This window comes from Streptomyces dioscori (assembly GCF_003024195.1).
GTDB lineage: Bacteria > Actinomycetota > Actinomycetes > Streptomycetales > Streptomycetaceae > Streptomyces > Streptomyces dioscori.
In genome coordinates this window covers 1-57,671 of record NZ_KZ679056.1, presented here as the reverse complement: position 1 = coordinate 57,671, position 57,671 = coordinate 1, and the positions used below count along the sequence as shown (strand labels likewise).

The window sequence follows — 57,671 nt, the reverse complement described above, 5'->3', positions numbered from 1 at the left end:
TTCCGCGTCGCCCGTCGCGTCCGAGATCAGCTTCTCGGCCTTCGCCACGGACTCGGCGCGGACCCGTTCCGCCTCCTGGTTGGTCTCCGCCGTGAGCCGCTCGACCTCGGCGGTCGTCTCGGTGATGAGGGTGTCCGCCTGCGTCGCCGCGTCCGACCGGATGCGGTTGGCGTCGTCCCGTGCCTCGGCCCGGGACCGCGAGGCGTCCTGCTCGGCCGACGCGACGGCGTCCGAGGCCTCCGTACGCGCCCGCTGCAGATGCTCGGCGGCGTCCGAACGCAGCCGCTCGGACTCCGCGATCGCCTCCGAGACCGTGCGCTCCGCCAGCGACTTGGCGGCCTCCGCCTCGTCCCGCGCCTCGCGCCGGACGCGGTTGCCGTCCTCGGTCGCCCGCTCCCGCTCCGCGTACGCGTCGGCGCGGACCCTGTCGGACTCCTCCTGCGCCTCCGTGCGCGTGCGCTCCGCCACGTGCTCGGCGGCGCTGCGCAGGCCCGAGATCTCCTCCTGGGCCTGCTCGTGCAGCCCGGCCACGGCGTCGCGCACCTGCTGCGCGGTCTGCTCGGCGGCCGACACCATCTCGGTCGCCCGGCGGTCCGCCTCCTCGACCAGCCGGACGGCCTCGGTCTGGGCCTCCTCCACGCGGTTGCGCGCCGAGGCCAGCAGTTCCTCGCTCTGCTCGCGGGCCCGCTCGCGCTCCTGGTCGGCCTCCTGGCGCGCGGCGCCCAGCAGCTCCTCGGCCTCGCGGCGGCGCCTGGCCGCCTCCTCCTGGGCCGCGGACAGCGCCTCGGCGGCCTCGGTGGCCAGCCGCTCGGCGGCGGCCTGCGCCTCGGCCCGTACGCGGTCGGCGGTGTCCTGTGCCTCCGTCTTGAGCCGCTCGGCCTCCACCGCGGCGTCCGAACGCAGCCGGACGGCGATGGCCTCGCCCTCGGCACGGGACGCGGACGCGTCCGAGGCGGCCTCCGTGCGCAGCCGCTCGGCCTCCGTCTCGGCCTGCGCCTGGAGCGTACGGATCCGCTCGGCGGCCTCGGCGCGCAGCCGGTCGATCTCCTCGGAGGCCTCGCGGCGGATCCGCTCGGACTCGGCGCGCGCGTCGGTCAGCGCCTGCTCGGCGGAGGCGAGGCGCTCCTCGGCCTCCGTGTGCAGCCGGGTCAGCCCCTCGGCCGCCTCGGCCTGCCGGGCCGCTATGGCCCGCTCGGTGTCCTCGTGCAGTTCGGCGGCGGCCCGCTCGGCCTCGGCCTTGATCTCCTCGGACTGCTCGACGGCCTCCGTGCGGTGCCGCTCGGCCTCCGTACGGGTGCGCTCCAGGGTCTCCTCGGCCTGCCGGCGCAGCGTCGTCGCGCGCTCGATGGCCTCGGTGCGGACCCGCTGGCTCTCCGTCGTGGCGTTCGACCGCAGCTCGTCGGCGTCGGCCTTCGCCTTGGACAGCAGTTCCTCGGCGGTCCTGGCCGCCTCCTCGATCTGCTGGACGGCCTCGCGCCGGGCCTCGGAGCGGATCCGCTCGCCCTCTTCGTTGGCGTCCGCGCGCAGCTGCTCGGCGTCGCCGCGCAGCCGGCGCGCCTCCTCCTGCAGCTCGACCGTCTTGGCGCGGTACTCCTTGGTGTCGTCCTTCGCCGTGCCCTTGAGCTGCTCGGCGATGTCGTGCGCCTCGGCGCGCAGCCGGTCCGCCTCGGCCTCGGCCTCGGCGCGGATCCGCTCGGCCTCCTCGGAGGCGGCCTTGGTGGTCGTCTTGGCGTCCTCGGACGCCTTGTTCAGTACTTCCTCGGCCGTCCGGGCCGCCTTGGCGAGCTGGGACGCGGTCTCCTCGGCGGTGAGACTGCGGGCGTTCTCCTCGGCCTCCGCGGTGATCTTCTCGGCCTTGGTGCGGGCGTCCGCGACGACCTGCTCGGCCTCCGCCTTGGTGGCCTCGGCCTCCTTGATCGCCTCGCCGACCAGCCGGGCGACCTGCTCCTTGGCCGTCCGCGTGCGCTGTTCGTTCGCCGACTCCGCGCCGGAGAGCGTCTTGGCCGCGGCCTCCTTGGCCTCGGTGAGGACCTTCTCCGCCTCGGCCCGCGCCTCGCGCAGGGCCGCCTCGGCCTCGTTGATGCGCTGCTCGGCGGCGCGGCTCAGCTCGCCGGCCTGGCGGCGGGCGTTGTCCGAGTCGGACGCGGTCGAAGAGCGCAGCTGCTCGGCGTGCTCGGTGGCTTCCTGGGCCTGCGTCGAGGCCGCGTTCAGCAGCCGTTCGGCGTCGGTGCGGGCCCGGCGCAGCAGCGCCTCGGCCTCCGCGCGCGCCCGCTCGGCGTCGCTCTGCAGCCGCTGGCGGGCCTCTCCCGCGACCCGCTCGGCCTCCGCGCGGGCGGCGGCCAGGGCCTGCTCGGCCTCGCTGCGCGACTCGTCGGCCAGCCGGCGGGCCTGCTGCTCGCTGCGGGCCCGCAGCTGCTCGGCCCACGCCACGTTCTCGTTGACGTGCGACTCGACGCTCTGCCGGCGTTCGGCCAGCTCCTGGTCGAGCTGCTGGCGGCGGGTGACCGCCTCCTGGTGCAGCTCCGCCTGGAGACGGGCGGCCTGCTCCGCGTGCTCCTGCAGGATCCGCTGCGTCTGCGCGCGGGCCTGGCTCAGCTCCCGCTCGGCGTCCTGGCGCAACTGATCGGCCTGAACCTGGGCATTACGGAGCATCTGCTCGGCCTGATAGCCGATGTCGGCGCTGTCGTAGGCAGGCCGGGTCGCCAGACTGCGGCGCGCCTCGTGCAGCTTGGCGCGCAGCACCTCGACCTGATAGCCGAGGTCCTCGGCGTGCTGGACGGCCTTCTCCCGCTCGGTCTTCAGCCGTTCCATCTCGGCCTCGAACCGAGAGAGGTGGTCGACGTCAGCCGCCGGCTCTCGCTCCTGGCGTTCGTAGCCCCGCACTGCGCGGTCCCATCCGTCCCCTGGTCGCAAGTCTCTCCAAACGAGCACCGTCCATCCGCCGGACAGGGCCCCCGGGGAATGGTGTCAGATCAACGGCGGAGCAAGGGCTGCTCCCCCGACGCTCGTCCCCCGAAACCTGGACCCCGGCCCTCGGATCCTGACGATGAGGACCCGGACCGCCCCGAAGAGGCGACGGCCGTGCCCAACCCTACCGGCCCAGATATACGGAGGTCAGTGCTCAGGTGACTCAACTGGCGCCGAAGTGACCAGTTCTGTCAGGACGCCATGGCAATCCTTCGGGTGCAGAAAGGTGATCCTGGAGCCCATCGAACCCCTGCGCGGCTCGTCGTACAGCACGCGTACGCCCTTGTCCCGGATGCCGGCCGCGTCGGCGTCCACGTCCGCCGTGCCGAAGGCGATGTGATGTACGCCCTCACCGTTCTTGGCCAGCCACTTTCCCACCGCGGAGTCCTCGCGGGTGGGTTCCAGGAGCTGCAGGTAGGAGGCGCCGCCGTCGGACGTCTCATTGATCTTGAGCATGGCCTCGCGCACGCCCTGCTCCTCGTTGACCTCGGAGTGGTACACCTCGAAGCCGTACGTGGCCCGGTAGAACTCGACGGTCGCGTCGAGGTCGAAACAGGCGATCCCGATGTGGTCGATTCGCGTCAGCATGCTGTCAGTGCAGCGCTCCGAGGGCGGTTACGCAACGTGCGCGCGATCACACGACGGGCCGGATGACGGCTGGCCTACCGCTCAGTACCTTCTTTAGTAAACCCTCGTTCACTCCTCGGCTGTGCAAGCTGGAAGGGGATCGCTCCTCATGTCTGGAACGAACAACACCACCTCCGTCATCGTTGCGGGTGCACGCACCCCGATGGGACGGCTCCTCGGCTCCCTGAAGTCCTTCTCGGGAGCCGACCTCGGTGGATTCGCGATCAAGGCCGCCCTCGACCGTGCGGGCATCGGCGGCGACCAGGTGCAGCACGTGATCATGGGCCAGGTGCTCCAGGCCGGGGCAGGGCAGATCCCGGCACGCCAGGCCGCCGTCAAGGCGGGCATCCCGATGAGCGTCCCGGCGCTCACGATCAACAAGGTGTGCCTGTCCGGCCTCGACGCCATCGCGCTCGCCGACCAGCTCATCCGCGCCGGTGAGTTCGACATCGTGGTCGCCGGCGGCCAGGAGTCGATGACCAACGCCCCCCACCTGCTGCCCAAGTCCCGTGAGGGCTACAAGTACGGCGCGATCGAGATGCTCGACGCCATGGCGCACGACGGGCTCACCGACGCCTTCGAGAACATCGCCATGGGCGAGTCGACGGAGAAGCACAACACGCGGCTGAACATCCTGCGGCCCGAGCAGGACGAGATCGCCGCCCTCTCCCACCAGCGGGCCGCCGCCGCACAGAAGAACGGCACCTTCGAGGCGGAGATCACCCCCGTCGAGATCCCGCAGCGCAAGGGCGAGCCCGTCGTCTTCAGCCAGGACGAGGGCATCCGCGGCGAGACGACCGCCGAGTCGCTCGGCAGGCTGCGCCCCGCCTTCGCCAAGGACGGCACGATCACGGCCGGCTCGGCCTCGCAGATCTCCGACGGCGCCGCCGCCGTCGTCGTCATGAGCAAGGCGCGCGCCGAGGCCCTCGGCCTCGACTGGATCGCCGAGATCGGCGCCCACGGAAACGTCGCCGGACCCGACAACTCTTTGCAGTCGCAGCCGTCGAACGCCATCCAGCACGCCCTCAAGAAGGAGGGCATCGGCGTCGAGGATCTTGACCTGATCGAGATCAACGAGGCCTTCGCCGCCGTCGCGGTCCAGTCAATGAAGGATCTCGGCGTGTCCACGGAAAAGGTGAACGTCAACGGCGGCGCCATCGCGCTCGGCCACCCGATCGGCATGTCCGGCGCCCGGCTCGTCCTCCACCTCGCCCTCGAACTGCAGCGGCGCGGCGGCGGCGTGGGCGCGGCGGCGCTGTGCGGAGGCGGCGGCCAGGGTGACGCGCTGATCGTCCGGGTACCGAAGGCCTGACGCACACGCAATCGGGAGCCGGCCTGCGTATCCGCCGGCTGATCTAGTGAACGGAGCTGTGATGCAGGACGTCCCCTCGCTGGTGGCCGCGGCCAGGGAAGGCCGGCCCCGGGCCGTGGCCCGGCTGATCTCCCTGGTGGAGGGGGCGTCCCCGCAACTGCGCGAGGTCATGGCCGCGCTGGCCCCGCTGGCGGGCAACGCGTACGTGGTCGGCCTCACCGGATCGCCGGGGGTCGGCAAGTCGACCTCCACGTCCGCGCTGGTCTCCGCCTACCGGCGGCAGGGCAAGCGGGTCGGCGTCCTCGCCGTCGACCCCTCGTCGCCGTTCTCCGGCGGGGCGCTGCTCGGCGACCGCGTCCGGATGTCGGACCACGCCTCCGACCCCGGCGTCTACATCCGCTCCATGGCCACCCGCGGGCACCTCGGCGGGCTCGCGTGGGCCGCGCCCCAGGCCGTCCGGGTGCTCGACGCGGCCGGCTGCGACGTGATCCTCGTCGAGACCGTCGGCGTCGGCCAGTCCGAGGTGGAGATCGCCTCCCAGGCGGACACGTCCGTGGTGCTCCTCGCCCCCGGCATGGGCGACGGCATCCAGGCGGCCAAGGCCGGAATCCTGGAGATCGGCGACGTGTACGTGGTCAACAAGGCCGACCGGGACGGGGCCGACGCGACGGCCCGTGAGCTGAACCACATGCTCGGCCTCGGCGAGTCCCGAGGCCCGGGGGACTGGCGGCCGCCCATCGTCAAGACGGTGGCCGCGCGCGGGGAGGGCATCGACGAGGTCGTCGAGGCGCTGGAGAAGCACCGGGCGTGGATGGAGGAGCGGGGGGAGCTTGCCGCTCGGCGGCTCGCGCGCGCGTCCCGCGAGGTCGAGACCATCGCGGTCACCGCGTTGCGGGAGCGGATCGGTTCGCTCCACGGAGACCGGCGCCTGAGCGCGCTCGCGGACCGGATCGTGTCGGGCGACCTGGACCCGTACGGCGCGGCGGACTCACTGATCCACGACCTGACGGGGTCCTGACCGGACTTCTCTCGCCCCCGCCGCCCCTACCCTTCCCGTCAACGACTCGGGGGCGCTGCCCCCGAACCCCCGGTCCTCAAACGCCGGACGGGCTGAAAGGCACCTTTCAGCCCGTCCGGCGTTTGAGGACAAAGGGGGGCGAGGGGGCGCAGCCCCCATGCGTGGACGGGAACGGGAAGGGGCGGCGGGGGCGAGGAAACACCTGTCGGCACACCCGGCGCCCTGCTAGCTTGACCCCCGTGTTCCTCCTCATGGCATAGGGCCCGCCCATGACCCGCGCCTGGCAGCGCCACTCGCGCAGCCCCCGCGGCTCCTAGGCGACCCCGAAGCCAGGGCACCCCACAGGCGCCCCCTCCCCGAGGAACACCCCCATGACTGCGCCCACGACGCGGCCCACCTACGCCGCGGTACTCCGCACGCCCCACACCCCCCGCACCTTCACCGCCGCCCTCGTGGCCCGGCTCTCCTACGGCATGGTCGCCCTCGCCGTGATGCTGGCGGTGAGCGACGCCACCGGCTCGTACGCCGCCGCCGGCATCGTCGTGGCGCTCTTCGGCGCCGCGAGCGTGTTCCTGTCGCCCGCGCGGGCGTCCCTCGTCGACCGGTACGGCCCGCGCCGCGCCCTGGTCCCGATGGCCTCGCTGTACGCCGCCCTGCTGGGCACCCTGGCGGCGGTGAGCTGGCGCCCGGGAGCCCCGGTCCCGCTCCTGGCCGCGGTGGCCGTCGCCGCGGGCGCGTGCACCCCGCCGCTCGGTCCCACCATGCGTGCCGTGTGGGGCGAACTCGTCACGGACCGGCGGCTGTTGCAGCGCGCCTACAGCCTGGACGGGGTCGCCGAGGAACTGCTGTTCGTCTCGGGCCCCCTGCTCGTGGGACTGGTGGTGGGCTTCGCGCCCCCGGCCGCCGCGGTCGCCCTGAGCGCGCTGCTGGTCGGGCTGGGCACAGCGGCCTTCGTCACGTCCCCCGTGGTCAAGGGCGTCACCGTGCACGCTGCCCCCGCCGGGAAGCGGACCCGCCTCGGGCGCGGGCTCGTACAGCCGGTTCTCGCGGCCGCGGGGGTGGGGCTCGCGCTCGGCGCCGTCGATCTGCTGGTGCTGGCCTTCGCCGAGCAGGGGCACCACGGCGAGCACACCGTCGCCTGGGTGCTGGCCGCGCTGTCCGCGGGCAGCGCGGTGGGCGGGCTCCTGAACGGTGCCGTCGACTGGCGTGTGCCGGCCCGGCTGCGGCTCCCGCTGCTGGCGGTCGGGCTCGCCCTCGCGCTGGGCGCGGCGGGTCTCGCCCCGGGGCTCGTGACGCTCTCCGCCGCTGTGGCGGTGGCGGGCCTGTTCGTCGCTCCGGCCCTCACCACGGCGTACCTCCTCGCCGACGAGAGCGCCCCGCCCGGCGCCCGGGTCCGGGCCGGGACCTGGGTGAACACCGCCGTGAACGCGGGTTCCTCGGCCGGGGCCGCGACCGTCGGCCTGCTGGTCGGCCGGCTGCCCCTGGCGGCGTGCTTCGCGGTCTCGGGCGCGATGGCCCTGGTCACAGTGCTCGCCCCGTGGCACGGCGGGCACGGCGGGCACGACAAGGCGGCCTCCCCGGACACACAGGCCGGGGAGGCCGCCGAACTCGTCAAGTGATGTCAGTCGTCGGAGCCGTCGTCGTCCGAGTCGTTGTCGTCGTTGTCGTCGTGGTCGGAGGAGTTGTCGTCGGACGAGGTGTCCGCGGTGACCGCTGCGGACTTCAGGTCGACCTTCCACTCCTTCTCGGCGCCGTTCGCGGCGGTCGTGTCGACGTCCCAGGCGTTGGTACGGCCGTCGTCGTCGAGCTCGACGGAGGTGACCGTGCCCTTCGCGGCGGCGGCCTTCGCGGCCTCCTCGGCGGTGACGGACGACCCCTTCAGCGCGGCCCGGGCCTCCGCCGTGTCGTCGGCGTCCTCCTGCTCGGTGTGCGAGCCGAGGACCTTGCCGGTGCCCGGGTCGATCCGGACGCTGTGCCAGGCGCCGCCCGAGGACAGCACGTCCACGTCCCACACCAGGCTGCTGCCCTCGTCGTCCAGGTCGGCCGAGACGGCCGTACCCTGCACGCTCTTCAGCGCCGTCGCGATCGCGTCGGCCGCGGTGACCTTCGCCGCCTTCGCGTCGGCCGCGTCCTCGGCCCGGTCGGCCTTGTCGTCGGCGCGGTCGTCACGGTCGTCGTCGGCGGAGTCGTCGCGGTCGTCGCGGTCGTTGCGGTCGTCGTCCGCGGCCCGCACGCTGGACTGCTTGGTCGGCGCGTCCCCGTCACCCGTGACGGCGAGGGCCGTCGCCGTGCCGCCTCCGACCAGAGCGGCGGCGGCGACGGTGGCGATGACGATGTTGCGCTTCATGGGGATTCCTCCGAGATCATCGGCTTCGACCGGGGTCGAGCGTCTTCGGTGCGTTTCGACGTGTCCCAATCTGGACGACCGACGCTGAAGCGGAGCTGAAGCACCCTGAAGGCTTCTTCAGGTTCGGTTTGCGACTCTTTACGCATGCGCCTGTTGATCGTGGAGGATGAGAAGCGGCTCGCCCTGTCGCTCGCCAAGGGACTGACGGCCGAGGGGTACGCCGTCGACGTGGTCCACGACGGCCTGGAAGGACTGCACATGGCCGGCGAGGGCTCGTACGACCTCGTCATCCTCGACATCATGCTGCCCGGGATGAACGGCTACCGGGTGTGCGGCGCCCTGCGCTCCGCCGGGCACGACGTGCCGATCCTGATGCTCACCGCCAAGGACGGCGAGTACGACGAGGCGGAGGGCCTGGACACCGGCGCCGACGACTACCTCACCAAGCCGTTCTCGTACGTCGTCCTGGTGGCCCGGGTGAAGGCGCTGCTGCGCCGGCGCGGGCCCTCGGGCGGCGCGTCGCCCGTGCATGTGCTCGGCGACCTCAAGGTCGACACCGCCGCCCGGCGCGTCCACCTCGGCGAGGACGAGATCACCCTCACCACCAAGGAGTTCTCGGTCCTCGAACAACTCGTCGTGCGGGCGGGCGAGGTGGTGTCCAAGGCGGAGATCCTCGAACACGTCTGGGACTTCGCGTACGACGGGGACCCCAACATCGTCGAGGTCTACATCAGCACACTGCGCCGCAAGCTGGGGGCCACGCTGATCCGGACCGTACGCGGCGCCGGTTACCGCCTGGAGTCGCGATGAAACGCGTCCTCGGATCCGTACGGGCCAGGGCCACCCTCGCCGCGAGCGTCGTGGTGGCCGTCGCGCTCGCCGCGGCCGGTGCCGCCGTCCTGCTGTCGCTGTGGACCAACCTGAGCGAACAGGCCGGTACGGAGGCGGAACGGGCCGCCCAGAAGGTCGCCACCGACATCGCGGCCGGGCAGCCCTACGGCAACCTCTCGCTGGACAACGACGACCAGCCGGTCCAGGTCGTGGACGAGGCGGGGAAGCTCGTCGCCGTCACCGAGGACCTGGAGCGGATCAGCGGCACGGGCGTCGACCGGGTCAAGCCGCAGGCCCCCGGGGCCGTGAACGCCGATGGCGACGACGACGATGACGACGGCGGGAGCAGCGACAGCGACAGCGGCAGTGACGACGATCCGCACGAGGCCGGTGAACTCGGCGAGGCCTCCTTCAGCGACGGCTCCGCGACCATCGACGGCGACACCGCGGACTACCGGTTCGCCGCCGTGCCGGTGGAAGTGGACGGCAAGGGCACGCTCACCGTCCACGCCGGTGCGCCGCTGACCGCCGAACAGGAGGCCGTCAGCACGGCGCTGACCGTCATGCTCATCGGCTTCCCGCTGCTGCTGGCCGTGGTGGCCCTGGTGACCTGGCTCGTCACCCGGCGGGCGCTGCGCCCCGTCGAGGACATCCGCGGCGAGATGGCCGCGATCACCGCCTCCGAGGACCTCACCCGGCGGGTTCCGGTGCCGGACACCCACGACGAGGTCGCACGGCTCGCCCGGACGACCAACGAGACGCTCGCCGCCCTGGAACAGTCCGTGGAACGGCAGCGCCGGTTCGTCGCCGACGCCTCCCACGAGCTGCGCAGCCCCATCGCCTCACTGCGCACCCAGCTGGAAGTGGGCGCCGCGCATCCGGAACTGCTCGACGTCGACGGGGCCGTCGAGGACACCGTACGGCTGCAGCGGCTCGCCGCCGATCTGCTGCTGCTCGCCCGTCTCGACGCGGGGGAGCGGCCGGCGGACGCGCGGTTCGATCTGGTGGCACTCGTCCGTGCGGAGGCGGGGCAGCGGGTCGGGGACCGGGTCGCCGTGACCGTGACCGCGGACACCGTGGACTCCCTGCACGTGAGCGGGTCCCGCGGGCAGCTGGCGCGGGTGCTCGGCAATCTGCTCGACAACGCGCAGCGGCACACCCGGACGTCGGTCTCGGTGGGCGTGCGGCGGGTGGGGGAGTGGGTGCTTCTTGAGGTCGCCGACGACGGGGCGGGGGTGCCTGTCGCCGAGCGCGAGCGGGTTTTCGAGCGGTTCGTGCGGCTCGATGAGGCCCGGGCCCGGGATGACGGCGGGGCCGGGTTGGGGCTTGCCATCGCTCGGGACGTGGCTGTGCGGCATGGGGGTGCGCTCACCGTGCGGGGGGCTTCGGCAGGCGGAGCTCTGTTCGAGCTCCGCCTGCCTGTGGCCTAGCGGCCTGCTGAAGCACGGTGGGTGGGGAACCTGCGGCCCGGTGGGGGCTGGTCGCGCAGTTCCCCGCGCCCCTAAAAGCAAAAGACTGCGCCGTTCCCCGCGCCCCTAAAAGATTGCGCCGTTCCCCGCGCCCCCCGAGGGAGGGCCGGGTGTCAGGGGCGGCCTCGTTGGGTGCGGAGGTGTTCTGCGATGGGGGTCAGGGATTTGTGGAGTTCTTCCAGGGCCTCCGGGGAGAGGAGGTCGATGAAGTGGCGGCGCACGGAACCCACGTGATGGGGCGCGACCTTCTGCATCGTCTCCATGCCGTGGTCCGTGAGCACCGCGAACAGCCCGCGGCGGTCGGACTCGCAGTTCTCGCGCCGGACCAGGTCCGCGTTCTCCATGCGGGTGATCTGGTGCGAGAGGCGGCTCTTGGACTGGAGGGTGGCGGACGCGAGGTCACTCATCCGCATCCGTACGCCCTCGGACTCCGAGAGGTTCACCAGGATCTCGTAGTCGTTCATCGTCAGGCCGAACGGCTGGAGGTCCCTTTCGAGCTGATACGTCAACAGCCTGTTGACCTCCAGGTGGGTGCGCCATGCGCACTGCTCCGCATCGGTCAGCCAGCGGGTGGCCGTCTCGGTCTCCATGAATCAAGTCTACCTAAAAGGTTGAAAGGCGAACTAGTGAGGGTGGTGTGACGACGTGCACACGTTCGACGTCACACTCTGCAGACTACCGCTCACAGCCCGAAGCGACGCTGGAGGTCCCCCAGCTGTCCGGGAAGACGCGGTGCGCCGCCTTGCTGTCCCTGGTGACCTGGCACCCCGCCGCCGCCGGGTACTCCCGGCTCGTTCGGCACCGCCCCCGCCGCCTGCTCCGCCATCAGTGCCTCGCTGGACTGCAGCAGCACCGTGCCGGCCCCCACGAACTCGAACTGGTGCTCCTCGCCGGAGGCCCCGCCGATGCCCGTCATCGCACGTAGACCGCCCATCAGGCCCGTCATGTAGCCGTGGTCGTAGTGATGGCAGGGCGAGGGGCAGTCGGCCCAGCCGACGAGGGCCTGCGGGTCGACCCGGATGGGGGGTTCCATGAACACCACGGGGCCGTTCGAAGCGGCGACGAACTTGCCCGTTCCGATGAGTGTCAGGAAGCCCGGCACGATCGACTGCTTGAGCGCGAGACTTGGCTGAAAAGCGAGGAGGTTGCCCGAGCGAATGGTCAGGTTGCCCTCCTCCAGGTCGAAGGAATTCACGTCGAAGGCCCGGTCGGCGAGCAGCATCTTGCCCGAGCCGGACGCCACCACCCAGTCGCTCGCGTGCAACGGCGAATGAAAAGACGTTCGCACGAGGCGGTCGAGGCGGCCGTGCCCGATGCCGTTGAACTCCATCGAGCCGTAGTAGGCGATCATCTTGCCCTTCTGCAGGAACCACTCACTCCCCTTGAGCTCCACGCAGAAGGTGTACGCGTTCACGTTGTCGTCGACCGGCAGCGTCGCCGGGTCGTGGATCACGGGGCCCGTGCCCGGGTAGGTGGTCACAGCTTCTCCTCCGACGCCTGCACGTACACCGCGCCACTGCCGCTCAGCTCCAGCTGGAAGGCCTCGCCCGAACCGCGGCCGACCAGATCGCGCAGACCGAGCGCGCTGGACAGTTTGTTGCGGACGTCCCCGTGATGGGCGACGTACGCCTGCGGGTCGACGTGCACCGGGCGCTGCGGGCTGATGGGGACCTCGATGACCCCGCCGTGCGCCATGACGGCGACCGAACCGTGGCCCTTGAGGGTCGTGGTGAACAGGCCCTGGCCCGTCACCTGGCCGCGCACCATGCCCATGACGCCGCCCTGCGAGCCCATGAACATCGTGCCCTGCGTCAGGGTGCCGTCGAAGGCCAGGAGCCGGTCCGCCTCCACGTACAGGGTGTCGCCGGTGAGGCCGATCACCTGGATGTGGTGGCCGCCGTGCCCGAACAGGACCGTGCCGGAGCCCTCCACGGTCATCAGGGGCGCCGCTTCGCCGGCGGCCCGGCGGCCGATCATCGACATGACCCCGCCCTGGCCGCTCTGCAGGTTCGGGGTGAAGGAGACCTCGCCCTTGTAGGCGAGCATCGCGCCGCGCTGGCTGAACAGCTTCTGGCCCGGTGCGACGGTGGCCTCGATCATCTTCGAGTTGATCTCACGGAAGGGCATGTCACACGTCTCCCGCGATCGAGTTGCGCTCACTGGGCTGCACGTAGACGACTCCGTCGCCCTCGAAGCGGATCTGGAAGGCCTCGCCGCCGCCCTCGCCCATGAACGTGCGGAACGTCACGCCGGACTGAAAGGTCTGCCGCAGATCGCCCTGGTGGGCGATGTACGCGCCCGGGTCGACGGTCAGTGGGTACTGCGAGCTGACCCGCAGCACCACCGCCGGGCCGTCGGACATGATCGCCGCCTGGCCGTGGCCCTCGATCGTCGTCGTGAACAGCCCGTTGCCCTGCGAGGCGCCCCGCAGCCCCGTGAAGGACGTGCCCGTACGCAGGCCCGAGTCCGTCGCCAGGAGATTGCTCGACTCCACGAAGAGTTTGTCGCCCTGGAGGCTCACGAGGTTGATCTCACTGGCCCGGTCGGCGAACCAGCACGTGCCCTGGCCCTTCACCTCCATGAGGGTCATCTGCTCGCCGGTGATCCGGCGCGTCACCATGCCACGGATGCCTTCGCCGCCGCCGCTGAGTTTCTTGAAGGCCATCTGACCGTCGTACGCGACCATGGAGCCGTTCTTCGCCTTCACGGCGTCGCCGGTCATGTCGACGGCCAGCACCTTGCTGCCTTGTAGTCGGAACATCGCCACGAGGTGAAGGTATCGGGCGGGCCGTCTCCGCCGACAGGTCCCACGGGTGGAGAACGACCCGGAGTGTCCCCCTAGGGGCTTCGTCCCGGGACCGCCCTCGTACCCCTGAGGCGGTCCGCCGGCGCTCCAATGCCACAATGGGCCAACGCTTGTGCTCTCATTCACAAACACCGAAGGTGACCCGTGGACATCAAGACCGCCTCCGCCCTCCGCCGCCTCCGTCTGGTCTCCGGCCCGGAAGCCGTCTCGTTCCTGCTGCTGCTCGTCTGCTCCGTGCTGAAGCGGACCACGGACTTCAATGCGGTGCCGGTGATGGGCATGATCCACGGCGTCCTCTTCGTGCTGTACGTGATCTTCTGGGCAGATGCGTGGAACCGGGCCAAGTGGGGGCTGAAGACCGCGGCGCTGTACTTCGTCCTGTCCGTGCTGCCGACCGGCGGGTTCTTCGCCGAGCGCAAGCTCAAGGGTGAGGCCGAGGCCGCGGTCATCAAGTCCCGTGCGCGCAACGAGGGGATCGTGGGCGCATGATCGTCGCCTTTTCCGTGACGCCGCTGGGTGTCGGGGAGGACGTGGGGGAGTACGTCGCCGACGCCGTGCGGGTCGTTCGCGAGTCGGGGCTGCCGAACCGGACGGACGCGATGTTCACGTCGCTGGAAGGTGACTGGGACGAGGTCATGGACGTCGTGCGGCGGGCCGTGGCCGCGGTTGAGGCGCGGGCGCCCCGGGTCTCCCTCGTCCTGAAGGCGGACATCCGGCCGGGGGTGACGGACGGGCTCACGTCCAAGGTGTCCACGGTTGAGCGCCACTTGTCGGAGTGACGCCGCTACTTTTTCCCGGCCGCGGCCCGGCGGGGCTGAGTCGCGCGCCGTCCCCCGCGCCCCTGAAAGGTGCGTGACGCTGCGGGTTTCGGTCCCGGCCGCGGCCCGGCGGGGGTTGCCCGCGCAGTTCCCCGCGCCCCTGAGGAGCGCGTGGCGCTGCGGGCGCATTTTCGGCTGCGGCCCGGTGGGGGCCGATCGCGCAGTTCCCCGCGCCCCCAAAAAGCAGGCGGCCTACAGCACCCCATCTTCCAGGGACGCGGGGAACGGCGCGCCCAGCCACGTACGACCGGCACCGGACCGCCGCTTTCAGGGGCGCGGGGAACGGCGCGGCCAGCCACATACGGCCCGCACCGGACCGCCGCTTTTAGGGGCGCGGGGAACTGCGCGGCCAGCCCCCGCCGGGCCGCACCCGGTAGTGCACCCCCCGGCCCCCCGCCCAACCGTCGGAGACAACCCGTCGGAGACAGCCCGTCGGAGACAACACCCACCTGGACCCCCTCCGTTCGACACGCCGACGTAATGCCACTTTTGTGTGGGTATCGGCTTGTTCGATCAATGGGCACTGGAGGGCGCTGTGCGGCCGGAGGGCTACGACTACGACACCCACAGCAGGTTGGCCGGACCGCTCACGGAGCCGTCCGGCTCGGCCTACCGGGTGCAGTACACCAAGCTCCTGTCGAGCGAGCCGCACCGAATACGAGCCGTCCTGCTCATGACGCTCGCCCCGGTGCTCACAGGACTCCTGCTGGTCTATCTCGTGTGGCCCACCCACTGGGTGGAGCGTGAGGGCGGCGCCCGCTGGCTGGTCGGCCTCGACATCACGATGCTCGTGGCGATCGGCCTGATCGAGCTCTTCATGGTCGTCAACGTCGTGTCGATCGCGCACGCGACGATGGTGGCCAGGGATCCCGTCCCCGTCACCCCCGCGGAGGGAACCCGGGTCGCCTTCCTGACCACTTTCGTCCCCGGCAAGGAACCGCTCTCGATGGTCCGCGCCACCCTCGAAGGGGCCGTCAGGGTCACCCACACAGGACCGGTGGACGTCTGGCTCCTGGATGAGGGGGACGACGAGCAGGCCAAGGCGCTCTGCGAGGAGCTCGGCGTCCGCCACTTCACCCGGCACGGTGTGCCCGAGTGGAACAGGGCCAAGGGCGTCCACAAGGCCCGTACCAAGCACGGCAACTACAACGCGTGGATCGCGATGCACGGCGGCAGTTACGACTTCTTCGCCTCCGTGGACACGGACCACGTCCCGCTCCCGGAGTTCCTGGAACGGATGATGGGCTACTTCCGTGACCCGGACGTCGCCTTCGTCGTCGGCCCGCAGGTGTACGGCAACTACACCACTCCCGTCACCAAGGCGGCCGAGTCCCAGCAGTTCCTCTTCCACGCGCTGATCCAGCGTGCCGGAAACCGCTACCGCGCACCCATGTTCGTCGGTACCAACAACGTCGTACGGATCGCGGCCGTGAAGCAGGTCGGCGGCCTGTACGACTCGATCACGGAGGACATGGCCACCGGCTTCGAGATGCACCGGCACAAGAACCCGAGGACCGGTCACCACTGGGAGTCCGTCTACACCCCTGACGTGCTCGCCGTCGGCGAGGGCCCCGCCTCCTGGACCGACTTCTTCACCCAGCAGATGCGCTGGTCGCGCGGCACCTACGAGACGTTGTTCAAGCAGTACTGGAAGGCACCCTTCACGATGCCGCCGGGACGGCTGTTCTCGTACACGCTGATGCTCGTCTACTACCCGATGACGGCCGTCAACTGGTTGCTGGGCATCCTGAGCTGCGTCCTGTTCCTGTGCTTCGGGGCGTCCGGCACCCAGGTCTCCGCCTCCATGTGGCTGATGCTCTACAGCGACGCGGCCGCACTCCAGGTCGGGCTGTATCTGTGGAACCGGCGGCACAACGTCTCCCCGCACGAACCGGAGGGCTCGGGCGGTCTGGCGGGCATGGCGATGTCGGCTCTTTCCGCGCCCATCTACCTGAAGTCCCTGGGTGCGGCCCTGATCCGCCGTCCCAGCCGGTTCGTCATCACCCCCAAGGGCGGCGACACCAGCGCGGACCGTGTCGCGACCTTCCGTATCCATCTCTTCTGGGCGGCGGTCCTGACGTCGTCCCTGGTCGCGTCGTTCGTGCTCGACCACACCCACGCGGCCATGCGCACCTGGGCGGTCCTCGCGCTGGCCATCTCCCTCTCCCCGGTTGCGGTGTGGACCGCGACCCGCGCCAGGGCCCGCAGGGCACAGCGGCACCTCGTGCCCGCCGTCCGGATCGGCGAGGCGGCCGAACCCGCCCCGGCCCTCGCGGGCAGCGCCGCCGGAACGGTCTCCAGCAGTACGACAGGAGGTAGCTAGGCCATGGCCCACCGGCCCTTGCAGAAGGCGTCAGTGAAGAACGCGTCACTGAAGATGACGCTCTCGAAGAAGACCCAGAAGCGGCTGCTCGGCGTCGGCGGCGTCGCGCTGCTCGCCGGACTCAACGCGCCGGCCGCCATCGGCTTCGCCTCGGAGCAGTACTACGAGTACAAGATCGCCCAGCCCGGCTACCAGGCGAAGTACGGCTCGTGGAAGCAGCTCGACATCCCGAAGGAGTTCCGCACCAACGCCATCCACGCGGCGCTCCTGCACACCGGCAAGGTGCTGATCGTCGCGGGCTCCGGCAACGAGCAGAAGAAGTTCGACAAGGGGTCCTTCGACACGGTCCTGTGGGACCCGAAGGCCGACACCTTCAAGAAGATCGCCACTCCGGCCGACTTCTTCTGCGCCGGACATGCCCAACTGCCCAGCGGCCGCATGCTCGTGGCCGGCGGCACGGCCCGCTACGAGCTGCTGGACGGCGAGGTCGAGCGGGCCGGCGGCGGTATGCGGGTGAAGAACGAGAACCCGGACAAGGCCATCGCACTGAAGAAGGGCACCCGGTTCCGCTCGCCCTCCGGCGTCGAGTACGTCAGCCGTGTCGACGTCACCGTCCCCAAGGCCAAGCGCACCCAGGAGATCACCTACAACAAGGCCGGCGTCATGCAGCCCTGGAAGACGAAGGTCAAGGCGAGCGAGGCCCGGGTCTTCGTCGAGGCCACCGAGGACGGCCCGGCGCCGGTCACGGACAAGCGCGCCCAGTACGAGATCCTCGGCCTCAAGGGCAAGGACGCCGACAACACGTACGGCCTCTCCGAGAAGATCACCATGGAGAAGCAGGACTTCCAGGGCATCAGGGCCGCCTACGAGTTCGACCCGACGGCGGAGAAGTACGTGCCCGTCGAGCCGATGGACAAGGCCCGCTGGTACCCGACGCTCGTCGGACTCCAGGACGGGAAGGTGCTCGCGGTCTCCGGGCTCGACGACGTCGGCGTGATCGACCCCGGTGACAACGAGATCTACGACCCGGGGACGAAGAAGTGGACACCCGGTCCCAAGCGGTACTTCCCCACCTATCCGGCCCTCTTCCTCACCAAGGGCGGCAAGCTCTTCTACCCGGCCTCGAACGCCGGTTACGGGCCCGCCGAACTCGGCCGCGACGCGGGCCTGTGGGACCTGAAGACCAACAAGTTCCAGAAGGTGCCAGGACTGAGCGACCCGGACGAGACGGAGACCTCGACCTCGCTCCTGCTGCCGCCCGCCCAGGACCAGAAGGTGATGATCCTCGGCGGCGGAGGGGTCGGCGAGTCCAAGGAGTCGACCTCGCGCACGGCCGTCGTCGACCTCAAGAAGGCGAACCCCGCCTTCGAGGACGGCCCCGACCTGCCGCAGGGCACCCGCTATCTGAACAGCGTGATCATGCCGGACGACTCGGTGTTCACGTCCAACGGAGCCAAGGACTACCGCGGGCGCGGCGCCAGCAACATCCACAAGGCGCAGTTCTACGACCCGAAGTCCAACTCGTTCCGTACGGCCGCCTCGCCGAAGGTCGGCCGCAACTACCACTCCGAGGCGCTGCTGCTGCCCGACGGCCGGATCGCCACCTTCGGCTCCGACCCGCTCTTCGACGATCAGCAGAACACCAAGCTCGGCCACTTCGAGCAGCGCATGGAGATCTTCACCCCGCCCGCCCTGCACAAGAACGGCAAGGCCCGCCCCGTCCTCGGCGACGGACCGCAGGAGGTGGACGGCGAGGGCCGCGCCACCTTCGCGACCCGGCACCCGGAGAAGGTCGTGAACGCCCGGCTGATGCGGCCCAGCGCGGTCACGCACACCACGGACGTCGAGCAGCGGTCCATCGCGCTGGAGATCACGAAGAGCAAGGACTCGGTGACCGTGGCCGTGCCGAAGGACCGGACGCTGGTGCCGCCCGGCTGGTACATGCTGTTCGTGTCGGACGCGGACGGGACACCGTCCGAGGCGAAGTGGGTGCAGGTGAAGTGACACCCCGACGGGCGGCCCGCTGCCTTCGAGCGACCTGAGCGACCTACTGGGGCTTGGAGTTGCGGGCCAGGCCCAGCGCGTAGTCCGCCCACCACTGGCCCGCCGCGGGGCCGCCCCGGCACTGTCCGTCGGACTCCCCGGGCCGTTTGATCCACAGATAGGCGTCCACGACGGGGTCGCCGGTGTCGGTGGTGGGCGGGGTGCCGAGCGCCCGGCCCGGCGGGTTGCACCAGGCCTGCGCACGGTCTCCCCGCAGCGGGCCGTTGCCGTTGCGGCTGGTGTCCACCACGAAGTGCTTGCCGCCGAGCGACTCCGAGAGACGGCGGCCGTACTCCTTGGTGATCCCGTCCGTCTGGAAGTTGGAGACGTTCAGGGCGAAACCGTCGGCGTTCGCGACACCGGCCCGCCGGAGGGGTTCGACGAGCTTCCGCGGCTCATCGATCCAGTCGGGGTTGCCCGCGTCCAGGTACACCTTCGTGTTCGGCTGCTGCTTCAGCCGCACGATCGCCTCGGAGAGCAACTGCTCGCGCTGCGCGTGGTACTCGCCCGGTGTGCAGCCGTCCACGATGTGGGCGACCGCGTCGGGCTCCAGGACGACCAGCGCGGGGCTGTCGCCCAGGGCCCCCGCGAACCGGTCGATCCAGTCCCGGTAGGCCGCCGCGTCGGTCGCCCCGCCCGCCGAGTGCTGACCGCAGTCGCGGTGCGGGATGTCGTACGCGACGAACACGGGCGTCCGCCCGTCCCCGGCCGCCGCCCGTGTCGCCTCCCTGATCCTCGGCTCGGGGTGGTCACCGGCCGGCCACAGTGCCGCGGGCCGGTCCGCGATGCGCTTGAGCAGCCGGGCGTCGTTCTCCCTGCCCTGCCGCTCCCAGGCTCGGGCCTGCCGGGCTGCGGGGCTCTGCGGGTCGATCCAGAACGGGGAGCCGGCGGCGGGGCTGGCGGCGCCGGTCTCCTGGGCCGGGGCGGCCGGATCGCCCTCGGGCGCGGACGAACAGCCCGTCACGAGCCCCAGCGCGACGGACGCGACGGACGCGGCGAGCGTCGCGCGGGTACGGACACGGGTACGGGTCGGCCGGAACATCCTGCCCCCTTGGGCGAAGGTGACCGTCAGTGACGGTTTTCCGGCCATCGTGACATAAGGGATCTATCGGTCAGGGGTGCGACACCGCGACCCGCCCGCCTCCTTCGCGTTCCCGTTCGTCGCCGAAACGTCAGGCCCCGCCCGAGGCCAGCGCGCTGCCGAGCGGTGTCCTCTCGTACAGCACCTGGTGTCCGTACCGGTGTGCGACGAGCAGGCCCGCGTCACGCAGCGTCGACAGATGCGCGGAGACGGACGAGGGGGCGAGGCCGAGGCGGTGGGCGAGGGCCGTGGTGGCGGCGGGTTCCGCGAGCGCGGCCAGCACGGCGGCCCGGCCCCGGCCCAGCAGCCGTACGAGGGCCTCGGGCGTGCGGTCGGACGACTCGGCCCACAGGCCCCCGATGCCCCGGGCCGGGTAGACCAGTGCCGGCTGCCAGGGCGGCTCGAAGCCGCTCACCACGTCCGGCCAGGTGAAGACGCTGGGCATCAGCACCAGCCCCTGGCCGCCCAGTTCGCGTACGTGCTCGCCCCGCGAGTCGACCGTCAGCCTGCCCGCGTCCCAGGCGACCCGCCGGTCCAGTTCGGGCAGCAGCCCGGCGAGGCCCACCTCGGCGAGTCGGCGGGAGTGGAAGGCGATGTCGGCCTCCAGGAGGGCCCTCAGCCTCGGCCAGGCGGGTTCCACGAGGGTGTGCCAGGCCGCCTCCATCGTGTCCGCCAGCTCCCGTACCGCACGGGCGGGGTCGGCGAGCATCGCCCGGCCCGCCGGGGACCCGGCGGCGCCCGGGGTGTCCGCGAGCGAGATCGCGAGTTCGGTCCGCGCGAGCCCGGGGTCCGTGGCGCGCACGGCGGCGATCTCCTCCTCGAAGGTGGCCGCCGGCCCGATCGGAGGCGGCATCAGACAGTCCGGGCTGTTCCCGCGCTCCGGCATCAGCAGCCACAGCGGCTCCAGGTCAAGCCCGGCCGCCGCCGAACGGATGCGGCGCAGCCAGGCGGGGTGGTAGCCCTGCCGCTCCGGGCGCCGCAGGGTGCGTACCGCCTCGTGCGTCTCCCACAGCGGCGACAGCGCGAAACGGCAGTTGAGGAAGTCGTCCTCCCCGAAGTGGAGGTGGTACGGCATCACGCCTCCCGGGAGGTGGCTCGGGCCCGAAGATTCGGCCTGGGCCGAAACTCTAGGCCGTCCGGTCCGGTCACGCGACGCTGCTCCCCATGCCAGAAGAAACACAGACCGCGACGACGGCACCCGAGCCGCCCTCCGTCGACACCCCCACGGTCGACGCGCGGGGGAGCGGGTACGGCCGGGTCTTCGCCGTCCGGGAATTCCGGGCCGTCTTCGCCGCGCACGCCCTGTCCCTGCTGGGCGTCGTCGTCAGCGAGATCGCCCTGACCGTCCTCGTGTACGAGCTGACGGGATCGCCGCTGCTCAGCGCACTCGCCTTCGCGCTGGGCTTCCTGCCCTACCTCGTGGGCGGGACGCTGCTGTCCGGCGTGGCCGACCGGTTCCCGGCCCGGCGGGTGCTCGTCGTGTGCGACCTCGTGTGCGCCGGATGCGCGGCGCTGATGGCCCTGCCCGCCACCCCCGTCGCCGCCCTGCTCGCCCTGCGGTGCGCCATCGCCGCCGTCTCGCCGGTGTTCAGCGGCACCCGGATGGCCACGCTGGCCGAGATCCTCGGGGACGGCGACCTGTTCGTGCTGGGCCGCTCCCTGCTGCGGATCGTGTCGCAGAGCGCCGTGCTCGTGGGCTTCGGCCTGGGCGGCATCCTGCTGACGTTCGTGTCCCCGCGCGGGGCGCTGGTCATCACGTTCGGCACCTTCCTCGCCTCCGCGCTGCTGCTGCGCGTCGGCACCCGGCGCAGGCCCGCGCGGACCGGCGCCGGACCGCTCATGCGGTACTCGCTCGCGGGCACCCGGCAGGTCCTGGCGGACCGCCGGATACGGGCGCTGCTCCTGCTGCTCTGGGTGCCGCCGATGTTCGTCGTCGCACCGGAGGCACTGGCCGCCGCGTACGCCGACGAGATCGGGGTCGGCACGGCCTGGATCGGGCTGCTGATGTGCGCGATGCCCATCGGCACGATCGCGGGGGAGCTGTACGCGGGCTCCGCCCTCTCCCCGGCGGCCCGCTCCCGGATCGTGCTGCCCCTCGCGGGCTGCGGCCTGCTGCCACTCCTCGCCTACCCCTTCCATCCGGACCTCGGCTGGATCCTGCTCGCGCTGCTGGTCGCCGGGTCGACGGGCGCGTACACGCTGGGGCTCGACCGCTGGTTCGTGGACGCCGTGCCGGAGGAACTGCGCGGGCGGGCGATGACCGTGCACACGGCCGGGCTGATGACCATCCAGGGCGTGGGCATGGCGCTGGCCGGGGCGGCGGCCGAGTTCTGGCCGGTCAGCACGGTGGTGGGCGGGGTCGGCGTGCTCGGCACGGTGTGCTGTCTGCTCCTGGCCGCGGAGGTGCGGCGCACGGGAAGAACAGGGGGCGAGGCCGCCCGGAAGGGGTGAAGGCGAAGCACGGGTGAGAAGGGTGCGGAAGCGGGCGAATACCGAAAGGCGAGACGGGGCTGACCGCGATATGACCGGCCGGTAGGGTTTTGCCGTGCCGAAGCCGCTCAGCCTTGCCTTCGATCCCATCGCCCGAGCCGACGAACTCTGGAAACAGCGCTGGGGGTCCGTCCCGTCCATGGGCGCGATCACCTCGATCATGCGCGCGCACCAGATTCTCCTCGCCGAGGTCGACGCGGTCGTCAAGCCGTACGGGCTGACGTTCGCCCGCTACGAGGCGCTGGTGCTGCTCACCTTCTCCAAGGCCGGCGAGCTGCCGATGTCCAAGATCGGCGAGCGGCTGATGGTGCACCCGACGTCCGTGACGAACACGGTGGACCGGCTCGTACGGTCCGGGCTCGTCGACAAGCGGCCCAACCCCAACGACGGACGCGGCACCCTCGCCTCCATCACCGACAAGGGGCGCGAGGTGTGCGACGCGGCCACCCGCGACCTGATGGCGATGGAGTTCGGGCTCGGCGCGTACGACGCCGAGGAGTGCCGGGAGATCTTCGCGATGCTGCGGCCGCTCAGGGTGGCGGCACACGACTTCGACGAGGAGTAGCGCCCGTGCGGTGCGGCGGGACGTGGGGGCGCGCGAAGATCGTGCCAAACCGGTGGTTACGCTCGTAGCCATGAAAAAGAGCGTGCTGACCCGCTACCGCGTCATGGCCTACGTCACCGGTGTCCTGCTGGTCCTGCTGGTCCTCGGGATGATCGGCAAGTACGTGCTCGACCTGGACGGCGCCGCGGACTTCACGCGTGTCGTCAGCGTCGCGCACGGCTGGCTGTACGTCGTCTACCTGGTCTTCGCCTTCGACCTGGGCTCCAAGGCGAAGTGGCCGGTGCCCAAGCTGCTGTGGGTGCTGCTCGCGGGTACGGTCCCGACCGCCGCGTTCTTCGTGGAGCGCAAGGTCAGCCGTGAGCTGGAGTCCAAGGTCATCGAGGACCCGGGCGCGGTCGCGAAGGCCTAGAGCCGCCGCGCGCCTCACCGATTTCCGCGCCTCACCACCGCCATGGACGTATCCGTGGCGGTGTCCCATCGACATTTACTAGGACGTCCTAGTAAATTCAAGGGTATGGACGCTGACGCCATCGAGGAGGGCCGCCGACGCTGGCAGGCCCGTTACGACGCTGCACGCAAGCGTGACGCCGACTTCACCACGCTCTCCGGGGACTCCGTGGAACCGGTCTACGGGCCGCGGCCCGGGGACGCCTACGACGGGTTCGAGCGGATCGGCTGGCCCGGGGAGTACCCGTACACGCGCGGTCTGCACGCGACCGGCTACCGGGGGCGGACGTGGACCATCCGGCAGTTCGCCGGTTTCGGGAACGCCGAACAGACCAACGAGCGCTACAAGATGATCCTCGCCAACGGCGGGGGCGGGCTCTCTGTGGCCTTCGACATGCCCACGCTCATGGGGCGCGACTCCGACGACCCGCGCTCGCTCGGCGAGGTCGGCCACTGCGGGGTCGCGATCGACTCCGCCGCCGACATGGAGGTCCTGTTCAAGGACATCCCGCTCGGTGACGTGACGACGTCGATGACGATCAGCGGGCCGGCCGTGCCGGTCTTCTGCATGTACCTGGTGGCCGCCGAACGGCAGGGCGTGGACCCCGCGCTGCTCAACGGCACGCTCCAGACCGACATCTTCAAGGAGTACATCGCGCAGAAGGAATGGCTCTTCGAGCCCGAGCCCCATCTGCGGCTCATCGGCGACCTGATGGAGCACTGCGCGCAGAAGATCCCCGCGTACAAGCCGCTGTCGGTCTCCGGCTACCACATCCGCGAGGCCGGTTCGACGGCCGCGCAGGAGCTGGCGTACACCCTCGCCGACGGTTTCGGGTACGTGGAGCTGGGGCTCAGCCGCGGCATGGACGTCGACGTGTTCGCACCCGGCCTCTCCTTCTTCTTCGACGCGCACCTGGACTTCTTCGAGGAGATCGCCAAGTTCCGGGCGGCGCGGCGGATCTGGGCGCGGTGGATGCGGGACGTGTACGGGGCGCGGTCGGACAAGGCGCAGTGGCTGCGGTTCCACACGCAGACCGCCGGAGTCTCACTGACGGCCCAGCAGCCGTACAACAACGTCGTCCGTACGGCGGTCGAGGCGCTCGCCGCGGTGCTGGGCGGCACCAACTCGCTGCACACGAACGCGCTGGACGAGACGCTCGCGCTGCCGTCCGAACAGGCCGCTGAGATCGCCCTGCGGACGCAGCAGGTCCTCATGGAGGAGACCGGCGTCGCCAACGTCGCGGATCCGCTGGGCGGTTCCTGGTACGTCGAGCAGCTGACCGACCGCATCGAGGCGGACGCGGAGAAGATCTTCGAGCAGATCCGCGAACGGGGCCTGCGGGCCCACCCCGACGGGCGGCACCCCATCGGGCCGATCACCTCCGGGATCCTGCGCGGGATCGAGGACGGATGGTTCACCGGGGAGATCGCGGAGTCGGCCTTCCAGTACCAGCGGGCGCTGGAGAAGGGCGACAAGCGGGTCGTCGGCGTGAACGTCCACCACGGCTCGGTGACCGGGGATCTGGAGATCCTGCGGGTCAGCCACGAGGTGGAGCGCGACCAGGTCCGTGAGCTGGGCGGACGCCGGGCCGCACGGGACGAGACGGCCGTACGGTCGTCCCTGGACGCGATGCTCGCCGCCGCGCGGGACGGGTCGAACATGATCGGCCCGATGCTGGCCGCGGTGCGGGTGGAGGCGACGCTGGGGGAGATCTGCGACGTGCTGCGGGAGGAGTGGGGGGTGTACACGGAGCCGCCGGGGTTCTGACCCGAGTCGCCCCCTCGACCGCCCGCACGGCTGTCAGAACGCCGCCCCGCTGTCCGAGCGCCCTGCTTTGAGCGCCCGTATGAGGTGGTCCAGGCGGGCGGGTGTGGTGGCGATGATGTCGTCGGGGGTGTCGCTCTCGCGGAGGTGGAGGATTCCGTCGGGGGTGGTGGCGATGTGGAGGCAGTCGTTCGACTCGTCGCTGCTGAACGAGGACTTCTGCCAGGTGAGTCGGGGCACGGGAGCCTCCCTGGAGGTCATGCAGGAGGTGCTGGATCTTTGAGCGCCCGTATGAGGTGGTTCAGGCGGGCGGGTGTGGTGGCGATGATGTCGTCGGGGGTGTCGCTCTCGCGGAGGTGGAGGATTCCGTCGGGGGTGGCGGCGAGGTAGAGGCAGTTGCCGGACTCGTCGCCGCTGAACGACGATTTCTGCCAGGTGAGTTGGGGCACTGAGGGCCTCTCTAGAAGTCGTACAGGAGATGCTGGATCAGCAGAAGGGAACCTGGTGCCGCCTGCGCTTCGGCCTTGTGGGAGAGGCTGATCGGAGGGAGTGCGGACTTCGTCAACCGGTCGAAGAGCGTGCGGTATTGGGACAGGTGCTCCTGAGTGTCACGGTAGATCGGCTCGCTCGGATGTTCCAGTACGACCGTGGCCAGTTCCTCGACGACAGGGGGCCGCGCGTACAGGAACGGGGTGCTGATGCCCAGGAAGGTCTGTGCGCGGAACGGGAAGACCTGGATCGTCACGTTCGGCAGTCTCGACAGTTCGACGAGATGCAGCAACTGCCCGCGCATGACGCTGGGGCCGCCGTAGTGCATGCGCAGGGCGGCCTCGTGGATCACGGCGTGTACGGCGGGCGCGTCATCGCTCACGAGGATGCGCTGGCGCTCCAGCCTGAAGGCGATGGCGTCCTCGGTCGTGGCGTGCTTGGGCTTCACATCCCCGAACAGGGCCCGGATGTACTCCTCGGTCTGGAACAGGCCCGGAATGACCAAGGGCTCGTACGACCGCAGAGCCGCCGCGCTGGTTTCCAGTTCCGCGAGGTTGAGTGCGTGCTGGGTGATACGTCCCTGGAAGGCGGTCCACCAACCCTTGCCGCTGGACTCCGACATGGCCACCAGAGCCTCAATGCCGGGCTTAGAAATACCCCCGTAGTGCTCACAAAGTGTGCGGAGGCGCTCGGTGGCGATAGCGGTGCGGCCGGCTTCGACGTTGCTCAGGAACGGAGGCCGGACCCCTGCCACCGCCGCTGCCTCATTGGTGGTCTTTCCGCTGTTCTCACGAGCTCGTCGCAGCTCGGTGCCCAGACGTCGCTGCCGGTCGCTGATCCGCGTCCGTAGTGCCAAGGTGCGTCCCTTTTCCGGAAGTTGAAGGTCACTCGTTCGGGGACGCAGGTGACAAATCTACTCCCCTCTATCTACTCTCAGTATCGCAACAAGCACACACCGTGTGCGCCCGAGTTGCGGAACTTCCCTATGACGGAGGCCTCATGAACCACGGGGACGACTGGGAGTACGGCATCAACCTCCCCCATAACCCCCTCGCCGTGGGCGTAGCCCGCGGCGCGCTGCGGCTGATGCTCCGTGCGCACGGGCTCGGTGAACTCGGGGGCACGGCCGAGCTGTTGGCCTCCGAGCTGGTCACCAACGCGTATGTGCACGCCCCCGGCCCGTCCTGCCTGCGCGTGAAGCGTTCGGAGAAATGGCTGCGGCTGTCGGTGTGGGACACCAGCGGTGAGCCCCCTCGGGTCGGTGCGCCGGCCGCGGGCGCCGAGGGCGGGCGCGGGCTGGGGATCGTGGCCGAGCTGGCCGACCAGTGGGGCCACTACCCCATGGGTGTGTCCCGTGCCGGCGGGAAACTCGTCTGGTGCGAGCTGGGCGGTCCGTGACGGTCAGGCCGGTGAGACCCCGGTCAGGCCGTTCAGCAGGAGGCGGGTGAAGTCGCCCGCCCAGTCCGTGTCCACCGGCTTCGAGCTCACCAGGCAGCGGTGTACGACCGCGCCCGCGATCACGTCGAAGATCAGGTCCGTGCCGCGGGCGGCGGTCTCCGGGTCGTTCTCCACGGGCAGTTCCCCGCGGGCCTGGGCGCGAGCGCGGCCCTGGGTGACGAGGTGCTTCTGGCGGTCGACGATCGACGAGCGGATGCGGTCGCGCAGGGCGGCGTCGCCGGTCGACTCGGCGACCACCGCCATCAGCGCGGTCTTGGCCTCCGGGCGGCTCAGGATCGCGGCGAACTGGAGCACCACGATCTCGATGTCCGCGGCGAGACTCCCGCGGTCGGGCAGTTCCAGTTCGTCGAAGAGGGCCGCCACAGCGTCGACGACCAGTTCGTTCTTGCCCGCCCAGCGCCGGTAGAGCGTCGTCTTCGCCACGCCCGCGCGCGTCGCCACGTCGCCCAGCGTCAGGCCGGACCAGCCCAGGTCGACGAGAGCCGCGCGTGTCGCCGCCAGGATCGCCTCGTCGGCCTCGGCGCTGCGCGGACGTCCCGTACGGGGGGCGGAACTGCGACTCTGCATGTCGGCGACCATATCCGGACGTTCCGCGAAGGGGGATCCTGTGAACGGGTGAGGGAGATCACCGATACCCGCTTCCCCGGGCCGTCCCCGGACAGTTACGCTACGGGCCGTAGCGAAAGCGCGACGACCACGCGGCGCCAGGTGGGGACCCGGCGTCAAAAACACGTATCAGGACCGGCTTTCACAGCGCTTTTCACACAGGCGCGCGGAGGGGGGAGGATAGACGCATGCAGCCACGGAACATGTCCATGAGCGGAGTCGTCGACCTCGCCGCGGTGAAAGCGGCCCAGGAGGCCAAGGCGAAGGCGGAGCAGGCGCGCGCCGAAGCGGTACGACAGGGGGGCGGGGCCGTTCCCGCCGTGTCCGCGTCGAGTCTCGTCATCGACGTCGACGAGGCGGGTTTTGAGCGGGACGTCCTGCAGCGCTCCACCGAGGTCCCGGTCGTCATCGACTTCTGGGCCGAGTGGTGCGAGCCGTGCAAGCAGCTCAGCCCGCTTCTGGAGCGGCTCACCGTCGAGTACAACGGCCGGTTCGTCCTCGCCAAGATCGACGTCGACGCCAACCAGATGCTGATGCAGCAGTTCGGGATCCAGGGCATCCCGGCCGTCTTCGCGGTGGTGGCCGGCCAGGCCCTGCCGCTCTTCCAGGGCGCCGCTCCCGAGGCACAGATCAGGGGCACCCTGGATCAGCTCGTCCAGGTCGCCGAGGAGCGGTTCGGGCTCACGGGCGTGACCGTGGACCAGAGTGCGGACGATGCCGGGCAGGACGGGGCCGCCGCGGCCCCCGAGGTCCCGGTCGGCCCGTACGACGCGCTGCTCGAAGCCGCCGTGCAGGCGCTGGACGCGGGGGACCTGGGCGGTGCGGTCCAGGCGTACCGGAACGTGCTGAGCGACGACCCGGGGAACACGGAGGCCAAGCTGGGTCTCGCCCAGGCCGAGTTGCTCCAGCGGGTGCAGGGCGCGGACCCCCAGCAGGTGCGCAAGGAGGCCGCGGACAAGCCCGGTGACGTACCGGCGCAGATCGCCGCGGCCGACCTCGATCTGGTGGGCGGCCATGTGGAGGACGCCCTCGGGCGGCTCGTCGACACCGTGGCGCGTACGGCGGGCGACGACCGCGAGGCGGCACGCGTACGGCTGCTGGAGCTCTTCGAGGTCGTCGGCGGCGACGATCCGCGTGTGACGGCCGCGCGCAGGGCGCTGGCGCGGGCTTTGTTCTGACCAGTCGCTAAACGCTCCGGCCGGTGATGCCGGGGTGAAGGATTTGCCGACACAGCTACATAGTGGCCGCGCTTTACCAAAACTTGGTAAACGCGGCCGCTGTTACTGGGAGTAAGGCCAGAGCGGTGATCTGTCGGATTCCGTCCAATCTTCGATCACTTTGTCACCTCCTTCGGGGCCACCCTCGGTGTCCGGCCGACACCGACGGGTCGTTGTTCGGTTATCCGGCCGTTACTAGCCAGTAACGAACCCCCTTGTGCGGGCGGCGAGAATGCACCACGATCGGCGACGCTCGGTCCATTACCCTCCCCCGACAGCCACTCGGGTCAGCGGGTTTTCTTGGGTCCCCACCGAGTAGGGGCGGCGGCAGTGGCGCCGGCCCTTGGACAGGGGGGTCTTCGCCGCTCGGCGGAGCCTGTCCGGCAGGTTGTGCGTGAAGTGTTCAGGCGCGACCAGTGGTTGTCGCTCGGGGGTGATCGCCGGTGATCCGGGTGCGTTGCGCGCCTCCGGGTTCGGGCGCTCTCCTTCCCGAGGACGTAGCACTTCTCCCATCCCTGCCCGGCTGAGTCGCTGTCTGGCGGCGGCCAGGGCCGGAGATGTACGTCCGAGAAGGAGGAAATATGGAGTCCCAGGTGCGTGGCGGGACCAGATGGAAGCGGTTCGCCGTCGTCATGGTGCCCAGCGTGGCCGCCACGGCGTGCATAGGCATCGCCCTTGCACAAGGCGCTCTCGCCGCGTCGTTCAGCGTGTCGGGTCAGTCGTTCAAGGTGACGGCGGACGAATTGGTCGGCACCGGCTTCTCGCAGTACGGAGCCATCGACCAGGGGTACACGCTCAAGGGCGACAAGACGGCGCACCCGGTCGCGGTGTCGGCGTTCAAGTCCGCCTCGATCACGAACATGTGCCAGTCCGTGGTCACCCCGGACGTCCCGTTCTTGGGGTCCGTCAGCCTGACCCTGAAGGCCGGCGGCGGCGGTACGCCGGTGAAGGCCGAGAACCTGTACATCGACGTCGAGGACCTCTCGGCGAACGCGACCTTCACCAACATCGACATCGGTGTTGCGGCCAAGGACGCGAGCAAGGGCCCGGGAATCGCCAAGGGTGACCAGGCGAACCCCTACGGCTTCGCGCAGCAGGCCGAGAAGGCCGTGCTGACCGACGTGAAGCAGACGGCGTGGGCGACCACCGCCGGCACCTTCAAGCTGAGCGGCCTGAAGATGTCGCTCTCCAAGGGTGTCAAGGAGTGCTACTAAGCACTCCCTGGGTGGGTGAGGGAGCCTGTGCTGCCTCGCCCACCCGTCCCCCTGCTCAGTCCTCCTGAGCAGTACCTTGCTCAGTCCTTCTGAGCAGTACGTGAACCTCTCACAGCAACGCCGTTCCAGGGAGCTGTTTTCCATGAGCGCCGAGACTCCTGCAGGGAATCCTGCCGCGCGCGGTCAAATCACCTACTGGCGGCTGCGGTTCCGTGTCTGGCGTGGTGGCCGTCCGTTCTGGGCCGGCCTGTTCATCCTGCTCGCGGGATTCCCGATCGCTTACTTCCCGTATGCGAACCTTCAGATCGGGCATCTCACGCTGGCCATGGCGACGACCGCGGGTGCCGGTTCGCTCATCATCGGCGTGCTCCTCGGCGTGCTCGGAATCAGCCTCTGGTACCAGAAGCACGTGCGGGTCTTCGCCGGAGTCGCGGCGATCCTGCTGGGGCTGGTCTCCATCCCCGTGTCGAACCTCGGAGGCTTCCTGATCGGTTTCCTGCTGGCCCTGGTGGGCGGCGGGATGGCGGTCGCGTGGGTGCCGGGCGAGGAGTCGGCCGCGCGTCGGACCGAGACGGACCGTACGGACAAGGGAGGCGTTCCGCAGGCCGCGCCGGCCGACGGGGCGAGCGGGCCGAACGATCTGTCAGGAACGAGCCCCAATGACGGGGCGAACGGGAGGCACAGTGCCGGCTGACGAGGTCCACTACGCGGACTCCGCGGGCGAGTCCCGTGAGAGAACCGGGCCGCGGCACGCAGCCCCCAGGAAACCGCTGTTCACCAGGCTGCACGTGCCCGCGGGCAAGGCGATAGCCATAGCGTCGATGCCGACCGCGATCCTCATGGGCATGGGGTTCACACCGACCCTCGCCCAGGCCGACGACAAGCCGTCGGCGAAGAACCTCACGATCGACGAGTACAAGGACTGCGTCGAGGCACTGGACGACAGCGCCAAGGACGACAAGGCCGACGAGGAGAAGGACCCGACGGCCACCCCGTCGCCCTCCGCCTCGACGAGCGCTCCCGCCGACGACGAGGACTCCGCGGACGAGGACTCCGCGGGCGACGGTTCGACGGGCGACGGCTCTTCCTCGGATTCAGGTTCCGAGGACAAGCCCGACCCCACGCCGTCCGCCTCGACGAGCAAGCCGGCCGAGTCCGGGGGCGGCGCGTCCACGCCGACGCCCAGCCCCTCGCAGAGCAGCGGCAACGTCCTGGACGAGATCGGCGACGCGCTTGAGGACATCCTCACGCCCGGCGGGAAGGAGACCGCGACCCCCACCGCGGAGCCGTCCGCCACGCCCAGCCCCTCGGCCACGAAGAGCGCGTCCGACCCGGCCGACAAGGCCGAGGACACCGTCAAGGACACGGCCGGCACGGCCGAGGACACGGTCAAGGACGCGACCGACAAGGCGTCCGAGGCCGCGAAGGACGCCGAGGACGAGGTGGAGGACGCGGCCACCGCCTCCCCGACGCCCAGCCCGTCCGCGAGCTCCACCACGGACCCCGACGACTGCCCGGCCGCCACGGACGACGAGAGCGGTGTCGAGCAGGGCATCCCCGCTCTGGCCGACGACCCGTGGATGCTGGAGGCCAGCTCCCTGACCCTCAAGGGCGCCGACTACCAGGGCATCGTCAAGGTGAAGACCGCCAACGGCTCGGTCAAGAAGGTCCTGAAGTACGTCATCTCCAACGGCACCGACATCGGCGACCTGCACCAGACGGTCGACGACAAGGACGCCGGAGTGCGCTACCACGTCCAGGGGGGCAGCGGCACGACGTCCACCATCAAGAACGGCAAGACGGTCATGTACACGGAGAGCATCTCCGGCAACCTGCTCGGTCTGATCCCGATCACGTTCGACCCGGAGAACCCTCCGCCGCTGAACATCCCGCTGATCTACTTCACAAAGGTGAAGGTCGTCCAGGCCGCCCAGTTCGGCGGAGACCTGACGATCCCCGGGATGCGGCAGTACAACACACCGCTCGGCTAGACCCCGGGACGCCGTAGGCAGAACGGCAGGAACGACTGAACGCACCGAGGGCGCCCCCTGTGAACCAGGGAGCGCCCTCAGTCGCGTACGGCTGCGTACGGGAGGTGGTCAGCCGCCCAGGTGGTGGACTCGGACCATGTTCGTGGTGCCCGTGACGCCGGGGGGCGAACCGGCGGTCATCACGACGATGTCGCCCTCGCTGAAGCTCTTGAGCTTGCGCAGCTCGCTGTCGACCAGTTCGACCATCTCGTCGGTGCTGTGCACGAACGGCACGACGTGCGACTCGACGCCCCAGCTCAGCGAGAGCTGGTTGCGGGTGCCCTCGTCCGTGGTGAACGCCTGGATCGGCTGGGCCGCGCGGTAGCGGGACAGACGGCGGGCGGTGTCACCGGACTTGGTGAACGCCACCAGGCCCTTGCCGCCCAGGAAGTCCGCGATCTCGCACGCGGCACGGGCCACGGAACCACCCTGCGTACGGGGCTTCTTGCCGGGCACGAGCGGCTGCAGGCCCTTGGAGAGCAGCTCCTCCTCGGCCGCGACGACGATCTTCGACATCGTCTTCACGGTCTCGATCGGGTACGCGCCGACGCTGGACTCGGCCGACAGCATGACCGCGTCCGCCCCGTCCAGGATCGCGTTGGCCACGTCGGACGCCTCGGCGCGCGTCGGGCGGGAGTTGGTGATCATCGACTCCATCATCTGGGTCGCGACGATCACCGGCTTGGCGTTGCGCCGGCACAGCTCCACGAGGCGCTTCTGCACCATCGGGACCCGCTCCAGCGGGTACTCGACGGCGAGGTCGCCACGGGCCACCATGACACCGTCGAAGGCCGCCACGACGGCCTCCATGTTCTCCACCGCCTGGGGCTTCTCCACCTTGGCGATGACGGGGACCCGGCGGCCCTCCTCGTCCATGATCTTGTGGACGTCGTTCACGTCGTGGGCGTCGCGCACGAAGGACAGCGCGACCAGGTCGCAGCCCATCTGCAGGGCGAAGCGCAGGTCGTCGACGTCCTTCTCGGACAGCGCCGGCACGTTGACGGCCGTACCGGGCAGGTTGATGCCCTTGTGGTCCGAGATGACACCGCCCTCGATGACGATCGTCTTCACGTTCGGACCGTCGACCTCGACGACCCGCAGCTCGACGTTGCCGTCGTTGATCAGGACCTGGTCGCCCTTGGAGACATCGCCCGGCAGACCCTTGTAGGTGGTGCCGCAGATCGACTTGTCGCCCGGGACGTCCTCGGTCGTGATGGTGAACTCGTCACCGCGCTCCAGCTCGACGGGGCCCTCGGCGAAGGTCTCCAGCCGGATCTTCGGGCCCTGGAGGTCGGCCAGGACGCCGATGGCGCGGCCGGTCTCCCGGGCGGCGGAGCGGACCCGCTCGTAGCGGCCCTGGTGCTCGGCGTGGGAGCCGTGGCTGAAGTTGAAACGGGCCACGTTCATGCCGGCCTCGATCAGCGAGACGAGCTGTTCGTGGGAGTCGACGGCGGGACCGAGTGTGCAGACGATTTTGGAACGGCGCATGAGGGCGATCCTATCGGTTTGTTTCGCTTCGGAATATTCCGTCTGGTGGAAGATACAAATGGGCGGGTGTGCGCTCAGGCGTGGACCTGACCGGCTGTTTTCCCGTCGTTCTCCCAGCAGACTTTTTAATGTTTTCGAGGCTTTTTCAGGCAGCCCCGGCGTTCCCGTCCTGCACGAGCGCGTACGTCTGGTGCGCGATCTCCAGTTCCTCGTCCGTCGGCACGACGGCCACCGCGACCCGTGCGCCCTCGGGCGAGATCAGCCGCGGCGCGTCGGACCGTACGGCGTTCAGGCCGCCGTCGACGGCCAGGCCCAGGGCGTCCAGGCCCGCGATCGCGGCCTCGCGCACCGGGGCCGCGTTCTCCCCGACGCCGGCCGTGAAGACGACCGCGTCCACCCGGCCCAGTACCGCGTAATACGCGCCGATGTACTTCTTCAACCGGTGTATGTAGATGTCGAAGGCGAGCTGTGCCGGTGAGGCGTCCGCACCGCCCCCGTCGATACGGCGGCGGATCTCCCGCATGTCGTTGTCACCGCACAGTCCGAGCAGACCGCTCTTCTTGTTGAGCAGAGTGTCGATCTCGTCCGTGGACATTTCGCCAACGCGCATCAAATGGAAGATGACCGCCGGATCCACGTCTCCGGAGCGCGTACCCATCACGAGCCCCTCCAAGGGCGTCAGCCCCATGGAGGTGTCCACGCACCGGCCGCCCTCGACCGCCGACGCCGACGCGCCGTTGCCCAGGTGCAGCACGATGACGTTCACGTCCTCGGGGGCCCGCCCGAGCAGCTCGGCGGCCTTGCGGGACACGTACGCGTGCGAGGTGCCGTGGAAGCCGTACCGGCGGATGCGGTGCTCGTCCGCGGTCTTCACGTCGATGGCGTAGCGGGCCGCGGACTCCGGCATCGTCGTGTGGAACGCCGTGTCGAAGACGGCGACCTGGGGGAGGTCGGGACGCAGCGCCTGGGCGGTACGGATGCCGGTGAGGTTGGCCGGGTTGTGCAGCGGCGCCACCGGGATGAGGCGCTCGATCTCGGCGAGGACCGCGTCGTCGACGACGGTCGGCCGGGTGAACTTCCGGCCGCCGTGCACGACCCGGTGGCCGATCGCGGCCAGTTCGGGGGAGTCCAGCCCGAGCCCGTCCCTCGACAGCTCCTCGGCGACGGCCTTCAGCGCGGCCTCGTGGTCGGCGATCCGTCCTTCGCTCTCGCGGTTCTCGCCGCCCGTGGCCAGCGGGGAGTGCTTGAGCCGGGAGCTCTCCTCGCCGATGCGCTCGACCAGGCCCGCGGCCAGCCGGCTGCCGTCGCTCATGTCGAGCAGCTGGTACTTCACCGAGGACGAGCCGGAGTTGAGGACGAGGACGCGGGTGGCGCTCACTGGACGGGAACCTTCGGGGTCGGAGTCGCGGTGGGGGTGGCGTCGGGGGCGGGGGCCTCGTGCGCCGGGGCGGCCGGGGGCTGTGCCTGGGCCTGGATCGCGGTGATGGCGACCGTGTTCACGATGTCCCCGACGAGCGCGCCCCGGGACAGGTCGTTGACCGGCTTGCGCAGGCCCTGGAGGACCGGTCCGACGGCGATCGCGCCGGCGGAGCGCTGCACGGCCTTGTACGTGTTGTTGCCGGTGTTGAGGTCCGGGAAGATCAGCACGGACGCCTGCCCGGCGACCTTCGACCCCGGCAGCTTGGTCGCCGCGACGGACGGCTCGACGGCCGCGTCGTACTGGATCGGCCCCTCGATGCTCAGATCGGTCCGCCGGGAGCGGACCAGCTCGGTGGCCGTCCGCACCTTGTCGACGTCCGCGCCCGAGCCGGACGTGCCCGTCGAGTACGAGAGCATCGCGATCCGCGGCTCGACACCGAACTGCTCGGCGGTGGCGGCGGCCTGGATGGCGATGTCGGCCAGTTGCTCCGCGTCCGGGTCGGGGTTGACCGCGCAGTCGCCGTACACGAGGACCTTGTCGGCGAGGCACATGAAGAAGACCGAGGAGACGATCGACGCCTCCGGCTTGGTCTTGATGATCTCGAAGGCGGGGCGGATGGTGGCCGCCGTGGAGTGCACCGACCCCGAGACCATGCCGTCGGCGAGGCCCTCCTGGACCATCAGCGTGCCGAAGTAGTTCACGTCCGAGACGACGTCGTACGCCAGCTCGACGGACACGCCCTTGTGGGACCGGAGTTCGGCGTACCGCTCGGCGAAGCGGTCGCGCAGCTCGGAGGTCTGCGGGTCGATCAGCTGGGCGGCGCCGAGATCGATGCCGAGGTCGGCGGCCTTCTTGCGGATCTGGTCGACGGGACCGAGCAGGGTGAGGTCGCAGACACCGCGGCGCAGCAGCACCTCGGCGGCGTGCAGCACGCGCGGCTCGGTGCCCTCGGGCAGCACGACGCGCCGCTTGTCGGAGCGGGCCTGCTCCAGGAGCTTGTGCTCGAACATCATCGGCGTGACACGGCCGCTGCTGGGCGCCGAGACGCGCTTGAGGAGGCCGCCGGTGTCCACGTACCGCTCGAAGAGGCCCAGCGCCGTCTCCGCCTTGCGGGGCGTGGCGGCGTTCAGCTTGCCTTCCATGGCGAAGAGTTCGGACGCCGTGAGGAAGGAGCCCGTCTCGACGGCGACCACCGGGGTGCCGGGGGCCAGGCGGGCGGCGAGGGTGAGGACGAGGTCGCTCGGGCGCTCGTTCAGGGTGAGCACCACGCCCGCTATCGGCGGGGTGCCGGCGCTGTGCGCGGCGAGGGCGCCCACCACGAGGTCGGCGCGGTCGCCGGGGGTGACGACCATGCAGCCCGGGGTCAGCGCGCCCAGGAAGTTCGGCAGCATCGCGCCGCCGAACACGAAGTTCAGGGCGTCGCGGGCGAGCCCCGCGTCGTCGCCGAGGAGCACCTTGCCGCCGAGGGCGTGGGTGATCTGGGCGACCGTCGGCGCGGAGAGCGCGGGCTCGTCCGGCAGTACGTAGCAGGGCACGGGGAGGCGGTTGTCGAGCAGGTCGTGGATGTCCCCGCGGTCGGCGGGGGCGACCCGGTTCACCACCATCGCGAGGACGTCGCAGCCCAGGCCGTCGTAGGCGCGGAACGCGTTGCGGGTCTCCGCGAGCACCGACTCCACGGTCTGCTTGCGGCCGCCCACCACGGGGATCACGGACGCGCCGAACTCGTTCGCCAGGCGGGCGTTGAGCGCCAGCTCGTCCGGGAACTGGGTGTCGGCGTAGTCCGTACCGAGGACGAGGACCACGTCGTAGTCGCGGGCCACCGCGTGGAAACGGTCGACGAGCTGCGAGACCAGTTCGTCGGTGCCCTGCTCGGCCTGGAGCGCGGACGCCTCGTGGTAGTCCATGCCGTAGACCGTCGCCGGGTCCTGCGCGAGGCGGTAGCGGGCGCGCAGCAACTCGAAGAGCCGGTCGGGTCCGTCGTGGACGAGGGGGCGGAACACCCCCACCCGGTCCACCTGGCGGGTCAGGAGCTCCATGACTCCCAGCTCGATGACCTGGCGGCCGTCACCTCGGTCGATCCCGGTCACGTACACGCTGCGCGTCACGCGTGCTCTCCGTTTCCTCCGATGTCGGTAAAAACGCAGCCGACGTCGCCGGCTGAGCCCTCTTGACAATACCTCCGGGCATGGCTAAGGCGCCCGTCAGCCCAAGGGCGGACAGGCGCTCCGGAGGGGCGGAGGAGAGGCTCGGGGGGCTTGGCGGGGGCGTGAGAAGGGCGCGTCAGCGGTCGCGGGGGCGCGAAGGGTGCGGACAGCGGCCCCCTGTGGCCCATGAAACAATCGGACTGGCTCTCAGGCACCCCAGGAGACACGGCCCCACAGCGAGCAGGAGACACAGCACGATGCGTATCGGAGTTCTTACCGCAGGCGGCGACTGTCCGGGACTGAACGCCGTCATCCGGTCGGTCGTGCACCGGGCCGTCACCAACTACGACGCCGAGGTCGTCGGCTTCGAGGACGGCTACGCGGGACTGCTCGAAGGCCGCTACCGCAACCTCGACCTGGACGCCGTCAGCGGCATCCTCGCCCGCGGCGGCACCATCCTCGGCTCCTCCCGGCTCCAGCGCGACCGCCTCCGCGAGGCCTGCGAGAACGCGCAGGACATGGCGCGCGAGTTCGGTATCGACGTACTGATCCCCATCGGCGGCGAGGGCACGCTCACGGCGGCGCGGATGCTGTCGGACGCGGGCCTGCCCGTCGTCGGCGTCCCCAAGACCATCGACAACGACATCTCCTCGACGGACCGCACCTTCGGCTTCGACACCGCCGTCGGCGTCGCGACCGAGGCGATGGACCGCCTCAAGACGACCGCCGAGTCCCACCAGCGGGTGATGGTCGTCGAGGTCATGGGCCGCCACGCCGGCTGGATCGCCCTGGAGTCCGGCATGGCCGCCGGCGCCCACGGCATCTGCCTGCCCGAGCGCCCCTTCGACCCGGCCGACCTCATCAAGATGGTCGAGGAGCGCTTCGCGCGCGGGAAGAAGTTCGCGGTCATCTGCGTGGCCGAGGGCGCGCACCCCGCCACGGGCAGCATGGACTACGGCCACGGCGAGATCGACCAGTTCGGCCACGAGCGCTTCCAGGGCATCGGCACGGCACTGGCGTACGAGCTGGAGCGCCGCCTCGGCAAGGAGGCCAAGCCGGTCATCCTCGGCCACATCCAGCGCGGCGGCACACCGACCGCGTACGACCGGGTCCTCGCCACGCGCTTCGGCTGGCACGCGGTGGAGGCGGCGCACCGCGGCGAGTTCGGCCGGATGACCGCGCTGCGCGGCACGGACGTCGTGATGGTCCCGCTGGCCGAGGCGGTCACGGAACTGAAGACGGTCCCGAAGGACCGGATGGACGAGGCGGAGTCGGTCTTCTAGCCGACAGCCGACTTCACCCGTCGCCGTACCTCTCGGCCTCGCGTCGGATCGTCGACCAGAAGCGGTCGACGATCCGGTCCAGGAAGTCGCGGCCCGCGTCGTCGGCCTCGGCCGCCGCCGCGCCGCCGCCCCAGCTCAGGGTCGGCACCATCCGCCCCTGGTACTCGGTGTGCAGGGCCCGCAGCGCGTGCCCCACGATCCGCCGCTCCAGCGTCAGCAGCTTGCCCACCGGGCGGACGTACGCCTGCCAGCGGGTCGTCACCGCGCCGCGCAGCATCATCGCCAGCTTGGGCTCGCGGCCGGTGACCGTGACGTGGTCCGCGAGTGAGAGGTCGAGCACCCGGGCGAGCGCCGCCGACTGCCGTTCGCTGCCGCGCCATTCGTCCGCCTCCTCCATCCGTACGTACGCGAGGAGTTCGAGCCCGACGGCGCGTGCGACGTCCTCGGCCGGCAGGCCGCGTGCGATCCGGTGCTCGCGCAACGTCCGCGGCGCGCCGATGAGTTCGCCGGGGGAGCACCACAACACGCCCGCGAGGGCTGTCAGTTCACCGTTACCGGGTGTGACCAGGCCCCGCTCCCAGGCGTCGACCAGGTCGGGTGTCACATGAGGCAGTCCGAACGAGGTCCGTATCCCGTACGCGACATGCTCGGGACCCATGCCGAGGGCGATACGCAGTTTCCGGGCGGCCGGGGCGTCGAAGGGCGGGGTGGGCTGCGGGGCCGACTGTTGGTGCACGGGCACAACGTATGGGCGCGGGGCTGCGGTGACTACGGTCTGTTCGGCCAGGCTCACGGATTGTGTGAACCTACTATTTCGGACAGTTGTCCAGGGAACGCGTGCATAGACCGGCGGGCTCGGACCGTGGCGTACGCCCGGGTCCGCAGCCACGGCTCATGCGCGCCGACCGGCTCCGGCATGCGCCATGAGCAGCGTCGAAGGGCATATGCGAGACGGGTGTGTCGGAGGTGGAGCGCGGGCTTCCGCGGGGGTGCCGACGGGCGGCCGTTGACAGGTGTCATGCCCTCCCGGGGGTCCCGGCGGGTGCGGCGGTGGCGAAGGGCCCCGCCATCGCGCGGCGCGAACCATTCGGTGGGCGAAGTGCCCACGGACGGTGACTGGAGCCGTCGTCGGCGCAAGGGCGGCGCAAGGGCGTCGCGGCGCCGGTACAGCGGTGGCGCGAGGGCGGCACAGCGGTGGCACAGGCCCCGCACGGGCGCCGCACAGGCCCACTGAGGGTCGCAGAGGGATAACCCTCGGATCATCCGTCCGGGACTGACATGTACAGGCCAACGGTGTCATGGTTCCCCCAGCCACGGCCCCCGGCTTCCCCCACAGCCTGCCCGCGGTCACGGTCCCGCACCCCCTGCTCAGCTCGTCCCGGGCAGCACATCCCGTCTGTCCGGGCTGTCACCGGCCGCCCCTCCGTGGCCGTCGCAGTAGGAGTACGAGTGAGACGAATCCCCCGCCAGGCGGCCGCAGCCGGAGCCCTGGTGGCCACCGCAGCCCTCCTCGCCGTCGGTGTGCAGACGGTCCCCGCGGCCGCCGAGCCCGCCGCCCCCCACCCGAGCCCCGTGCGCAGCGGGGGCCTCACGGCCGACCTGACCCCGGCCCAGCGCACCGCGCTCATCAGGAGCGCGGCGAAGAGGACCGGCGCGACGGCCGACTCCCTGGGCCTCGGCGCCAAGGAGAAACTGCTCGTCAAGGACGTCGTCAAGGACAACGACGGCACGCTCCACACCCGCTACGAGCGCACCTACGCCGGACTCCCGGTCCTCGGCGGCGACCTGGTCGTGCACACCCCGCCCGCCTCCGTGGCCAAGGGGACGGTGAGCACCACCTTCGCCGGTAAGCGGACCCTCAAGGTCTCCTCCACCACCGCGACCTACACCAAGTCGGCCGCCGAGACCAAGGCCCTCAGGGCCGCCGAGGCCCTGGACGCGCAGGACCCCACCGCCGACAGCGCCCGCAAGGTGATCTGGGCCGGTGACGGCACCCCGAAGCTCGCCTGGGAGACGGTCGTCGGCGGCCTCCAGGACGACGGCACCCCCAGCAGGCTGCACGTCGTCACCGACGCGGGCACGGGGGCGAAGCTCCACGAGTTCCAGGACGTCAAGACCGGCACCGGCAACAGCCAGTACAGCGGCACGGTCACCCTGAACACCACGCTCTCCGGGTCGACGTACCAGCTGTACGACACCACCCGCGGCGGGCACAGGACGTACTCGCTCAACAACGGCACCTCGGGCACCGGCACCCTGATGACCGACGCGGACGACGTGTGGGGCACCGGGTCCGGCTCCAACACCCAGACCGCCGGCGTGGACGCCGCCTACGGCGCCCAGACGACCTGGGACTTCTACAAGAACACGTTCGGGCGCAGCGGCATCAAGAACGACGGCGTCGCCGCCTACTCCCGCGTCCACTACAGCTCGGCGTACGTCAACGCCTTCTGGGACGACGACTGCTTCTGCATGACGTACGGCGACGGCTCGGGCGGCACCCACGCGCTGACCTCGCTCGACGTGGCCGGCCACGAGATGAGCCACGGCGTCACCTCCAACACCGCGAACCTCAACTACACCGGTGAGTCCGGCGGGCTGAACGAGGCGACCTCCGACATCTTCGGCACCGGCGTCGAGTTCTACGCCGCCAACTCCAACGACGTCGGCGACTACCTCATCGGCGAAGAGATCGACATCAACGGCGACGGCACCCCGCTGCGCTACATGGACGAGCCCGACAAGGACGGCGGCTCCTCCGACAGCTGGTACTCCGGCATCGGCAACCTCGACGTCCACTACTCCTCGGGCCCCGCGAACCACATGTTCTACCTGCTCTCAGAGGGCAGCGGCAGCAAGGTCATCAACGGCGTCAGCTACAACAGCCCGACCTCCGACGGTGTCGCCGTCGCGGGCATCGGCCGCGCCGCCGCCCTGCAGATCTGGTACAAGGCGCTGACGACGTACATGACGTCGACGACGAACTACGCGGGCGCCCGCACCGCCGCCTTGAACGCCGCCACCTCGCTGTACGGGGCCAACTCGACCCAGTACGCGGGCGTCGCGAACGCCTTCGCCGGGATCAACGTGGGCAGCCACGTCACCCCGCCGACCGGCGGCGTCACCGTCACCAACCCCGGCAGCCAGTCCTCCGTCGTCGGCACCGCCGTCAGCCTGCAGATCTCGGCGAGCAGCACCAACAGCGGCTCCCTGTCCTACGCCGCCACCGGGCTGCCCACCGGCCTGTCGATCAGCAGCTCCGGCGCGATCACCGGGACACCGACCGCCGCCGGGACCTACAGCACCACGGTCACCGTCACCGACAGCACCGGCGCCACCGGCACGGCGTCCTTCACCTGGACCGTCAGCTCCACCGGCGGCGGCACCTGCACCTCGGCGCAACTGCTCGGCAACGCGGGCTTCGAGTCCGGGAACACCACCTGGACCGCCACCAGCGGTGTCATCACCAGCGACACCGACCAGGCGGCCCACGGCGGTTCGTACAAGGCGTGGCTCGACGGGTACGGGTCCACGCACACCGACACGCTGTCCCAGTCGGTGACCATCCCCGCCGGCTGCAAGGCGAGCTTCACCTTCTGGCTGCACATCGACAGCGCGGAGACCTCCACGAGCACCGCCTACGACAAGCTCACCGTGACCGCGGGCTCGACCACCCTGGCCACCTACTCCAACCTCAACAAGGCCACGGGGTACGTCCAGAAGACCTTCGACCTGTCCTCGTACGCCGGCTCCACCGTCGCCCTGAAGTTCAGCGGCGTGGAGGACACCTCACTGCAGACCAGCTTCGTCGTCGACGACACGGCCGTGACGACCAGCTGACACCAGCCCGGAGCGCTGGGCGGGGCGGTCAGCCCTTGACCGCCCCGCCCAGCGCGAACCCCCCGCCCAGCTTCCGCGCCACCAGCACGTACAGCAGGATCACCGGCGTCGAGTAGATGATCGAGAACGCGGCCAGCTGTCCGTAGACCACCGTGCCGCGGTTGCCGAAGAAGTCGTTGATGCTCACCGAGGCCGGCATCTGCTCCGGCGAGAGCAGCAGCATGAAGGGGACGAAGAAGTTCCCCCACATCGCCACGAACGAGAAGACGGTCACCACCGCGATCCCCGGGCCCATCAGGGGCAGCACGACCCGCAGCAGCGACTGGAACGACGACGCCCCGTCCGTCCAGGCCGCCTCCTCCAGCTCCTTCGGCACGCCGTCCATGAAGTTCTTCATCAGCCAGATGGCGAACGGCAGTTGGGACGCGGTGAAGAAGAAGATCGTGCCCTGCATGGTGTCGATCAGATTCACCTGCACGAACAGCGCGTACACCGGAACCATGATCGCCGTGATCGGCAGACTCGTCGCGAAGATGATGGTGAGGAGGAACGGGCGGTTCAGCCGGGACCGGAACCGCGACAGCGGATACGCGGCCAGCGCCGCGCAGACCACCGTCAGCAGGGTCGCGCCGCCGCACAGGATCAGACTGTTGAGCAGCGGTGTGAAGGTGATGTCCGGCTTCAGGACCGCGTCGAAGTTGTCGAGCGTGACCCCGTCCGGCAGCTTCACCTTCAGCCCGGCCCGCGGGTCCAGGGAGGACAGGATCACCCAGGCCAGCGGCAGCACGAAGGCCGCCGCGACGAACAGGAGGCTCGCATCGGCCGCGTAACGGCGGTTGGCACGGCGGGAGTTGAGAGTCGTACGCGCGGCCATCTCAGACCTCCGTCCGCAGCAGGCGCAGATAGACCAGGGAGAAGAGGGAGCCGACCACCAGCAGGAGGAGGGCGACGGCGGTCCCGTAGCCGATCATGCTCTTCTGGAAGGCCTGCTCGTACATGAACAGCGGGAGGGTCTGGCTGCGGTTTCCCGGGCCGCCCCTCGTCATCACCCAGATCAGCCCGAACACCGACAGGGTCTGCAGGGTGTTGAGCATCAGGTTCGTGCCGATGGAACGGCGGATCATCGGCAGCGTGATGTGCCACATCCGGCGCCAGCCGCCCGCGCCGTCCACCTCCGCCGCCTCGGTGATCTCCTTGGGGATCTCGTTCAGGGCGGCCGAGTAGACCAGCATCGAGAAGGCCGTGCCGCGCCACACGTTCGCGAACGACACCGCCAGGATCGGCAGCGTGAACAGCCAGTTCTGGGACGGCAGATGCAGCCAGTCGAGGATCGCGTTCAGCGTGCCCTCGCGACGGAAGAAGGCGTACAGGAGGAAGCCGGCCACGACCTCGGGCAGCACCCAGGCCGTGACGACGATCCCGCCGGTGAGCGTACGGATCGGCTTCGACGCCCGCTGCATCAGCGCGGCCAGGGCCAGGCCCAGCGTGTTCTGGCCGACGATCGAGCTGAGGAACGTGAAGACGAGCGTCAGCCATACGGCGTTGAGGAACGCGTCGTCCTTGAAGGCCGTACGGAAGTTGTCGAACCCGGTGAAGGACGACTCGGCCTGGCCGGTGAGCTGCAGATCGGTGAAGGCGATGTAGGCGCAGTACGCGATCGGGCCGGCCAGGAACAGGACGAGGATGACGACGGCGGGGGTGACGGGGAGGGCCCGGGTGAGGGTGCGCAGCCGTGGAGCGCGGGTGTTCCCGCTCTCCTTGACGACCACCGTGCGCTCACCGGGACCGGCTCCCCGCTGACTTACGACCACACTGTGCTCACTTCTCGCCTTGCTGCGCTCACTTCTTGATGACCTGGTTGTCCGTGACCGACTTCAGTTCCTCGTCGTAGCCCTTGGCCGCCTCCGCGACCGAGCTGTCGCCCGTCGTCACGCCCTCCATCGCCTCCTGGATGGCCGTGGAGACCTTCGGGTACGCGGGGTAGGCCGGGCGGTAGTGGGTGTTCGCCACCAGGCCCGTGAAGAACTCGATGCCGGGCTGCGCCTTCGCGTACGCCGGGTCCTCGGCCACGTCCGTGCGCACCGCGATACCGGAGTTGGCGATGTACCACTTCTGGGCGTTCGCCTTCGTCTGCATGGTCTTGATGAACTCGAAGGCCAGGTCGGGGTTGGCCGCCTTGCTCGGGATGGCCCAGGTCCAGCCGCCCGACATGCTCACCTTCCCGGGTGACTGACCGGCCTGCGTGGGCATGTACGCGAGGCCCAGCTTCTCCGACCACTCCGGCCACTCGTGGCCGCTGCCCTTCAGCCAGTCCTGCGGGAGCCAGGAGCCGTCGAGGTTGATGCCGAGCTTGCCCTCGGGGAGGAGTTCACCGCGGACGCTGGTCGCGAAGTTCGGGTCGAGGGCGTCCGAGACGTCCGGGCCGAGCTTCTCCTTGAAGACCGTCTCGACGAACTCCAGCGAGTCCTTGAACCCCTGGCTGCCGGTGATCCACTTCTTGGACGCGGTGTCGTACAGCGGGCTCTCGGTGGCGCCGGTGGCCGTCCCGTACAGGAGCATCTCGAAGCCCTGCATGGTGGCCGCCTCGCCCGCGGGCTTGCCCGTGTACACGTTCATGGGCGTGACGTCCGGGACCTTCTCCTTGATCGTGCGGGCCGCGTCGAGGATGTCGTCCCAGTTCCTCGGCTGCCAGTCCGCGGGCAGGCCGGCCTGCTTGAAGATGCCCTTGTCGAACCAGAGGCCCCGGGTGTCCGTGCCGTCCGGGACGCCGTACGTCTTCCCGTCCTCCGCCTGCGCCGCCGACTTCGCCGTGTCGATGAACTGGCCCCAGTCGTCCCACTTGCCGAGGTACGGGTCCAGGGGCTTGAGGTAGCCGCTCGTGATGTCGGAGTTGATGAGGAAGGTGTCCTCGTAGACCAGGTCGGGCGCCGTCTTGGGGGAGCGGAGCATCTGCTGGAGCTTCGTGTAGTACTCCGAGTCCGGGGCCTTGATCGGGACGAGCTTGACCTCCTTGCCCGGGTTGGCCTTCTCGAACTCCGCCTTGATGTCCGCGAGATAGGTGTCCATGACACGTACGGAGTTGTCGGTCGACTGTTTGTAGGAGATCTCCACGGTGTCCGGATCGCTGCCGGAACCGCTGCCGCAGGCGGTGAGCGCGGAGGCGGCGAGCAGGGTCGCGAGAAGGAACGGAGTGGGGGTGGGACGCACGGGTACGACCTCCTGCCGGCCGACGTCTTTGTGGCCGTTGTTCGATGGCCCGAACGTAAGAGGAGTGGTCGCGTCAGGTCAATGACCTTGCGCGACTGCTCCGTTACGGTCGTGTCTCATCGCGGCCATTCGTGGCCATTCGCGCCCGGTCGCGGCCCGTAGGTGTCCTGTAGCTCCGCGTAGTCCCTCATATCGCCCGAATGCCCGACTGCCCGATCGTTCGGTCCCCTGAACTGGTCACCCCTTCACCCACCGGTACTGCAGCTCGGGGCGGCCCACCTGCCCGTACTGAGGGCTGCGGCCCGCGCGGCCCGCGTCCACCAGATGCTCCAGATAGCGGCGGGCCGTGATCCGCGAGATACCGACGGCCTCCGCGACGCCCGTCGCCGTCAGCCCCTCGGCGCGGTCGCGCAGCGCGCGCGTGACCTTCTCCAAGGTGGGCGCGCTCAGGCCCTTCGGCAGGGCGGCCGGGCCCGGCGCCCTCAGCGTGGCCAGGGCCCGGTCGACCTCGTCCTGACCACTGGCCTCGCCTGCGGCGGCATGGAACTCGGCGTAGCGGATGAGGCGGTCGCGGAGGGTGGCGAAGGTGAAGGGTTTGAGCACGTACTGCACGACGCCGAGTGACACGCCCTCCCGTACGACGGTGAGGTCGCGCGCGGACGTCACCGCGATCACGTCCGCGTGGTAGCCGGCGGCGCGCAGCGAACGGGCCAGTTGCAGGCCGTGGCCGTCCGGGAGGTGGAGGTCCAGGAGGAGGAGGTCCACGGGGGTGCGGTCCAGTGCGCGTCTCGCCTCCGCGCCGGTGTGGGCCTTGCCCACCGCGGTGAATCCGGGCACGCGGTCCACGTACAGGACGTGCGCGTCCGCGGCGACCGGGTCGTCCTCTACTACCAGGACGCGGATGTCCTGCCCGGGGGAGGGCGTGCTCATGGGGTGCCTCCGTGTGGTGTGGGCGGGGGTTGGGTTTCGGCGCCGGCGCTGGCGCTGGCCGCTGATCCGGGGTTGGTTTTCGGGTGCGGGTTGGTGGGGGCTGGTCGCGCAGTTCCTCGCGCCCCTGGGGGGTGGAGGGGGTCGGGGTTGGGTTCGGGGTGCGGGTCGGTGGGGGCTGGTCGCGCAGTTCCCCGCGCCCCTTTGGGGCGGAGGGGGTCGGGGTCGGTTTTGAGGTGCGGGTTGGTGGGGGTTGGCTGCGCTGTTGCTCGCGTGCCTGCAATGCCCGTTGCTCGCGCCCCTTCAGGGGGTGGGGCTGTGGATGGTAGGGGGAGGCGGGCCTCGAAGGATGCGCCGCCCCCGGGGGCCTCCGTCATCGTCAGGGTGCCGGCGTGGCGGGACACCGCCTGGCGGACCAGGGCCAGGCCCAGGCCGCGTCCGCCAGGACCCGACGGCTTTGTCGACCAGCCGCGCTGGAAGACCTCCTCCGCGTGGGCCGGGTCCACCCCCGCCCCGGTGTCCGTGACCCGCAGGACGAGACCCGTCGTGTCCGCGAGCGCGGTGACGGTGACCCGGGCGCCCACCGAGCCCTGCGCCGCGTCCACGGCGTTGTCGATCAGATTGCCCAGGACCGTCACCAGGTCACGGGCGGTGAGGGAGGCCGGGAGCAGGCCGTCGTCGATGCTGCTGTCCTCGGAGACGACCAGTTCCACACCGCGCTCGTTCGCCTGCGCCGTCTTGCCCAGCAGCAGCGCGGCGAGCACCGGCTCGCTGACCGCCGCCACGACCTGGTCGGTCAGGGCCTGCGCCAGCTCCAGCTCGGCCGTGGCGAAGTCGACCGCCTCCTCGGCCCGCCCCAGCTCGATCAGCGAGACGACCGTGTGGAGCCGGTTCGCGGCCTCGTGCGCCTGCGAGCGCAGCGCCGTCGTGAAACCCCGCTCGGAATCCAGCTCGCCCATCAGGGACTGCAGCTCCGTGACATCGCGCAGGGTCACGACCGTGCCCCGGCGCTCACCGCCCGACACCGGCGAGGTGTTCATGACCAGCACCCGCGACTCGGTGAGATACACCTCGTCCACCCGCGGCTCGCCCGACAGCAGCGCCCCCGTCAGCGGAGCGGGCAGTTCCAGCTCCGCCACCGAGTGGCCCACCACGTCACGGCGCACCCCCAGCAGCTCACGCCCGCCGTCGTTGATCAACGCCACCCGGAACTGCCCGTCCAGCATCAGCAGCCCCTCGCGCACCGCGTGCAGCGCGGCCTCGTGGTAGTCGTGCATCCGGCTCAGCTCGGCCGCGTTCATCCCGTGGGTGGAGCGCCGCAGCCGGGCGTTTATGACGTACGTACCGATGGCGCCCAACGCCAGCGCCGCCGCGGCCACCCCGAACAAGGCCTTGACCTGGCCCTCGACCCGCGCGCTGATCTCGTCGACCTTGATCCCCGCACTGACCAGACCGACGATCCTGTCGTCGTCGCCCACCCCGTCACGGATCGGCGTGACCGCCCGCACGGACTCGCCGAGCGTCCCGGTGTACGTCTCGGTGAAGGACTGGCCCAGCAGAGCCCGGTCCGTGTGCCCGAGGAAGTGCTTGCCGATCAGCTCCTCGTTGGGATGGGTCCAGCGGATGCCCTCGGGGTTCATGATCGTGACGAAGTCGACCTGCGCGCCGCGCGTCACCGCCTGCGCGTACGGCTGGAGCGTCGTCGTCGGGTCCGCGGTGCGGATGGCCTCCCGTACCGAAGGGGAGTCCGCGACCGAACGCGCCACCCCCATGGCCTGGCGGCCCGCCGCGTCCTCGGCCTGGCTGCGGTCGCTGATGTACGTGAAGAGCGCGCAGCCCGCGACCACGACGGCGACGAGCACGGCCTGCATGGCGAAGAGCTGCCCGGCCAGGCTGCGAGGACGTGGGGCTCGGGGGAGGCGCATGGCAACAGTGTGCCCGCCAGGAAATGTGTGAACGAAATGAACGGAAGGGTGACCGCCCTCACACGCCGGGAGATAGTCACCGACAACCCCCGGACGTGAGCCGCACGCCGGATGATGCCGACGACGTCGTCAAGGAGGGCAGCCGTGACCAGCACACCCGATACGGCACCTGCCGCTCCCGCAGCCAAGCGGGACCGCACGCACTATCTGTACATCGCGGTGATCATCGCCGTGGCCGCCGGTATCGCGGTGGGTCTGATCGCCCCCGATTTCGCGGTGAAGCTGAAGCCGATCGGTACCGGCTTCGTGAACCTGATCAAGATGATGATCTCGCCGATCATCTTCTGCACGATCGTCCTGGGCATCGGCTCGGTACGCAAGGCCGCCAAGGTCGGCGCGGTGGGCGGCATCGCGCTCGGCTACTTCGTGGTCATGTCGTTCGTCGCGCTCGCCATCGGCCTGGTCGTCGGCAACATCCTGGAGCCCGGGACGGGCCTCGCGGTGACCGACGCGATCAAGGACGCCGGCCAGGGGCAGGTCGTCGAGGCCAAGAACACCGAGGAGTTCCTGCTCGGGATCATCCCCACGACGATCGTCTCCGCGTTCACCGGCGGCGAGGTCCTGCAGACCCTGCTCATCGCGCTGCTCACCGGCTTCGCGCTGCAGGCCATGGGCTCCTCCGGTACGCCCATCCTGCGCGGCATCGAGCACATCCAGCGCCTGGTCTTCCGCATCCTCGCCATGGTGATGTGGGCGGCGCCCATCGGCGCGTTCGGCGCGATCGCGGCGGTGACCGGCTCCGCGGGCGTGGACGCCCTCAAGAGCCTCGCCGTCCTGATGCTCGGCTTCTACGTCACCTGCTTCCTCTTCGTCTTCATCGTGCTCGGCGCGCTGCTGCGGATCGTCGCGGGCCTGAACATCTTCCTGCTGCTCAAGTACCTGGGCCGGGAGTTCCTGCTCATCCTCTCCACCTCCTCCTCGGAGTCCGCGCTGCCGCGGCTCATCGCGAAGATGGAACACCTGGGTGTCAGCAAGCCGGTGGTCGGCATCACCGTTCCGACCGGCTACTCCTTCAACCTCGACGGCACCATGATCTACATGACCATGGCCTCGCTGTTCATCGCCGACGCCATGGGTACGCCGATGGCGATCAGCGAGCAGATCCCGCTGCTCCTCTTCCTGCTGGTCGCCTCCAAGGGCGCGGCGGGAGTCACCGGCGCGGGTCTGGCCACGCTGGCGGGCGGCCTCTCCTCCCACAAGCCGGCACTGGTGGACGGCATCGGCCTGATCGTCGGCATCGACCGCTTCATGAGCGAGGCGCGCGCCCTGACGAACTTCGCGGGCAACGCGGTGGCGACGGTCCTCATCGGTACGTGGACCAAGGAGATCGACCGGCCCCGGGTGGACGAGGTGCTCGCGGGGCGGATTCCGTTCGACGAGACGACGTTGCTGGACGACGGCCACGGGGGTCCTGCGGACGGCTCCGCCGTTGTGCCGGATCAGCCTGAGGCGGGCGACAAGGAGCTGGCGAAGGCGTAGCGCTCCGCTGCCCGCACCCAAGCCACTTCCCCGGCCGCCGGCGGCCGCCCAGGTTCCCCCCCACCTGGTCGGCCGCCGGCGGCTTTTCGCCAAGCCATGGACGGGTGCGCGTACGGTGCGGGTCCGGTGGGGGCGGGCCGCGCAGTTCCCCGCGCCCCTAAAAGTGGGGCTGCGCCCCTTTAGGGGCGCGGGGAACTGCGCGAGCAACCCCCACCGGACCCGCGCGTTGCATACGGCCGGTGGCACCACACCCCCAGGGGCGCGGGGAACGGCGCAACAAGCCCCTTCCGGGCCGGGAGCCTTGCCTTGACGTCGGCGGCAACGCTTAGCGTCGTGGCATGCGAATCGGCGAGCTGGCCGAGCGGGCCGGGACCACCACGCGCACGCTCAGGTACTACGAGTCGCGGGGCCTGCTGCCCGCGCGGCGCGGGAGCAACGGCTACCGCACGTACGACGAGGACGATCTGAAACTGCTGCGGCAGATCAGGACGCTGCAGGACTTCGGGTTCGAGCTGGAGGAGACGCGGCCCTTCGTGGAGTGCCTGCGGGCGGGTCACCCGCAGGGCGACGCCTGCCCGGCCTCGCTCGCCGTGTACCGGCGCAAGCTGGGCGAACTCGACGCGCTGATCGACGAGTTGCGCTCGGTACGCGAGCAGGTCGGCGGGCAGTTGGCGCGCGCCGAGCGGGCGATGGGCGAGCTGGCGTCGGAGGCGGCGGTTCCGGGCGGTCCGGAACCCGTATGCGAACTGGAAGGGCGGACGGGGTGATCAAGGCAGTGGGTGTGGCCGAGGTGACGGACGACAGCTTCGAGGCGGAGGTGATCGGGGCACAGCTGCCCGTGCTGGTGGAGTTCACCGCGGACTGGTGCCCACCGTGCCGGCAGATCGCGCCGGTGCTGAGCGCCGTCGCAGCCGAGGAGGGCGACCGGCTCAAGGTGGTGCAGCTGGACGTGGACACGAACCCGCAGACCACGAACGCGTACGGGGTGCTGTCGATGCCCACGCTGATCGTGTTCCGCGACGGGCAGCCGGTGAAGTCGATGGTGGGCGCGCGTCCCAAGCGACGGCTCCTGGAGGAGCTGGCGGACGTGCTCTGAGGCACCCCGACGGATTCTGGCGGACGGCATAAAGAAATCCCCCGCGGCCAATTGCCTGCGGGGGATTTCTTTGCGTATATTGAATGGTTCGCGACTTGCGAAAACAAAGTCACGAAGAAGTTCACTGTGCACAGTATATCCGGCCGGGAGCGGAATTGTCAAACAGGACCTCGAACACCACCAATGGATTGCCGGACGATGAATTGCGCCGTGAGCAGGAATTCATCGACGACCTGTACGCGCGCGTCGACGCGTTGCGCGGCGGCACCGAGGACTCGGTGACCGACGCCCTCGCGCAGGGCAGCACCCCCATGCAGGCCCGCCTCGAACGGGACGTCCTCGTCGCCGAACGCTCCGGCCTGCTCGCCGCGCTGAACGCGGTGGACGGCTCACTCTGCTTCGGCCGCATCGACCTCGCCGACCCCTCCGACTCCCCGCCCTCTGCCACCTCCTCCGGTGCCACCCACCACATCGGCCGTATCGGCATCCGCGCCGACGACACCGAGCACACCCCGATCCTGATCGACTGGCGGGCCCCGGTCGCCCGCCCCTTCTACCTCGCCACCGGCCACACCCCCATGGGCCTGCGCCGACGTCGGCACATCACCACCGAGGGCCGTACCGTCACCGCGCTGCACGACGAGATCCTCGACCTCGGCGACCAGATGCGTACCGGCCACGAGGACCCGACCGGCGACGCCGTACTGCTCTCCGCGCTCAACTCCGCGCGCACCGGCCGCATGAGCGACATCGTGCAGACCATCCAGGCAGAGCAGGACCGCATCATCCGCGCCCCGCACCGCGGCATCCTGGTGGTGGAGGGCGGCCCCGGCACCGGCAAGACGGTCGTCGCGCTGCACCGGGCGGCGTACCTCCTCTACGAACACCGGGAGCTGCTCGCCAAGCGGGCCGTCCTCATCGTCGGCCCGAACCCCGCCTTCCTCGGCTACATCGGCGAGGTGCTGCCCTCGCTCGGCGAGACGGGCGTCCTGCTGGCCACCGTCGGCGAGCTGTTCCCCGGTGTACGGGCGACCGCCTCCGACACCCCCGAGGCGGCCGCCGTGAAGGGCCGCGCCGACATGGCGGACGTCCTCGCCGCCGTCGTACGCGACCGGCAGGCGCTGCCCGACCCGGTGATCGCCATCGAGCACGACCGGGACATCCTGATGCTCGACGCCGGTCTCGTGGGCGTCGCCCGCGACCGCACCCGTGAGGCGCGGCTGCCGCACAACGTGGCCCGCGAACACTTCGAGGGACACATCTTCAACACCCTCACCGACATGGTGGCCGAACGGATCGGCACGGACCCCTTCGACGGCACGAATCTCCTCGACCCCAGCGACATCACGCAGATCCGCGACGATCTCGCCGAGAACCCCGAGGTCTGGGCCGCCATCGACCGGCTGTGGCCGCGCGTCACCCCGCGGCGCCTCGTCGCGGACTTCCTCGCCGAGCCCGACGCGTACCTCACCGTGGCGGACGCGGAGGCGGTACGCCGTCCGGTGACCCGGGCCTGGACGACCTCCGACGTCCCCCTCCTCGACGAGGCCGCCGAACTCCTCGGCGAGGACGACCGGACGACGCGCGCCGCCGCCGAGCAGGAACGCGACCGGCAGGTCGCCTACGCACAGGGCGTCCTCGACGTCTCCTACGCGTCCAGGACGTACGAATTCGAGGACATCGACGCCGAGGACGCGGAGGTCCTCTCCGCGCACGACATCATCGACGCCGAACGGATGGCCGAACGCCACGAGGAGGACGACCACCGCAGTGCCGCCGAACGGGCCGCGGCCGACCGGACCTGGGCGTTCGGGCACATCATCGTCGACGAGGCGCAGGAGCTGTCACCGATGGCCTGGCGACTGCTGATGCGGCGCAGTCCGACGCGGTCGATGACCCTCGTCGGGGACCCGGCGCAGACGGCCGAGGCGGCGGGTGTGGGCTCCTGGTCGGAGATCCTGGCCCCTTACGTCGAAGACCGCTGGGAGCACACCCGTCTCGCCGTCAACTACCGGACGCCGTCCGAGATCATGGACGTCGCCGCGGCGGTACTCCGTGCGGAGCACGCGGACTTCGAGCCGCCGAGTTCCGTGCGGTCCACGGGGGTGCGGCCCTGGGCCCGGCGGACGTCCGACCTCGCCGGGGCGGTGGAGAAGGCCGTCGCCGATCTCACTCCCGTCGAGGGGCGGCTCGCGGTGATCGCGCCGCGGGCGCTGCACGGGGTGCTGGCCGCGCGGATCGACGGGGTCGTGGCGGGGGAGTCGCCCGATCTCACGCTCGGGGTCGTGCTGCTCGATCCGCGGCAGGCGAAGGGGTTGGAGTTCGATGCGGTGTTGGTGGTGGAGCCGGGGGCGTTCGGTACGAGCGACTTGTACGTGGCCCTGACCCGAGCGACCCAGTCCCTGGGCATCGTCCACACGACCCCACTCCCGAAGCCCTTGGCAGAGTCCTTCTGACCTTTTCTCGCCCCCGCCGCCCCTACCCGTTCCCGTCCACGTATGGGGGCTGCGCCCCCTCGCCCCCCGTATCGCGCTTCGCGCTCGTCCTCAAACGCCGGACGGGCTGAAAACGTTTCAGCCCGTCCGGCGTTTGAGGACCGGGGGTTCGGGGGCTGGCCCCCGAGTCGTTGACGGGAACGGGTAGGGGCGGCGGGGGCGAGGGAATCCGGGCCTACGCCGGGCGCAGCCACAGTGTCGAGAGTGGTGGCAGCGTCACGCGGATGCTGGACGGGCGGCCGTGCCAGGCCAGCGCGTCCGGCTTCACGGGGTCGGCGTTCGCGACGCCACCCCCGCCGTACCGCTCGGCGTCCGTGTTCAGCACCTCGTGCCACGCAGGCACATCATCCGGCACCCCGAGCCGGTACTCGTGCCGCACGACGGGGGAGAAGTTGGAGACCGCGAGCAGCGGCACCCCGTCCGCCCCGAAGCGCAGGAACGCGAAGACGTTGTCCTCGGCGGCGTCCCCGGCGACCCACCCGAACCCGGCAGGGTCGGTGTCGAGTTCCCACAGCGCCGGCATCTCCCGGTACACCCCGTTGAGGTCGCGGACGAGATCACGTACACCCCGGTGGTCGGCCTCGGCCCCGTACGACGGGTCGAGGAGCCACCAGTCGGGCCCGTGCGCCTCGGACCATTCGGCGCCCTGCGCGAACTCCTGGCCCATGAAGAGGAGCTGCTTGCCGGGGTGGGCCCACATGAAGCCGAGGTAGGCGCGGTGGGTGGCCCGCTGCTGCCACCAGTCGCCGGGCAGCTTCGACACCAGCGACCGCTTGCCGTGGACGACCTCGTCGTGGGAGATGGGCAGGACGTAGTTCTCGCTGTACGCGTACACCATCGAGAACGTCATCTCGTGATGGTGGTACTTGCGGTGCACCGGCTCGTGGGAGACGTAGTCCAGCGAGTCGTGCATCCAGCCCATGTTCCACTTCAGGCCGAAGCCGAGACCGCCGAAGCCGCCGGGCCCGATGTGGTGGGTGGCCCGGGTGACGCCGTCCCACGCGGTCGACTCCTCGGCGATGGTGACGACACCGGGCTCGCGCCGGTAGACGGTGGCGTTCATCTCCTGGAGGAAGGCGACCGCGTCGAGGTTCTCCCGGCCGCCGTGGACGTTGGGCGTCCACTGGCCGGCCTCGCGCGAGTAGTCGAGGTAGAGCATGGAGGCGACCGCGTCGACGCGCAGTCCGTCGATGTGGAACTCCTCGCACCAGTACACGGCGTTGGCGACGAGGAAGTTGCGCACCTCTCGGCGCCCGTAGTCGAATTCGAGGGTTCCCCAGTCGGGGTGCGCGGCCCGCAGCGGGTCCTCGTGCTCGTACAGGGGACGTCCGTCGAACTCGGCCAGCGCCCACTCGTCGCGCGGGAAGTGCGCGGGCACCCAGTCCATGATCACGCCGATGCCGGCCCGGTGCAGCGCGTCGACGAGGTACTTGAAGTCGTCGGGGGTGCCGAGCCGGGCGGTGGGCGCGTAGAAGCCGGTGACCTGGTAGCCCCAGGAGCCGCCGAAGGGGTGCTCGGCGACCGGCATCAGCTCGACGTGCGTGAAGCCGAGGTCGGAGATGTAGACGGGCAGCTGCTCAGCAAGCTGACGGTACGTCAGGCCGGGTCGCCAGGACGCCAGGTGGAGTTCGTAGACCGAGAAGGGTGCCTCGTGTGCGGGGCGGTCGGCACGGCGGGCCATCCACTCCTCGTCCTGCCACTCGTGACGCGAGGTGTGGATGACCGACGACGTGGCGGGCGGCAGCTCCGTGCGCCGCGCCATCGGGTCGGCGCGCATCGTCTTCGTCCCGTCGGGGCGGGTGATCTCGAACTTGTACAGCTCGCCCTCCCGCACACCGGGGGCGAACAGCTCCCACACCCCGGAGGAGCCCAGCGAGCGCATCGGGAAAGCGGTCCCGTCCCAGAAGTTGAACGACCCCGAGATCCGTACCCCGCGGGCGTTCGGCGCCCAGACCGAGAAGCGGGTGCCGGACACGCCCTGGTGCTCCATCGGCTCCGCGCCGAGCATCGTCCACAGCTGCTCGTGGCGCCCCTCCCCGAACAGGTGCAGATCGAGGTCGCCGAGCGTGGGCAGGAAGCGGTACGCGTCCTCGACGTCCTGGACCGCGCCCTCGTACTCCACCGTCAGCCGGTACTCCGGGACCTCCCGCAGCGGCAGCACGGCGGAGAAGAACCCGTCCCCGTCGTCGTGCAGTTCGGCCCGCAGCCCTTCGGCGACGACGGTCACGGCGAGCGCGTACGGCCGCAGCACCCGGAAGACCACACCGTCCGGCACGGGGTGGGCCCCGAGCACGGCGTGCGGATCATGGTGCGCGCCGCCGAGCAGCCGTTCCCGGTCGGCCCGGTCCAGCACGGCCAGCGACCGCACCTCCTGGACGGGCTCCGGAACCGGTACGGGCGTGACGGGCGTGACGGGCATGGCAGACAGGGCGGGCGTGGCAGAAGGGGTGGAGGCGTCGGCGGGCGTGACGGGTGCGGGCTCCGTGACCTCGGCCCGGACGTCGGCCAGGACCTCGGCCCGGACGTCCTCCACCACCGGCTCGGCCTTCACCTTGTCGGCGGCCTTGTCGGCAGCCTTGCCGGTGACCTTGGCCTTGTCTGCGGCCTTGTCGGCGGCCTTGGCCTTGGCCTTCGAGCTCTTCGGCTTCTTGGCGGGCGGGTTCGGGCGGGGCGTCACGGGCGGAGCCTCCTCGGCACAGTGAGAGGTGGAGCGGGGCAGGTCGGGGCGGTCAGGACGGTTCGGGAAGGGCCAGCCGGCGGACTGCCGCCATCGGCACGGGCAGCCAGTCGGGCCGGTGCCGTGCCTCGTAGACGACTTCGTAGATCGCCTTGTCGGTCTCGTACGCGCGCAGCAGCACCGGATCCGTACGCGGATCACGCCCGCCGGCCTCGGCGTAACCGGAGCAGTACGCGGCCCGGCACGCGTCCGCCCAGCCGGACACGGCGGAGACCTGGGTCCCCTCGGCCCGGAGCGAGTGCGCGGCGTAGTCGAAGGAGCGGAGCATGCCGGCCACGTCCCGCGCGGTCGGCTGGGGCAGGCGCCGCTCGGCGAGCGGCTTGGAGGGCTCGCCCTCGAAGTCGATCAGCGACCAGCTGCCGGACGGCGACCGCAGACACTGGCCCAGATGCAGGTCACCGTGGATCCGCTGGGCCGTCCACGTCTGGCCCTCGCCCGCCAGATCGGCGAGCGCGTCGAAGGCGGACCGCAGGCCGGGCGCGTACGGCAGCAGTGAGGGCACGGTCTGGACGGCCGCCGTCAGCCGCTCGGTCATCCCCTCCGCGAGCACTTCCATCTGCGCGCGTCCCATGGTCACCTCGGGCAGCGCGCGGGCCAGCGCGGTGTGCACCTCGGCCGTGGCCCGGCCGAGCGCCCGCGCCGCACCGCTGAAGTCCTCACCCTTGGCCATCTCGCGCAGGGCCAGGTCCCAGCCGTCCGAGGCGCCCTGGAGGAAGGGCTGCAGGACGCCCAGGACGTACGGGTCGCCGGGATCGCCCTGGCCGGGGCCGAGGGAGTCGGCGGGCAGATCCGCGAGTATCCAGCCGGCCGGTGCCGGAACCCGTGCGCAGCCCGCGCGGGCCAGTGCCAGCGGCAGTTCCAGATCGGGGTTGATCCCGGGCACGATCCGGCGCAGGAGCTTCAGGATGAACGTATCTCCATAGACGAGAGAAGAGTTCGACTGCTCGGCGGTGACCAGGCGCGGCACCAGATCGCTCCGGATCTCCTGCGCCATGTCCCGCTCGAAGCGCAGCTCACCGAGGTGCGCCCGTTCCCGCAGGGCCTCCAGGAGGACATCGGCGGGCCGCGGGTCGTGCAGTGCCTCGTACACGGTCAGTCCGGCCAGGGGCCCCTGTGTCGGATGGCCGATCAGTGCGGGTGCCAGCCGTGGCGGCAGTGTCTCGCGCACGCCGAGCAGCAGCTGGTAGCAGTCGGCCGGATACGCGGGCGCGCTCTGCGTGGGCACGAGCGGCTGATGGGCCCGTACGAGCAGATGGAGCAGGCCCAGTCCGGAGTTCAGGGGCAGCACCTCGGTCGCCGAGACCAGGGAGAACCCGGTGACGGGACGGCCTTTTCCCGCGAACCACCGCTGCCGTGGAAGCCACTCGCGCAGCAGTGGATCGAGGGACGCGAGAAGGCCGGGGCTCGTCGAAGCGGAGGGCACTGAGTGGGTGACGGCTTCGGACATGGCGTCGCGTCCTTTCCCCGGAGTCGGGGTGTTACTACTGCGTGCCCAGGGCGGGGCGGGGGAAACCGCCCCGCCGTCCGTTGTACGTGCCCGTCGGGGCCGGGTCCTAGATGGCGTCCTTGCGGAGGCGGAACCAGTAGAAGCCGTGGCCGGCGAGGGTGAGGAGGTAGGGGAGTTCGCCGATGGCGGGGAAGCGGACG

48 protein-coding genes and 2 pseudogenes (1 of these 50 running past the window's edge) are annotated in these 57,671 nt (G+C 70.4%); 24 read left to right on the top strand and 26 right to left on the bottom strand.

All coding sequences use genetic code 11. The annotated features are described in order from the left end of the window. Both scy and mce read right to left on the bottom strand, forming a co-directional pair. A protein-coding gene (gene scy / locus C6Y14_RS36935) for a polarized growth protein Scy (protein ID WP_107021277.1) crosses the window boundary here: on the bottom strand, positions 1–2,883 show its 5' portion. 966 nt of this gene lie to the left of the window's left edge; the window shows 2,883 of its 3,849 coding nt (coding positions 1–2,883); it begins with the start codon at positions 2,881–2,883; the stop codon falls past the left edge of the window. 231 nt (positions 2,884–3,114) lie between these two features. Next, complete coding sequence (mce, locus tag C6Y14_RS36930) at positions 3,115–3,555, bottom strand: methylmalonyl-CoA epimerase (protein ID WP_107021276.1); 441 nt, start codon at positions 3,553–3,555, stop codon at positions 3,115–3,117. Positions 3,556–3,703: 148 nt separating this feature from the next. Between mce and C6Y14_RS36925 the strand changes: the two genes are divergently transcribed. The 3 genes from C6Y14_RS36925 (at position 3,704) to C6Y14_RS36915 (ending at position 7,543) form a co-directional block, all read left to right on the top strand. After that, entirely contained in the window at positions 3,704–4,906 is a 1,203-nt protein-coding gene (locus C6Y14_RS36925) for an acetyl-CoA C-acetyltransferase (protein WP_107021275.1), read from the top strand. Positions 4,907–4,967: 61 nt separating this feature from the next. Next, positions 4,968–5,924, top strand: a complete 957-nt coding sequence (gene meaB / locus C6Y14_RS36920; protein WP_107021274.1) for a methylmalonyl Co-A mutase-associated GTPase MeaB — start codon at positions 4,968–4,970, stop codon at positions 5,922–5,924. A 371-nt stretch (positions 5,925–6,295) separates the two neighbouring features. Further along, the gene (locus C6Y14_RS36915) at positions 6,296–7,543 is read left to right on the top strand and encodes an MFS transporter (RefSeq protein WP_107021273.1); all 1,248 of its coding nucleotides are present in this window, start codon (positions 6,296–6,298) and stop codon (positions 7,541–7,543) included. 2 nt (positions 7,544–7,545) lie between these two features. Here C6Y14_RS36915 and C6Y14_RS36910 read toward each other — a convergent pair whose 3' ends face one another. Further along, on the bottom strand, positions 7,546–8,271 hold the full coding sequence (locus C6Y14_RS36910) for a PepSY domain-containing protein (protein WP_107021272.1): 726 nt from the start codon (positions 8,269–8,271) through the stop codon (positions 7,546–7,548). Between the two features lie 144 nt (positions 8,272–8,415). Between C6Y14_RS36910 and C6Y14_RS36905 the strand changes: the two genes are divergently transcribed. Next, positions 8,416–9,081 carry a response regulator transcription factor gene (locus tag C6Y14_RS36905; RefSeq protein WP_107021271.1) on the top strand — a complete coding sequence of 222 codons (666 nt, stop codon included), beginning with the start codon at positions 8,416–8,418 and terminating at the stop codon, positions 9,079–9,081. Next, entirely contained in the window at positions 9,078–10,532 is a 1,455-nt protein-coding gene (locus C6Y14_RS36900; RefSeq protein ID WP_107021270.1) for a sensor histidine kinase, read from the top strand. Before C6Y14_RS36905 ends, C6Y14_RS36900 begins: the two co-directional genes overlap by 4 nt. 152 nt (positions 10,533–10,684) lie before the next feature. On the opposite strand, the gene C6Y14_RS36895 is transcribed toward C6Y14_RS36900, so the two are convergent. The 4 genes from C6Y14_RS36895 to C6Y14_RS36880 all read right to left on the bottom strand — a co-directional run bounded on the left by C6Y14_RS36895 (position 10,685) and on the right by C6Y14_RS36880 (position 13,332). Further along, the gene (locus C6Y14_RS36895; protein ID WP_107021269.1) at positions 10,685–11,161 is read right to left on the bottom strand and encodes a MarR family winged helix-turn-helix transcriptional regulator; all 477 of its coding nucleotides are present in this window, start codon (positions 11,159–11,161) and stop codon (positions 10,685–10,687) included. A 92-nt stretch (positions 11,162–11,253) separates the two neighbouring features. Further along, entirely contained in the window at positions 11,254–12,051 is a 798-nt protein-coding gene (locus tag C6Y14_RS36890) for an AIM24 family protein (RefSeq protein ID WP_107021268.1), read from the bottom strand. Next, positions 12,048–12,698, bottom strand: a complete 651-nt coding sequence (locus C6Y14_RS36885; RefSeq protein ID WP_107021267.1) for an AIM24 family protein — start codon at positions 12,696–12,698, stop codon at positions 12,048–12,050. The genes C6Y14_RS36890 and C6Y14_RS36885 overlap by 4 nt, the downstream gene beginning before the upstream one ends. 1 nt (position 12,699) lies before the next feature. Continuing rightward, positions 12,700–13,332, bottom strand: coding sequence for an AIM24 family protein (locus tag C6Y14_RS36880; RefSeq protein ID WP_107021266.1), 633 nt, complete (start codon positions 13,330–13,332; stop codon positions 12,700–12,702). 189 nt (positions 13,333–13,521) lie between these two features. On the opposite strand from C6Y14_RS36880, the gene C6Y14_RS36875 reads away from it, so the two are divergent. From C6Y14_RS36875 to C6Y14_RS36860, 4 genes are all read left to right on the top strand, one after another. Next, positions 13,522–13,866 (top strand): DUF3817 domain-containing protein, encoded by a 345-nt coding sequence (locus C6Y14_RS36875; protein ID WP_107021265.1) that lies wholly within the window; start codon positions 13,522–13,524, stop codon positions 13,864–13,866. Further along, positions 13,863–14,156 (top strand): MTH1187 family thiamine-binding protein, encoded by a 294-nt coding sequence (locus tag C6Y14_RS36870; RefSeq protein WP_107021264.1) that lies wholly within the window; start codon positions 13,863–13,865, stop codon positions 14,154–14,156. Before C6Y14_RS36875 ends, C6Y14_RS36870 begins: the two co-directional genes overlap by 4 nt. Positions 14,157–14,730: 574 nt before the next feature. After that, positions 14,731–16,518 (top strand): glycosyltransferase family 2 protein, encoded by a 1,788-nt coding sequence (locus C6Y14_RS36865; RefSeq protein ID WP_107021263.1) that lies wholly within the window; start codon positions 14,731–14,733, stop codon positions 16,516–16,518. A 54-nt stretch (positions 16,519–16,572) separates the two neighbouring features. Next, positions 16,573–18,522: a radical copper oxidase GlxA gene (locus C6Y14_RS36860; protein ID WP_107021417.1), complete on the top strand. Its 1,950-nt coding sequence runs from the start codon at positions 16,573–16,575 to the stop codon at positions 18,520–18,522. 43 nt (positions 18,523–18,565) lie between these two features. Here C6Y14_RS36860 and C6Y14_RS36855 read toward each other — a convergent pair whose 3' ends face one another. Beyond that, the gene (locus C6Y14_RS36855; RefSeq protein ID WP_107021262.1) at positions 18,566–19,603 is read right to left on the bottom strand and encodes a glycoside hydrolase family 6 protein; all 1,038 of its coding nucleotides are present in this window, start codon (positions 19,601–19,603) and stop codon (positions 18,566–18,568) included. Between the two features lie 130 nt (positions 19,604–19,733). Beyond that, complete coding sequence (locus C6Y14_RS36850) at positions 19,734–20,717, bottom strand: ArsR/SmtB family transcription factor (RefSeq protein WP_107021261.1); 984 nt, start codon at positions 20,715–20,717, stop codon at positions 19,734–19,736. Positions 20,718–20,806: 89 nt separating this feature from the next. Between C6Y14_RS36850 and C6Y14_RS36845 the strand changes: the two genes are divergently transcribed. From C6Y14_RS36845 to C6Y14_RS36830, 4 genes are all read left to right on the top strand, one after another. After that, entirely contained in the window at positions 20,807–22,093 is a 1,287-nt protein-coding gene (locus C6Y14_RS36845) for an MFS transporter (protein WP_107021260.1), read from the top strand. A gap of 94 nt (positions 22,094–22,187) precedes the next feature. Beyond that, positions 22,188–22,697: a MarR family winged helix-turn-helix transcriptional regulator gene (locus tag C6Y14_RS36840; RefSeq protein WP_107021259.1), complete on the top strand. Its 510-nt coding sequence runs from the start codon at positions 22,188–22,190 to the stop codon at positions 22,695–22,697. A 70-nt stretch (positions 22,698–22,767) separates the two neighbouring features. Continuing rightward, positions 22,768–23,106, top strand: a complete 339-nt coding sequence (locus C6Y14_RS36835; RefSeq protein ID WP_107021258.1) for a DUF3817 domain-containing protein — start codon at positions 22,768–22,770, stop codon at positions 23,104–23,106. 105 nt (positions 23,107–23,211) lie between these two features. Next, a complete protein-coding gene (locus C6Y14_RS36830) occupies positions 23,212–24,912 on the top strand; it encodes an acyl-CoA mutase large subunit family protein (RefSeq protein WP_107021257.1) in 1,701 nt (566 codons plus the stop codon). Positions 24,913–24,945: 33 nt separating this feature from the next. On the opposite strand, the gene C6Y14_RS36825 is transcribed toward C6Y14_RS36830, so the two are convergent. From C6Y14_RS36825 to C6Y14_RS45355, 4 genes and pseudogenes are all read right to left on the bottom strand, one after another. Further along, positions 24,946–25,149 (bottom strand): DUF397 domain-containing protein, encoded by a 204-nt coding sequence (locus C6Y14_RS36825; RefSeq protein ID WP_107021256.1) that lies wholly within the window; start codon positions 25,147–25,149, stop codon positions 24,946–24,948. 17 nt (positions 25,150–25,166) lie between these two features. Continuing rightward, complete coding sequence (locus C6Y14_RS36820; protein WP_107021255.1) at positions 25,167–25,358, bottom strand: DUF397 domain-containing protein; 192 nt, start codon at positions 25,356–25,358, stop codon at positions 25,167–25,169. An 11-nt stretch (positions 25,359–25,369) separates the two neighbouring features. Next, positions 25,370–26,020: a DUF5753 domain-containing protein gene (locus C6Y14_RS36815; protein WP_225891475.1), complete on the bottom strand. Its 651-nt coding sequence runs from the start codon at positions 26,018–26,020 to the stop codon at positions 25,370–25,372. 48 nt (positions 26,021–26,068) lie between these two features. Further along, positions 26,069–26,254 (bottom strand): annotated as a pseudogene (locus C6Y14_RS45355) (helix-turn-helix domain-containing protein); the annotation flags it as partial. Between the two features lie 143 nt (positions 26,255–26,397). Here C6Y14_RS45355 and C6Y14_RS36810 point away from each other — a divergent pair. After that, entirely contained in the window at positions 26,398–26,796 is a 399-nt protein-coding gene (locus tag C6Y14_RS36810) for an ATP-binding protein (RefSeq protein WP_107021253.1), read from the top strand. 3 nt (positions 26,797–26,799) lie between these two features. Here the strand turns inward: C6Y14_RS36810 and C6Y14_RS36805 are convergent, their stop codons facing one another. Continuing rightward, entirely contained in the window at positions 26,800–27,423 is a 624-nt protein-coding gene (locus C6Y14_RS36805) for a TetR/AcrR family transcriptional regulator (protein WP_107021416.1), read from the bottom strand. A gap of 227 nt (positions 27,424–27,650) precedes the next feature. Here C6Y14_RS36805 and C6Y14_RS36800 point away from each other — a divergent pair, with 227 nt between their 5' ends. The 4 genes from C6Y14_RS36800 to C6Y14_RS36785 all read left to right on the top strand — a co-directional run bounded on the left by C6Y14_RS36800 (position 27,651) and on the right by C6Y14_RS36785 (position 31,884). After that, on the top strand, positions 27,651–28,640 hold the full coding sequence (locus C6Y14_RS36800; RefSeq protein ID WP_107021252.1) for a tetratricopeptide repeat protein: 990 nt from the start codon (positions 27,651–27,653) through the stop codon (positions 28,638–28,640). 620 nt (positions 28,641–29,260) lie between these two features. Next, a complete protein-coding gene (locus C6Y14_RS36795) occupies positions 29,261–29,893 on the top strand; it encodes a DUF6230 family protein (RefSeq protein ID WP_107021251.1) in 633 nt (210 codons plus the stop codon). 142 nt (positions 29,894–30,035) lie between these two features. Beyond that, the gene (locus C6Y14_RS36790; protein WP_107021250.1) at positions 30,036–30,587 is read left to right on the top strand and encodes a DUF6114 domain-containing protein; all 552 of its coding nucleotides are present in this window, start codon (positions 30,036–30,038) and stop codon (positions 30,585–30,587) included. Further along, positions 30,577–31,884, top strand: coding sequence for a hypothetical protein (locus tag C6Y14_RS36785; protein ID WP_107021249.1), 1,308 nt, complete (start codon positions 30,577–30,579; stop codon positions 31,882–31,884). Before C6Y14_RS36790 ends, C6Y14_RS36785 begins: the two co-directional genes overlap by 11 nt. 108 nt (positions 31,885–31,992) lie before the next feature. Here C6Y14_RS36785 and pyk read toward each other — a convergent pair whose 3' ends face one another. The 3 genes from pyk to pta all read right to left on the bottom strand — a co-directional run bounded on the left by pyk (position 31,993) and on the right by pta (position 36,936). Then, positions 31,993–33,411 carry a pyruvate kinase gene (gene pyk, locus C6Y14_RS36780; protein WP_107021248.1) on the bottom strand — a complete coding sequence of 473 codons (1,419 nt, stop codon included), beginning with the start codon at positions 33,409–33,411 and terminating at the stop codon, positions 31,993–31,995. Positions 33,412–33,556: 145 nt separating this feature from the next. After that, complete coding sequence (locus tag C6Y14_RS36775) at positions 33,557–34,789, bottom strand: acetate kinase (protein ID WP_107021247.1); 1,233 nt, start codon at positions 34,787–34,789, stop codon at positions 33,557–33,559. Beyond that, positions 34,786–36,936, bottom strand: coding sequence for a phosphate acetyltransferase (gene pta, locus C6Y14_RS36770; RefSeq protein WP_107021246.1), 2,151 nt, complete (start codon positions 36,934–36,936; stop codon positions 34,786–34,788). Before pta ends, C6Y14_RS36775 begins: the two co-directional genes overlap by 4 nt. 296 nt (positions 36,937–37,232) lie before the next feature. Between pta and C6Y14_RS36765 the strand changes: the two genes are divergently transcribed. Then, positions 37,233–38,258 (top strand): ATP-dependent 6-phosphofructokinase, encoded by a 1,026-nt coding sequence (locus tag C6Y14_RS36765; RefSeq protein WP_107021245.1) that lies wholly within the window; start codon positions 37,233–37,235, stop codon positions 38,256–38,258. Between the two features lie 13 nt (positions 38,259–38,271). Here C6Y14_RS36765 and C6Y14_RS36760 read toward each other — a convergent pair whose 3' ends face one another. Continuing rightward, positions 38,272–38,994: a helix-turn-helix domain-containing protein gene (locus C6Y14_RS36760; protein WP_404828879.1), complete on the bottom strand. Its 723-nt coding sequence runs from the start codon at positions 38,992–38,994 to the stop codon at positions 38,272–38,274. 713 nt (positions 38,995–39,707) lie between these two features. Between C6Y14_RS36760 and C6Y14_RS36755 the strand changes: the two genes are divergently transcribed. Next, positions 39,708–42,098: a M4 family metallopeptidase gene (locus tag C6Y14_RS36755; protein ID WP_199854994.1), complete on the top strand. Its 2,391-nt coding sequence runs from the start codon at positions 39,708–39,710 to the stop codon at positions 42,096–42,098. Positions 42,099–42,126: 28 nt separating this feature from the next. Here the strand turns inward: C6Y14_RS36755 and C6Y14_RS36750 are convergent, their stop codons facing one another. From C6Y14_RS36750 to C6Y14_RS36730, 5 genes are all read right to left on the bottom strand, one after another. Further along, a complete protein-coding gene (locus C6Y14_RS36750) occupies positions 42,127–42,972 on the bottom strand; it encodes a carbohydrate ABC transporter permease (RefSeq protein ID WP_107021243.1) in 846 nt (281 codons plus the stop codon). A gap of 1 nt (position 42,973) precedes the next feature. Continuing rightward, a complete protein-coding gene (locus C6Y14_RS36745; protein WP_225891473.1) occupies positions 42,974–43,867 on the bottom strand; it encodes a carbohydrate ABC transporter permease in 894 nt (297 codons plus the stop codon). Between the two features lie 70 nt (positions 43,868–43,937). Next, positions 43,938–45,305 (bottom strand): extracellular solute-binding protein, encoded by a 1,368-nt coding sequence (locus tag C6Y14_RS36740; RefSeq protein ID WP_107021242.1) that lies wholly within the window; start codon positions 45,303–45,305, stop codon positions 43,938–43,940. A 237-nt stretch (positions 45,306–45,542) separates the two neighbouring features. Then, the gene (locus C6Y14_RS36735) at positions 45,543–46,235 is read right to left on the bottom strand and encodes a response regulator (protein ID WP_107021241.1); all 693 of its coding nucleotides are present in this window, start codon (positions 46,233–46,235) and stop codon (positions 45,543–45,545) included. Then, positions 46,232–48,157: a sensor histidine kinase gene (locus C6Y14_RS36730; protein WP_107021240.1), complete on the bottom strand. Its 1,926-nt coding sequence runs from the start codon at positions 48,155–48,157 to the stop codon at positions 46,232–46,234. The genes C6Y14_RS36735 and C6Y14_RS36730 overlap by 4 nt, the downstream gene beginning before the upstream one ends. A 144-nt stretch (positions 48,158–48,301) precedes the next feature. Here C6Y14_RS36730 and C6Y14_RS36725 point away from each other — a divergent pair, with 144 nt between their 5' ends. The 4 genes from C6Y14_RS36725 (at position 48,302) to C6Y14_RS36710 (ending at position 53,248) form a co-directional block, all read left to right on the top strand. Then, positions 48,302–49,696: a cation:dicarboxylate symporter family transporter gene (locus C6Y14_RS36725; RefSeq protein ID WP_107021239.1), complete on the top strand. Its 1,395-nt coding sequence runs from the start codon at positions 48,302–48,304 to the stop codon at positions 49,694–49,696. 338 nt (positions 49,697–50,034) lie between these two features. Then, positions 50,035–50,463 carry a MerR family transcriptional regulator gene (locus C6Y14_RS36720; protein WP_107021238.1) on the top strand — a complete coding sequence of 143 codons (429 nt, stop codon included), beginning with the start codon at positions 50,035–50,037 and terminating at the stop codon, positions 50,461–50,463. Beyond that, positions 50,460–50,792, top strand: a complete 333-nt coding sequence (trxA, locus tag C6Y14_RS36715; RefSeq protein WP_318658080.1) for a thioredoxin — start codon at positions 50,460–50,462, stop codon at positions 50,790–50,792. Before C6Y14_RS36720 ends, trxA begins: the two co-directional genes overlap by 4 nt. Positions 50,793–50,995: 203 nt before the next feature. Further along, the gene (locus C6Y14_RS36710) at positions 50,996–53,248 is read left to right on the top strand and encodes a HelD family protein (RefSeq protein ID WP_225891472.1); all 2,253 of its coding nucleotides are present in this window, start codon (positions 50,996–50,998) and stop codon (positions 53,246–53,248) included. A 214-nt stretch (positions 53,249–53,462) separates the two neighbouring features. Here the strand turns inward: C6Y14_RS36710 and glgB are convergent, their stop codons facing one another. From glgB to C6Y14_RS45760, 3 genes and pseudogenes are all read right to left on the bottom strand, one after another. Then, entirely contained in the window at positions 53,463–55,964 is a 2,502-nt protein-coding gene (glgB, locus tag C6Y14_RS36705) for a 1,4-alpha-glucan branching enzyme (protein WP_107021235.1), read from the bottom strand. 52 nt (positions 55,965–56,016) lie between these two features. Then, a complete protein-coding gene (locus C6Y14_RS36700) occupies positions 56,017–57,471 on the bottom strand; it encodes a maltokinase N-terminal cap-like domain-containing protein (RefSeq protein WP_107021234.1) in 1,455 nt (484 codons plus the stop codon). A gap of 106 nt (positions 57,472–57,577) precedes the next feature. Next, positions 57,578–57,671 (bottom strand): annotated as a pseudogene (locus tag C6Y14_RS45760) (alpha-glucosidase C-terminal domain-containing protein); the annotation flags it as partial.

What these genes read in the sequence shown, in the direction of transcription:
- mce (WP_107021276.1), bottom strand. Translation starts at nt 3,555, where the DNA reads ATGCTGACGCGAATCGACCACATCGGGATCGCCTGTTTCGACCTCGAC.
- C6Y14_RS36925 (WP_107021275.1), top strand. Translation starts at nt 3,704, where the DNA reads ATGTCTGGAACGAACAACACCACCTCCGTCATCGTTGCGGGTGCACGC.
- meaB (WP_107021274.1), top strand. Translation starts at nt 4,968, where the DNA reads ATGCAGGACGTCCCCTCGCTGGTGGCCGCGGCCAGGGAAGGCCGGCCC.
- C6Y14_RS36915 (WP_107021273.1), top strand. Translation starts at nt 6,296, where the DNA reads ATGACTGCGCCCACGACGCGGCCCACCTACGCCGCGGTACTCCGCACG.
- C6Y14_RS36910 (WP_107021272.1), bottom strand. Translation starts at nt 8,271, where the DNA reads ATGAAGCGCAACATCGTCATCGCCACCGTCGCCGCCGCCGCTCTGGTC.
- C6Y14_RS36905 (WP_107021271.1), top strand. Translation starts at nt 8,416, where the DNA reads ATGCGCCTGTTGATCGTGGAGGATGAGAAGCGGCTCGCCCTGTCGCTC.
- C6Y14_RS36900 (WP_107021270.1), top strand. Translation starts at nt 9,078, where the DNA reads ATGAAACGCGTCCTCGGATCCGTACGGGCCAGGGCCACCCTCGCCGCG.
- C6Y14_RS36895 (WP_107021269.1), bottom strand. Translation starts at nt 11,161, where the DNA reads ATGGAGACCGAGACGGCCACCCGCTGGCTGACCGATGCGGAGCAGTGC.
- C6Y14_RS36885 (WP_107021267.1), bottom strand. Translation starts at nt 12,698, where the DNA reads ATGCCCTTCCGTGAGATCAACTCGAAGATGATCGAGGCCACCGTCGCA.
- C6Y14_RS36880 (WP_107021266.1), bottom strand. Translation starts at nt 13,332, where the DNA reads ATGTTCCGACTACAAGGCAGCAAGGTGCTGGCCGTCGACATGACCGGC.
- C6Y14_RS36870 (WP_107021264.1), top strand. Translation starts at nt 13,863, where the DNA reads ATGATCGTCGCCTTTTCCGTGACGCCGCTGGGTGTCGGGGAGGACGTG.
- C6Y14_RS36860 (WP_107021417.1), top strand. Translation starts at nt 16,573, where the DNA reads ATGACGCTCTCGAAGAAGACCCAGAAGCGGCTGCTCGGCGTCGGCGGC.
- C6Y14_RS36855 (WP_107021262.1), bottom strand. Translation starts at nt 19,603, where the DNA reads ATGTTCCGGCCGACCCGTACCCGTGTCCGTACCCGCGCGACGCTCGCC.
- C6Y14_RS36850 (WP_107021261.1), bottom strand. Translation starts at nt 20,717, where the DNA reads ATGCCGTACCACCTCCACTTCGGGGAGGACGACTTCCTCAACTGCCGT.
- C6Y14_RS36845 (WP_107021260.1), top strand. Translation starts at nt 20,807, where the DNA reads ATGCCAGAAGAAACACAGACCGCGACGACGGCACCCGAGCCGCCCTCC.
- C6Y14_RS36835 (WP_107021258.1), top strand. Translation starts at nt 22,768, where the DNA reads ATGAAAAAGAGCGTGCTGACCCGCTACCGCGTCATGGCCTACGTCACC.
- C6Y14_RS36830 (WP_107021257.1), top strand. Translation starts at nt 23,212, where the DNA reads ATGGACGCTGACGCCATCGAGGAGGGCCGCCGACGCTGGCAGGCCCGT.
- C6Y14_RS36815 (WP_225891475.1), bottom strand. Translation starts at nt 26,020, where the DNA reads ATGTCGGAGTCCAGCGGCAAGGGTTGGTGGACCGCCTTCCAGGGACGT.
- C6Y14_RS36810 (WP_107021253.1), top strand. Translation starts at nt 26,398, where the DNA reads ATGAACCACGGGGACGACTGGGAGTACGGCATCAACCTCCCCCATAAC.
- C6Y14_RS36805 (WP_107021416.1), bottom strand. Translation starts at nt 27,423, where the DNA reads ATGCAGAGTCGCAGTTCCGCCCCCCGTACGGGACGTCCGCGCAGCGCC.
- C6Y14_RS36800 (WP_107021252.1), top strand. Translation starts at nt 27,651, where the DNA reads ATGCAGCCACGGAACATGTCCATGAGCGGAGTCGTCGACCTCGCCGCG.
- C6Y14_RS36795 (WP_107021251.1), top strand. Translation starts at nt 29,261, where the DNA reads ATGGAGTCCCAGGTGCGTGGCGGGACCAGATGGAAGCGGTTCGCCGTC.
- C6Y14_RS36790 (WP_107021250.1), top strand. Translation starts at nt 30,036, where the DNA reads ATGAGCGCCGAGACTCCTGCAGGGAATCCTGCCGCGCGCGGTCAAATC.
- pyk (WP_107021248.1), bottom strand. Translation starts at nt 33,411, where the DNA reads ATGCGCCGTTCCAAAATCGTCTGCACACTCGGTCCCGCCGTCGACTCC.
- C6Y14_RS36765 (WP_107021245.1), top strand. Translation starts at nt 37,233, where the DNA reads ATGCGTATCGGAGTTCTTACCGCAGGCGGCGACTGTCCGGGACTGAAC.
- C6Y14_RS36750 (WP_107021243.1), bottom strand. Translation starts at nt 42,972, where the DNA reads ATGGCCGCGCGTACGACTCTCAACTCCCGCCGTGCCAACCGCCGTTAC.
- C6Y14_RS36735 (WP_107021241.1), bottom strand. Translation starts at nt 46,235, where the DNA reads ATGAGCACGCCCTCCCCCGGGCAGGACATCCGCGTCCTGGTAGTAGAG.
- C6Y14_RS36730 (WP_107021240.1), bottom strand. Translation starts at nt 48,157, where the DNA reads ATGCGCCTCCCCCGAGCCCCACGTCCTCGCAGCCTGGCCGGGCAGCTC.
- C6Y14_RS36720 (WP_107021238.1), top strand. Translation starts at nt 50,035, where the DNA reads ATGCGAATCGGCGAGCTGGCCGAGCGGGCCGGGACCACCACGCGCACG.
- C6Y14_RS36700 (WP_107021234.1), bottom strand. Translation starts at nt 57,471, where the DNA reads ATGTCCGAAGCCGTCACCCACTCAGTGCCCTCCGCTTCGACGAGCCCC.